This is a genomic window from Alicyclobacillus sp. SO9 (assembly GCF_016406125.1).
GTDB lineage: Bacteria > Bacillota > Bacilli > Alicyclobacillales > Alicyclobacillaceae > SO9.
The window spans coordinates 3,171,926-3,229,596 of the sequence record NZ_CP066339.1; the positions used below are offsets into that span (position 1 = coordinate 3,171,926).

Sequence of the window (57,671 nt, forward strand, 5' to 3'; positions counted from 1 at the left end):
ATAAACGCTGATATCATTGACGCCATTAAGCGTAGCCAAGGCGGTCTCTCATTAGCAGTGTTTTTAGGACTCGATGAATTACCTCCACCCCTACGTTCCTGGATAAATGACCCCCTACTTCAGCCTAAGGTCATCATATTTGGCAAAAAGCGTGTTTGGGAAAATGGATCGGTCGTTTTCGAATCGGAAAGTGAGTTGGAATGGTATAAGTTCGAAGTTCTAGCAACTATGCTGTCAAAGGAGACAAACTAATGGCGTATGCGAGACCTGAAAGCAAACTAAGGATTGGGTCTATTCTCGAAGTGGATGGTACACATGTAATTGCCGAACTCGATAGCAATATTGATGAGTTGACAAGAGTTCATAACGCACATGTTTATTCAATAGGACAGTACGGGTCAATACTGAAGATATACTTTGGAGAACGCATTCTCTTTATGTTCGTCTCTAGGCTTAGGTTAAAAACAGAATTAGAAGGAGAACGGGGTAGCTATACACCCAAAGCTGATGACTCTCGTATTTTGGAAGCTGACTTGTTTGGTGAAGGTGTGTGGGCTACTGACGATTCAGGCAAGTACGCTCTGAAGTTTGAACGGGGAGTAAGTACCTACCCTTTACCCCAACAAAGCGTTTACCTCACAACGAGCACGGAATTAAAAGATATTTACCGCTCAACCAATTCTGAGGATGCCATTCCAATTGGAACGTATGTCGGATCCGCTTCAGTTCAATGTTTTGCAAGCATTGATGATTTGTTTGGAAAGCACTCCGCAATTCTAGGGTCCACGGGTTCGGGCAAGTCTGCGGCTGTTTCTGTATTACTGCATGCAGTGCAAAATTTCCGGATATCAGAAGGAATCGACTGGCACCCCCACATCATAATTTTAGACCCACACGATGAATATTCAACTGCTTTTCCTAACGCAGCGAGGCTAGTGTCTGACGAAGGAAGCCTGCATATTCCATATTGGTTGTTAAATTTGCAAGAACTATTAGATTTATTTATAGGTAAGACTGAATTTCAAGCTACATCCCAAACTAACATCTTAAAAAATGCTATCCAGAAATCCAGAGTGGACGGGACCACGAATCTTAACATCGATAAGACGAAAATCAGCGTAGACTCACCGGTTCCATTCTCACTTGAGACTCTAATTCAATACATAAAGGATGACATGCCGCCACAGCCGTCGAAACAAGATAAACATCAGTCGCTTTTGAACAAGATTGATGCCCTACGACGAGATTCAAGACTCAGTTTCTTAATGAACGAATGGAGTAGTGAGTCCGATGAAATATCGGTCATCCTATCTCAATTCATTAACCGTGACGATCCCATGCGAATTGTCGATTTATCAGGAATACCAAGCGACGTTGGGGGAATCATCGCTGCTGTCATTTCACGACTCTTGTTCATGTATAAATTGTGGCAAAAACCGGACGAACGAAAGGGTGACCCGGTACTCATCGTCTGTGAAGAAGCACATCGCTACGTGCCCAATAGAGGGGAAGCAGAATACACAGCGGCTCAAGACGCCATTCGACGCATTGCAAAAGAAGGGAGAAAGTACGGGCTTGGACTGTTATTAGTGTCACAGCGCCCCAGTGAATTAGAGGCCACCGTGCTTTCCCAATGCAACACCTGGCTTGTGCTTCGCTTGACCAACTCTGAAGACCAAGCTCATGTTATTCGCTTTCTTCCAGATTCGTTGCGTTCTCTCACCAAAGTCTTACCTGGGCTCAGACGCAGAGAAGCTATTTTTGTCGGACAAGCTGCACCCGTGCCAGCAAGAATATTGATGGATGACTTAGAATCCTGGAAACTGCCTCGGTCACAGGACATATCGTTCTTGGAGGGCTGGAGAAGTGACCCTGTTGACGGAGGAGATTTAGATAGTGTTATTGAACGATGGCGCTATCAGGTTCGAACAGAGTTAGAGGGAGGTTCCCCCGGTGAATAAAACACGGTGTGCTCTGTTAACTACACGTAAAATCTCACTGACAATGAGAAGTTAAAAAACAGGAGTGGATTACGATGCGTATCACTAGAATCTTCGCACGTCATTTCTTATCATTCGGCGACAGTTTCGAATTTACATTTCAATCACAAAAAGGAACAGTTCTAGTTGGGCCGAACGGTCACGGAAAATCAAACGTTTTACGCCTCTTGAAAACACTGCTAGACGTCCTTGAGAGTCGTTACCTTAATTTAGAAGAACCTGCCCTATATGCATCACGCTATGCAGACTTCGGCAAGGAAATTCGTTCATATGAGATCGGATTTGACTTTGCGCTACACTCAGCAACCGAAAGAGATTTGTTACAAAAGTTTATAAGAGACCTCATTTCTTTCCCGAACTATGAGGTGTTTCGTAGAATTTGTGTTGACTCTAATGAAAAAAATGTAGAACCGATACCAGAACGACGTATCGCCGTCCAAAATTTCTTACTTAATTATCTTGAAATTCCTGAAGACTTTTGTCTGGACAATGGGACACTACGTTATAGAGTAGAGCCGTCTGACCCCCACAATTCTCGCTTGGATATCGAATTCCCCGATATGGGTCTAATTATTCCGTTACGAGATGGGATACTGATCCCTAAAGTCAACAACGGATCTTATTCCGGAAAGCCGCTTTCACAGGTCTACTTTGAGTCGTTGCCAGAAAAAACTTTTAAACAATTACAATCGTTTCTTGCAGGAGAAACATCGACTATGCCGACCTTCTCTAAACTAAATATGAAGCTCATATCAAAAACGATTAGAGACAACTCTCTAAATGTTGACTTGGAGTTGAATCGTCGTGAGCAACAAAAGGAGACATCTTACATACGTTTGAGCCTTCTTCAGGCATTGAAAGTGGCTTTACACGGTTCTGAAATCGTCAAGCTGTCAGACTTGTATCGTAAATTGATATCTGAAAGTATTTTTATCATGGATAGTTGGCACCAAAACACAGAGGTGATTTTACGTCCCTGCACCCCAGATGTCTCTTTGATACAAAATAGAGAGCTACCCCTGTACCTATTTTTAATGAAGAATGGGACTTTTAGTGAGCGAACAAAATATGACACAATCCGCTCCCAGTTCAGAAACCTCACTGGAGCGGAAATGGACGTTATAGTAAAACATCGAACCCGAATCTTGAGACAAAACGAAACTGTAGAAGAACAGTATATTACCCTCACTACTAACGAAGATATTCCTATGTCGTTTAGCGGATCCGGTCGTGAACAAGTGATAACACTACTAACATTGGCTCAACTAGACCAGCACATCATCGGCATAGATGAACCTGAACGTAACCTTCATCCCTGGTTTCAAAGTAGAATTGGCATAGAATGGATTGACAGCCTAACACAGCACTTGGTAATCACGCACTCTCCATTTATTGCGGCATCGTTCGGAATCGAGCAAATTCGACGAGTTTATATGTCAAACAAATGGTCTGCTGTAACTAACTCTATTGACTCACACCAAATATCAAAGTCCGGACTGAAGCGCCTAACTCAATCTTCGGACGATTTTCTTTTCCTATTTGCAAAGTGCGTAATACTCGTTGAAGGATATGGAGAAATCTTCGGTCTGCCGATTTGGTTGAATCAATGGACAAATAGGGAATTTGGTCTCAGTGCAGAGGCTCTGGGAATACACATCCAAAATGCAACAGGTAAGAGTAGGATTACCTCTTTCATTAGTTTATATAAACAGTTTCACATCCCCTGGGTTGCCCTGTATGATGCGGATATCTTACGAAAATTCAACAATAAAGGGGAAGAACTTTCAGAGAACAAGAAAATATTCCGAGAACTCGCCTCTATGGGGTTGATGCAGGAGGATGAGATCACGTTAGGAGAGAAGAGCGAAATTGACAAATTTCCAATAGGAACCGACAACAACATCTTTTTAAGAGGCAACAAGCTATCCGATAAGTGGGAGACCCTCAAGGTAGATCCAGACTTAAAGCAAGAGGCAAGAGACACCGTTGGAAAGGGACCTCAGATGTGGCAATACATTGCGGACCATATGAAAGTCCCGAAAGAGTTTGAAACTCTTTTTGCACGAGCCCGTGAGTTGGGGAATGTAACACAGTAATAGCCCTCTGGTTGGCTCTTTATGTTCACCTTCGCTTATGTCAGGAGAAATGAGTAATGAATCCCATCAGTCTCGAAAGTAGTTTGCAATCTAATTTCTACACACTCCCCGCAAGCCCAGCGGAAGGCGAGGTAAGTATATTTCGACACTGGATAAACTCGTTTAAGTCAATCACGGATGATGTTCACGTTGAAGAATACCATGGGAGTAAGCACCAAGTTAGCTACACACCTAGTCGGCCATGGAGAAATTCCCCTGCCTGCACGTGGTGAACTTTCGGATGTTATGCAGCTCAGTTTTAGTCTCAAAACGCAAGATGTTCGATTGTCCTTCATTCAAGCAAAACTAGAAAAATCAAAGAATTTCATGGGACCTCTCCTTCGTTTTGGCTTAACGTAGAGCAATATGGTCTTCTACATCATCGCCCGAAAAGATCTGGCATCCCTCCTTTTTCTCCACCACCCGACCTCTTGGATTCAGCAATATTGAAATTAGTAGGTTCATTTTTATTCTTATATGAAATCAGCGGCCGATATGAATCTTACTATTCTTATGATGAAAATGTGGACCTAAGAACAACGAGTCCGTCCTATAACGGAGCACGAGTCTAATTGTTAATTTGTAATAAAATTACACGACTTCTCAGGATACAGTGAACAAATAGCAGCGAGCAATATATGATTTTGGAATTGGAGTGAACAGCGGGAGCATCGGCACACCAGTCCGGACACATAGCACTAACACCCCGTTAAGGAATTGGGCCCGACAAACGCTTAAAGGTCTCGAGGATTCAGAAATGAAGAATGAATTTATGGGTGTAATTGGCCCCTCTGCGGATTCAAATAAGACAAAATACCTTCCGCAATGTCACGTCGTTATCGTTCGGTCGAGCGAAAATGGCAGCTTTACACCAATAGAGCCTGAAAGCAGGGGAGACCACTTTTACACTGAACACACAATCGACATAACCGACATGAGAGGTGACCGTTGAGCGTCTTCTTTCGCAAACCAAACACGGGTTGCAAAGCTATGGGGTCGTTGCAATGGTTCCTGAATAGAATCCAGTTAAATCGTGACTCACCGATATCCACCAGGCTTATTCAACTGGTATCCAGTCATCCGCAATGAGATCGCTAACAGTGAAAAGATAAGGTAATGATGTTGACTGTGTGCTCTGTCCTTCAGCTGATAAGTCGGATTCATCATCATTTCGAGACATGTATGGTGTTTCACTCCTTCGATGGATCCAAAATGTAATCATTTGCGGAAGAAACACCATTAAAGACTCAATCGTAGGGATGGTTGTCAGAACGTCAGTGGGGCGATAGTTGGCATCATGGATTATACGATGCCTGTACTTCAGAATGTCATTCAGAGTGGAGCGGACTGAAAAGAACTGGTCGAGCGAGAAGATAGTAAATCTGTCCACCCGGGCAACCACACATTTAAGTTGAAATTCACTAATTGCAGATATAAACTCACCTCCATCACAAAGTGGGCTGAAGGCACTCTCGATATCCTTTAAGTTTTGAAAATTAAACATCTGACTGATAAATTCAGCATGGGTCACTCCATCTGCGACGTCGTCGTCAGGATGTTCACTTAATTCAGACTGTGTAAAAGTACAAATTGTCATGTAGAATTTAGGCTGATTATTCAGAAGAAAGACAAACGTATCTCTCAAAAATGTTTCTAAGCATCCTACTAGTGAAACGATATACTGAGATACTGGTACAAGGAGAAAATCCTTGTCTTTCGGAGTATCCTGCAAGACTGAATGCATAAAGATGCTATATCTGCTAACATTCCTCAAAAAATTAACACAATACCTGTCTATTTCATCCCGGGTTTCTTTCATGCTGAGAATTACATCGAACAAATAGGGAGTAAGTCGCTTTTTCTTTTGCATTATGAATTACCTCCCACTGTAAATAATAAGAATCCTAACATAGGACACATTGGCTCTCGATGGACAGAACAACAGTACCCGTTAGATTTTCTTACTTGTATACAGACATATGCAAGTAGCTTGGGAATGACCGTAGCGTCCCTTGTGGACAATAAACATTACTCTTCTACCTATCAAGGCTGGATTAAATCCTCTAATTTACTTCCAATAAAATCGTGTGACGTAATTTGGTGTTCAACAAGGTAATAGTCGCCACTATGTACAGATCCATCTTCAACAGAATTTTTTATAGTTTGAAATCCAAACCCTTGAAGCCAATCCTCATATGGCTCGCTAAATTTCCCCTCTCTAATACGTGATGCAGCGAATTTAGACATGTGAAATACAATTATTGCATTCGTTTGCGGACCTATTACATTGAATTCAACCACAATGCTCTCTGTACTTTGACGTAGCCACTCACTACGAGCATGAAATTCTCTACCATCAGAAGTCTTAAATGAGTAATTTGATTCTTTCAATATTTTTATCCCCCTCAGCAAAAGCATAGACGATTAAAAAATAGGACTGTCTTTATCAACTTTGCCTCTCTTCCGAATCATGCTAACTTGTACATTCATGACAGAAATGAGCTATGGTCATTCAGTAACCTGTCCCCACCTGGTCAGCAAGAAACTTGCGCTCTCAAGCACCTCCCATTGGATTACATCCCACTTTTCAGATAAAGTTTCACTAGCTTGTTCTTGCTATTCCGTTGTAATGGAGTAAGTTGATCGCCATGCCGTTTCTATAAAGAATGATCGCAATACATGCCGCATCTCTAGCAATCGGACGCCTCATCCTTATCACTCTCCTTCTTGAGCTAAGGGAGAATCTGTAGCGTACAGAACTTTCCCTGATGGAACAAATTCGGCAGCCTTATCAAGATGAATATCTTGATCATCAAAGAAGATGTGCGGTCGAAAAGCCCGAAGTACCTTTGTCTTTTCTAATCCCCCAAGAAAAAAGCACTCGTCTACATAAACGCCCCAAGCACGCAAGGTCTTGATCACTCGAATTTCGGCTGGGCTATTGCGAGCGGTAACAAGTGCAATACGTACTGGGGAGTATTCAATGCGTCCAGGCAATCGGTCTTGAAGTTGTGCGAGCTTTTTGAGAAGGACGGCATAAGGACCTTCCTGCAGTGGTATTTCTTTCGACTCGTCTTCTATTGTCCGAAAAGCCTCAATGCCTTTCGTCTTATAGACAAGTTCGCTTTGCTCATCAAATAAGACAGCGTCTCCATCAAAAGCAATTCGAACTTGGTCATCAGATAGATTGTCTATATGCTCCGGCAATTTCGAGAGGACGGCGGCTGCGCAGACTCGGCTGTCGATAACTCGCTGTGCATCCTCAACATTAGTCGTTAGAAAGAGGTCGACATCAAAGGCATCCAGATAGTCGACAACTGATTCACCTGCGGTGAAGGCTGAGCGTGTGATGCTAAGCCCATCATGGCGAATGCTGTTTAGGATGCGGAGTCCTGTTTCGGGGCTATTTCGTGACATGATGACAACTTCCACCAGAGGAGACTCATTCTCACTTTGATGACGATTTAAGTTTAATAAGGCCCGCACTAAGGGATGTCCGGCTCCATGCTCTAACGGAATCTCTTCGGTTTCAGACATTTCCTTTCTATAGATTTCTATAGCAGAATCCGGGTCTGACGCTGACAGTTCACGAAAGCGGCTGTCGATATCATCCAAATTATATAATGCTGTTCCAGAAATTCCGACAACCAGAGTATCCGACAGATCTAGTGACATCATTGTCCCTCCGTCCAAGTTTGGTGTACTGATAATCTCATTGAAAACTCCAAATCAGCACTAGGATATCGACTCAACAAATCCATAATTATATGGGGTAGGCACTTTGCGCTTTTCAACAAATGTGATATCGTCCAAATTCCGAAGATCCCCTTGAATAATGTCAAATAAAGGACCTCCGTTCAATAAACGTACAAGTTCTGAAACCACAAAACATGCGGCTACAGTTCCTACGAACGGTGCTCCAACCGCCACACCCGCAAGTTCGACCAACCCACAAGCCTCAACCTTATCACCCAGGACCTGATAAGCAGGTGGCAGCGAGTTTACCTCAATGCTCTTGTGCCGATTGTCTCCACCAAGAGATGTCGGATCAATAACTCCCGGAAATGTGTGAACACCAAACTGCATAAACGTTTCATGGCTATCCCCGAGTCCCGCTTCGATACTATACCTGAAGCGACCCGTCGCCAGCGCTTCTCTAGCCGCCATATTATCTGGCAAACACAAGCATAACTCAGGCTCATCGCCTTGAGGCGATGTTTCCTCCGAAAACAACCTTTCACAGATAGTGGTCTGAAATCCAACTTCCTCACAGCGTTCAGCGATCCACCTTGATTTCTTCTTGTCAAACCCTTGTGAGTCTGTCAGCAAACAGGTGCTGTCGTTTGACTCGCTAATTTTATCAAAGTCCTGTAGAACGAAGGATACCTCATCTGGGTGTTTATACGGTAAAAGCCCCAACGTCCATAGTACGGCTTGTCCGAGATGACCGAGACCAACAATCCAAAGTTTCGCTGGTAACAGAAGAGCCGTTGGGGGCTCAATTTGGTCTCCAATGTGAGGCCAAAGACAGACTTCAAGTTTACGCTCCCCGGCTAGGGCATTTCTCGTCCATTGAGACAAGAAGGCCTCTGATACCGCCATTGCTCCGGCCAAAACACCCGCAACCGGATAAGTATCTCTCTCCGGTAGCCGTCCACGTCTCCAAGGGGTGACACTCGCCGTCCAACCGTCAAATGTAACCTGGATTTTTCGTGACCCCACCAATCCCTCAGATTGCACACCGCCAAGGATAATAGAAGGGGCACTTTCCTTAGCGCTCGACAACCAGTTGGCCCCGAACTTCCGTGCTAATCCAGATAGTGAGGTTGATTGTGACCACGGAATATCCACCGTATAATCCTCGCTGGCAACTACGTGGACGCCGCCAACAAATGTACGGCGCCCCGTGTTGATGATTGTGGCCAAGGCTGCTTGAAGTGAACGGGAGTCCTCAATCTCCGGCCCAACATAGACGTTCAAGTGTAAACTTCTCAGCAACCCCATGGCTTGTTCTACTGAAGAGACCCGCCCACTGTCCATGGCCTGCTTGGCCAAACGATGTAACGCATCCTTGTGCATCTGTTACTGCCTCCTCACGTGAATCGCCTTGGCTTTGCCACGTCCCGTTTGCAACGTCTCCCATTGGTGTGACCCAATATACCGATAAATGCCGGCGAACCTTGGATCCTCAGGTGTTCTGCCATAGTGCGGGAGAACAATTGCGATATGACCACGTTGAGAAATCATTGGATGTTCCTGGTCGATTGAGCTTTGCTGCACGAACGCTCCAGGATGCGTGTGTACGTCGGCGACGACAGACATGTTACGTTCCCGGCAAATTGCCCACAGCCGGGGATACGCACTGGATCGAAGATAAATCCCCCCTGACTCGAGTGCCGTCGCATCTAAATCGTCGTATAGAACGGAGTCCTGAATAATTCTACGACCGTTGTCTCGAATTCTGCCCAACAGAAAAGCCCCGCTTTCACGTTCACCTGCACTTCGAGCATTGAGATCCGCTATCAAGTCACGCCATTGAGATGGAGATGTGCTAATTACGGCTGAGGGCCCGACGAGTCCCTCGATAATCCGGCGAATAAAGGCAATCATAAATGAGCCCCAGGTAATGGGTTATCTCCTTTCTTGGGTTCCATACGGCCTTTGGATATTCCGTCTTCCAATTTTCGTGACACTGCAACGCTACTCTGTCGGTTGGGAGATAGAGAGCATTCGGATTCCATTCTGGCCGAAACACGGTATTTACGTAACCTTGCCCCGCTGGCCAGAGGTTCCTGTCCAGCACGCAATTACTGTCAACATTCCATGGCACCGCTGTGGGAGCGTCCTGTGGATAATTCGAACATTCAAAGCAAAATACGTACTCACTAGGAGACTGCGGTCTTTCTACAGCGGATACAGCAATCCACACTTGGGGCCAATCCATCCGCACAACCCGCCACCAACCTCGAGATACCCCGTCCTGAAAAGCACCGCTAGCGCTATGCTGTTCAAACACCTGATGATCTGGTCCCATCTCCATTCACCCCTGCGGACGATCCCGATGGACGATCTCGAACTGTAATTCGCAATTTGGGAACTCAACCAAACTCCCGATGTGAACGTTTGAAGCCGGTTGCTCGCTACCACCCATCACCTGAAGAATTGATTCCGCCGCATCTTCAGGTGAAAAGTTGAATCCGTCTGGACCAGTTGCCCATTCAAATACTCGCTTGACCGTCGTAGCCGGTGAAAATCCCTCTTCAGTTTTTAGGTTGTTGTACCAGACAGAGACCTTTACCTCGTGACACCGATGGCAATGAATACGGCGGTCATCGAGGTCGCCATTCGATAGCTGAGTGCCGTGTTCCAATGCCGCTACTTCATCTTCAAAGCCAACCCAGATTTCCTGACCTGTTTCTGAGAAAGGAAGTCCAAGACTATGTGCTTTTTGTATTACTTCCTCTACTGTGACGTCTGCTTCCACCTCAACAACTTCAATTTCGTTAATGCCTTCTCCCTGAACAAATAATCTCATCACAAATAACCCCTTTAATTGGTTGTATGAAGAACCTGTATGGTAAACGCAGATAGACTGCGGTATTTCCGTAACACTATCGATGTATTTGTTTTCAACAGAAACCGTTGAATTCCAATATGTAAAAGAGGTCAAGTGACCTCAAGTTACTCTAAATGAAACGTAAGTGGTAGGACAGGTCGATACATATACTGGCGGCCACCTTCGGGTAGAACGGATTCTACTCGAATGATGAGTCGTTGTTGATATAACTGGGATAACTTTGTGCTTGCGAGATTGATTTCATGTCCTGCAATATCTGCAAGAGCCCTTGCAGTTTCCACATGCTGATTGTAAACAGCTCGTAATACATTGACAAGCATCGGTTTAACCTTTCCAAGAAGAAATAGACCTTCAGACCTAATCTCCAAAAGCGAATGTTTCTTTGTCCTCTCTAGCGCAACCAATATATTCTCTCTATGCCATTCCATTAAATTAGATAGAACCAGATAACGCAAACCTAATTCGTTATTTACGATTCGATTCATTAGCATAACGACCAATTCGTCAGACCCTGAGTAATCTAGGAATTGCACTCCCTCAAAATCCAAATTGACAATACTCTCATTAGACGTTCCTTGGATAACGGTGATAACTCTTTCCCTTACTTGCCTTCCGTATGGTCTCGTGGCAAGATACGGTGCCCCCACAATGGCCCTTAGGTATTCAGCAACGGGTATACGTAGCATAGTTCTCCCCCGAATCTACGTTTTCAACAAATTCCGTTGAATTCGTTGATAGACTACCATCTAACGGCTTGGTTGTCAACCAATTGGGATTGTCATATCTATTTGAGTTCCAGGGAAGTATGTCAGGTCACTATATTCACGGTTTGTTCCTGCATTAGATATTACAAGTTTTCCTGTGCCAGAACGGATGGATAAGAGTCCATGCGCTTCATCCCGTATGAATTTCGATAGTTGTGTTAATCCTAGCCCTCCTCCTCCTTCTCTGGATGTGACATCTGGTTCAATTGAAAGCTTAATAGCATCTAAATCTGACCAACTCGGTCGTAGAGTCTTATACCGTTTCTCCAAGGAAGCCGCTATTCCGATACCCAAATCCATAATGCCAACCTTGACCATAGGCTGTGGGTACTCATACCGTTGGACAGCGACATATCCCATATCCTTACTATGATAGACGTTCTCACAAATTTCCACGATATTTATGCCAATTTTGTGTATGAGGGCTCTCTTCAGGGATGTCTCTCTGCTTAAGATCATGACCATTCGGTTCATCAGTGATCCAGCGATATCCACAACGGCCCAATTTGACACGAACTCTAGCTTGGATACCTCTAACAGTGGACTATCACGTCGACTAGGCAATGACAATAGCAAACCTTTATGGAAATCGCCATAATTCCTGAAAGTATTAAAGAAGTTCATTCGATTCATATATGTCGCTATTTTTCGTGGGGGGGGTACGATTTGTGGCCTTATCCCCAATTGACTATTACAGTAGCGAGCAGCCGTAATGAGACCAATTAGACCATAAGGTTCAATAAAAGTGATATTCCGAAGATTGAATACGACTTCGGTCTTTGAATCCGTAGTTACCAGCTCTTTGATGCTTCTTTCAAAAGCTGAATTACCTAATGAGCCTTGAAGTATCATGCGCCCTCCGAAGGTACAATCTTATCAATCACAAATCATGAAGGTTTTCCTCTATACTCATACAAAGTTCCCTCTATAGTCACATTCTACCATATCTTCCTGAGCCCAGATACTACTGTTTTGCTTATCAGACACTCCTAACAGGTCAGCTGTTGCAAAGTAACAGATATCCGCTCCATAGCAGAAACTACTGTATTGACTTATAGATGCATTCCTTATTTGCCTTGCTGTCCATTCTATAATCCATTGAGATATTACAAGAGAGAAATCCCCAAAGTGACCGTTGCCATTCCTTTCACAAAGTCTCCCTTGCCCCCGAAAGAGGGATGACGGACTGTAGCAAAACGAAGTACAGAGTCACCAATCCTCAATTTCCCAGTGGACTCTGATACATAGGGCTTGAGTCCTGTCTCTGCCTTCCTTCCCACAGCTACAACCATATCCAATTCATACATCCCCACCAATTGTTCCAAGAATCCTCTACCCTCTTGCAACTCTCCTGTCACTGGGGCTCTGTTTGACTGTACATTGTCGAACTTGTAAGGATGCCAAGGGAATGAATTCCATAGAAGAGGCAATGTATCTGTTCCAACCTTCACATGGTTTTGTTGCCTTTTAATAAGGGTTAACGGCAGTGCCTTGCCGATACCCTGTCCACGAGAAATTCTGGTTCTACATACATTCCGTAGATATTTCCTGTATGTGCAGTCTGCAGGCTATTTTCAAGTACAAAATTGACGATGCCAATCAACGACTGATTGTCATCGAAAGATCCCAGAGTCAACTGGTCTGCCGTAGTTTGTATCCGCTCGACAAAATTTTTAAAGGTTTGGTCGCCTCTTGCTCATATGTTGATCCAAAAGAATCAGGCTCGTTCTCTTAACTCCCGTAATCTAACTACCTGACACATCCGGGCGGCGTATTCATCCAAAAGTCGAATGTTCACAAATTCACTGCCAATCACGCCTGTCCAAATAAACCTATCATTACGACGTTTCGTCTGCGAACCGTCTATCAAACTCGTCCCTAGTCATCCCATAGTATATTTCATCGAAGAACTTCCCGTGAGAATAAATCATGTTTCTTAATTGTCCTTCTCGGTTGAAACCTAGCTTCTCGTGCAGCGTTAGTGACGGATGATTAAACGAATACACATGCGGAGTGACCTTTTGATATCGCAACTCATGAAAATAGTAGCGTAGCACAAGAAGAATTATCTCCGTCGCATAGCCCTTTCCCTGATGTTGTAAGCTCACTGCTAAACCGTACTTAAAAGTGCCAAACCTCCGATTGCATTTGAAAGTATCAATAGTGCCAACGGGCTGACCCTCCGAATTCTCCGCCACCCATCGGAATGAATCATCGTTCCTTTGCTTCGTCATTTCTTCATCAAACCAATTTTGTAAACGTTGCATCGATTGTGGGAAATATACAACATCAACGTTGCGGGATATGTCATCATCGAAAGTTTCAAATAACGAGATATCTGATGGGACCATAGCACGCAACCTAATAATGCGACCCTGCCAATCATTCGTAGTCATATTCCTTCCTCCATTTCAGATAAATGGTATCTGTGCTATGGAACTGCCCGTAAGCTACAGACTCGACAAGTATGTACTTATAAACAAATCCTTCTCAGACATAAGCCCTCGTATTACAGCCTGGTGTTATTCACTTTTGCAATGACACTATCTTGCCCACCGACAATCGCCGTATCAGCCATTCCCACGAACAATCCATTGTCGACGACGCCAGTTATCGCATTAAGTTTCCTATCCAAGCCTTGTGGGTCGTTAATGGTGTTAAACGTACAGTCCAGAATGTAATTACCGTTATCTGTAACGAAGGGAACATCTTTCTCCATCCGTAACTTTGGAACACAATCCAATTCAGCGACTCGGTTACTTGTAATATTCCACCCAAATTGTACAATCTCCACGGGGAGAACGAATCTGCCAAGAGTAGAGACACATTTTGAATCGTCAACGACTACGATAAAACGGCGAGATATTGATGCCACCATTTTCTCCCGAAATAATGCGCCTCCTCCACCCTTGATAAGGTTGAAATTCTCATCAATCTCATCTGCACCATCTATAGTAAGGTCTAATCCACGACATTCGAAAATATCTCTAAGTTGAATTCCCAGTTCAGTTGCGAGCACTTCTGTCTTCTTCGATGTAGCTACACAGGAGACAGTAAGTCCTCTTTGGACGAATTCAGCCAGTTTCAAAATCGACCAGTAAACCGTTGATCCTGTTCCTAGACCCAAAATCATTCCATCTTCAACGTATTCAACAGCTTTTTCGCCAGCGAGCCGTTTAGCGTCCATAAAAATAACTCCTCTCATAACGGTCCTATGCAGGGAGATTGGTAAGGCGATATTCTGCCCGCTTGCGACATACGACAAGGGAGACTGGTACTGCATATCGATGCACATAGCTATTTTGTGTCTTCATCTGAAACTACAAGCCCATTTCTTATTAACAGTGCAGTTGTGACTCCCACACCCTCTTTTTTGTTACCTGAAAAAGAACCATCGTATATGAAGTTGCTGCCACAAGAAGGACTGTTCTTTTTGAGTATTGCCGTGGTTGCTCTGATAGTCTCTGCAACGTTTAGCGTTCGATAAGCTCCATTAATAAAGCTCTGGGTAACATCATTTCCGTGACTATCGATCACTCTGGCTGTACCGTCAATCACGTCAAACCCATCCCCGCCCACAATTTCTGCTGGAAACCTCGGCGTCGGAAGTCCTCCTAATTGTTCGGGACATACTGGAACAGCCTCTCTGCTTTGAACTAACTTCTCAACTTCTGGACTCAATGCAGACTTATTATCATATCGACACTTGCATCCGATCAGACAAGAGCTAACAATTTTTATAGTAATCGCCTCCCGAGAGATGCTCATGTCCTTATGAAGACACAGTTTTTGATGGGGCTCCGTGCATTTCGTGTTGCACGAAGCTGCCCGAGCACTGAACAAGAGCGACGCAACGCTGACGCATTTTCATGCAAATTGCTCGTAGTAAAGATCCATCACCACGTCCTCTGTGTATTGTCCCGATACCATCACAAGGAGGGATTCTATCGAGATGCTAAGGGTTTTGTGGAACTGTAATGTTTACTCTTGAAAGCTATCATCTGCTCCCGGTCGCCCTTTGTGAACGTCACCAGAGCAGTTTCCACACGACTCTTGGCACAGCAGGACCAGGTTGCCCTCACGTACTTCCAACCAGCTTGCAGTCGGGCATCATACGCTTCACGCATCCCCGGACACGAATCAAATATGGGATTCAACATGACTCCATTGCAATCCCTCCTTCCACCATCGTGGGTCGAATCTTCTTTCGAAGTAGCCTCTTTCTCATCAATCGGCGCTGCGCATTCAGTTTGCGTGGTACTTTTACCTTCACTCAGTGTCCGTTCTGCGGAAAAATCTCTCAGAACCCCGATGACACTCTTTGTCTTTCTATATGGTCGTTCCACAAAATCCAGAATAGTAGAACGTGTCAAAACGATCAGCCATACGACCATCCCGATCATCAGTCCAAATACCACAAGAATTTGAAAATCATCTATGGCATTTTTGGCGAAATGTAAAATAGCGTTAATGAAGCCCGACCATAGGGGAATCACTAGTGCTAACGCTATACCGGGGCCGAACAAACCTTGAAATTTTTGTTCATCCGCTCGCTGGCTCAGTAATATAATAATGACAGTCATTTTTTCTATTGAGAGAAGTTCTTTTTCTTTTAAGTATTCCCAAAATTCATCTTTCCTACGAGAGTCTAGCTTCTCTCTCCATCTCATTTTTTTAGTCGACGATATTGCTGACTCTGCCTGATAGAATTTGTTGACTTTTCTTCTCTCCATTACTATTCGTATCACAATCGTACCGAAGGCAAGAAATAGCACTATAATCGTTCCCCAGAATCCCCACGTATTCCACTTCGCCCATTTTATCTTAAACCCTATTCCCAATATCAGAGAACCGACAACTGCAAGAATGTATACGCCGAGATATATAGCGAGAAGCACGTGAGCCAACAATGGAAATTTGAGCGCTCTATCGATTAACCTTTTCTGACTTAATTCGTTGGTGTACTTGTCCACTACCTCGTCGACTATAATACCTCTATCCGATTTGTCATCTACCATCAACGATACACCTGCGTTCGTTCAAATTTCGCATCCAAAGTTTACCGATAGATACAGATTTAATATATCAGAACGAGCATCGACAAGATACATTGATCCCCTCTGAAATTTTATCAATCAATACGTCTCGCTTTGCAAACCGAATGCAGAACTCTCGCAAAGTTTGTGAAGGAGAGCTTATGAGAGGTGTTCGAAATTAGAAGTCCCGTGAAAATCGTGTCTGCAACACCTTCATGATCTCGGCACCCCGATCTCTAAACGTCCTTTGTCACAGATGCACATCAGTGTGACGGCATATTTGTCCACATTCCCCAGTAGCCACTACCCGTTCAAATTTCTTAGCGCACACCTTGCATTATCGTGTAAAAGTCCTTTACGCTCCTGACATCACTTGGTATAGCAGTAGCAAGTCCAGAAGGAGGTGGATAAATATGGATATTACACAGTATCAAAACACAAGTGCCGTGCTTGACGAAAATTCAGCAGAAGCGGGCACTAACCAGACCGACGACATTACCAGCGCCGGCGATTCGGCGACCTTTTTTTGCGAGGAGGGTAAGCACTGGGTATCTAGGGACGAGGCATTGTATCCACGTGCCGAAAACCCAGCCATATGCAAAGCATGTGCGGCTGAACGCAAACGGCAGCGTAAACAAACTCAGCAGCGTGAGGAAGCGAAGAAACAGTCCGTGATGGGCCAAATTCCCGACCGGGAATTGCGAGGGAGTCAAAAGCGAGCCACTTTCACCCTCTCCAAATATGCTCTGACCGCCTTAGATGTGCTGAGCGTGGGATCCTCGGCGTCTGAAGTGGCAGAAGCAGCTATCATGAGTTACCTACAGAGTCAGGATGTGGACGTGATTTCTTTTGTTGGCAAAATGTTTGAGCAACTCGCCACTAAATAACCCCGCCAAAGCGGGGTACATACAGATAACATGACAATCCACTTTCTTGCCATAAATGGATGAAGACAGTGATAATGCCCTTTCAATTGCAGCCTGAGTTAAGGCACCATCAGCTTCATAGCAACTGGTTTACTGCACCGAGATTGGCTTGAAGGCCATCTCTCATCACTGCCTCCATGGAAGATACTCATTACTTCCCACGCTACTCCACAGGTATTTGATCCCTTGAAAAACGCATCCTGGGGGCCAGACTCTCACTTTAGATGATTTATAGGTGATTACATGGCTAGTTACAGATAGAGCCGGTGCGAGCGATTCTGCAGCAGTAGGAGGTCCTGAGACGGGATTTTTACGTTATATTCGTCTCGAATGAGCTATTTTCGGCCGTTTTCGCCCATGTTTTCTCCTATACGTCCCTAAAGACTATCCGGAATTTGAAATCGCTCAGGAGTGGTGAAAATCGCTCCTGAAGAGTCCTCGGTGTTAGGTCAAGTCAGCTAGTAAGCAATGGTACACTATAGTGGACTAGTCGCCTATAGTGCACTATAGTGTACCAACTGGTGTCTAAGGCTATCCCCCACGAGCAGCTAGAGAGTCACTAACATAGGGCCCCAGCCTTGATAAAACTTTGCTTAAGATCGATTGCCTCCATAACCCTTCGCCTTGCGAGTCCCTGCTCGTTTCGCATGTTGTTCCCGTATCTTCTTGTCCACAATGTTGGCGCCGTTGATAAGTTCCCTCGCTTTCGTGAGGTTTTCTGCTGATACGGCATGCACCGTGTAACTGCGTATCATACTCAGAAGTTCCCTTGGATGAATGACAGGAGTTTGCGTTCGCACCTGTTTGAAGGTTGTTCGGTCGTTAAACACGATGATTGATTGCAAATTTAGGTCACTGCACTCCTGTAGCAGCTGCTCCAACGCACGAATGTGAGTTTTGTTTTGGCGCACGGGATTATAGAACCGCTCCTTGCGTTTATAGATCACTTGTGTCCAGTTGCGTTCCGTTTCATTGCCGTAAATCCACCCAGTTTGTCGGTATAAGGGTCGACCGACATGTCGGCCGACCTCCTGTACCCTATTACAGTTCACCTAACTCCGCTCGCACCTCATCAATTTGGACCAACTCCCCGGTCTCTTCCCACATTGCTTCTGCCACAGCTTCATAAATCCGTAGGATGACCGAAGGTCCTACACCGTCATCTTGTTCTTGGCCCATCAATAGATTGTGATCGTTTAAGTGTTCGGTTTGTAGCACGAGATAGATATCTCCCCCAAGGGTGCCTTCGTAGGTTATCGCCGCTGCAAGACCACTATACCAACCATCAATCGGGCTCACACCTTTTAAAGGAACCAAGTCAATGTATTCACAGAAGCCGTCACCGACTTTGATTCGATGCGACTGTTGTAATGTTTGGTGGTCCTTGAACAAGGTATCAAAGATGTCAGCACCCAGGTCTGTGTAGTCTGTTTGCACATCATTTCTGTCGGCTGAATACCAACCTGGCTCAACGAAGACCTCTGGAAGTATCTCGACAACAGAATCGATATCTGGCTGGTCGAGGAAGTCAAAGAACCCGAGAAAATTGGGCCACATCGAGTAGCAATCGATCCAATCTGAATCTGCTGTTGGCCACTCCTGCGATTGGCTAAATCGGATAGGCACGAGGTTGTTGTTGCCCAATGCCAGAAGTAAGCTTCCCGTCTGACCTTCTCCCATAGGTGATAGCGCTAAATCGCAGACCGATGAAGTCCATGCAACTAACCGATTGGCACCCTCTAAATCTAATGCCTTGAGCTTTGCTTGCAGCAAAGTCCATTTCATCATCAGATTTCTGACCTCTCTTCGGAAGTTCATTGTAGTGAGGTTTCCACAAAAGCTCTCCTTGAGAATTTGTACATCCCTTGCCATTCGTGCTTCTGGAACCTGCTGACCCACCAATATCATCTCTATCAGTCGTCGAACAAAGGCTGCCGCATTGGTGTTGGCTTCTATGCCCTTAAGACTGACCGTACCAAAATCACGAGCACGGTATCGACTCGTTAGCAAATTTGCCAAGTGATTGTTATTTGCTTCTCTTGCCTCTACATAGATATCTATCATTGTTAATAATCTCCTCTCTTGAATTACTTTATTTGCAGTAGACGTCTACAGGCGTTCCACGTGCATCTCAGCACCTGGCTGGGTTGCGCTCACTCGCTATGTAGTTATCAAGGTACCTGATACTTGGTAGGCTAAAAAACGAAAAGTGGTCAGATCTACCCTACCGAGTATCCGATAGAATAAATCTGACCACTTCTTGTGTCAGTAGGAGAACTGTATCTCTTTCATAAGAACTTGTCAACTACTGTGATGGTTATCTCAAATAAAACCGGTGATATTGTGCCCCAAGCAGTTTCCAGCAGGTTGCCTTGTGAATATTACTCCGTAATGTCTCTATTCGTCATTATAGGCGTTTGCAGTAACTACTACATAGTTTTGTTTTACTTTTATGCAACCAGTATATTCTCTTTCTCTTTTGATAGACGCTGCGGAACTTGAAGTCCAAAGCTAATCATAACTGCCAATCCGATTGAACCCAACTTTCGTTTCATACGGTAGAACTTTTGTGGATTCTTTAAGAACATCGCCCTCACCCCTAGCTGCATGAGTTGCCCCAACCATGTTACGTGGTGACGGATGACTGCATTCGTCCAGTTGTTCATTTTCATGATCGCTTCCGCATCCGCTAAAGACGGAGCAGATACCACGCTCTCTATCATATCTGTAAGTTGGTCTTGGACAGTCCCTAACCACTGGTCTGACGATCCTGTAGCCAAAATTGGGGCTACGTCTCTGCCCAGTGCTCGTCGCATACTTCGCTTTACCGCATTCGTACTGCGATAGCGCATCTCGAGCCGTAATATATTTTTCAGAAACGGTGTCTCATATCCATACACTTCTCTCATTTGTTTCTGTTTGTCATAGCAGATAATCTGTCGACTAAGGTTCCCCTGATAGGCTGTGCCTTTGTCTTTGTAGTCGTTATTCGGCAAGAGATACGGTATGCGATACTGTGAAAGGACATCTAACCATTCCTTCATTTCTCCTTTGGCAACTCGAAAATGCACTGGGTATTCAATTCGACTAATAGTCCACTGTAGCAGATTAGGTGGAATCCAAAGGAAACATGAAGCTATTTCGTCCTGAACTGTATCCAGAACCGCATTCCACTCATCACGACTAAGCAGTATACCATTGTGTCCGTATAATATTCGAGGCCCGTTAAACCCTACCCATAGCTTGCTAGCAAAAGGTCGGTACGTAAACCGTAGATTCCTTGTTCGAAGTGTGTACAGGGGATCACTCATGTTTGAGGACCTGCGTATCCAACGTATTGAATTCCCTCTTAGAAGATGTTCAAAATGCGGTGGAACCTGTGTACATATCGTTACTGCATCAATCACTCTCATCACCCCCATGCCATAGCTTTATCAAATTGCTCGTTGTTAAGTCAAAAATTACGAATCTACGCATCTTGTTACGGTGATTCATCACCTTTAGATCTGCGTGAACTTTCCCTAATCTACTAGTATTGGCAGTGTGACGACAATCGAATTCATCCTATGTAGGAGGCGTTCGAAAGCGAAGTCGGTTCGACCGCACGGTATCCAGATACAATAAGTCCTTAGTTCGGGCTACGATAAGAACAGTTTCCATACTGTCTATACGGCCGTAAACCCCTTTCCTAGACGCCAAACGGATCTGTCATGGGAGTAGACTGAGGGCAAATGTTGTACCGTCATTCTTATCATCCACTTGACAGATATTTCATAGCAGAGGTATACTTTACCCACTGACACAAGAAGTGGTCAGATTTATCCTACTGGAAACCATTAGGTGGGGTAAGTCTGACCACTTTTCGATCCTACTCCACCTAGTGGTTGTACCTTGAAAACCAAATAATGTTATAGAGAGTGCTCCACAGTTCTTCTGACTTGTTTACTCAACGAGTGAGGACATCGATCCCTATGTAGAAAGAATTGTCTGGAGCCTATGAAGGAGGCATCATAAATGCGTTCCGAAGCGCAAACTGATATTGATACGCAACTAGACAGCTTTTTTAGTTCAAATCCAAAACGTTATCGAAATCTTCGGGGCCCCATTTCCTTGCATGAGGGAATAGACATAGCGATGCAGGCTTGGAGTCGACATCCTAAGACGACTAGAGACACATACGAACGACAACTCCGAGATTTCAGTGCCTTTGCTCACAAAAAGTTCCAACATCCCGTTTCCGTAGTCAGGCTTGATTATCATTGTCTAGCTCAATATCGTCTTTTTCTGAACCGTAGAGTAACTAAAGATGGCCAGCTGTATTCACCAGCATCTATACAATTAGCGATGGACTCGTTAAGTTCTTTTTTTAACGTCATGGTGAACCTGAGCTACATCCCTGAAAATCCAGTTAGACTGCTGGAAGATTCGAGCGACAGGGAGTCAAGAATAAGAATTGACCCAGTGACAGAGAGCCCTCTCACCCTAAGTCTTCTAAAGGAACTGCTAAATCTTGACTTTGAAAAACATGGTGGAAATTGGGGGTTGAGAGATAAGGCTATCATCAGAGTTGCAGCTACGTTTGGTACAAGAGAATCCGAACTACGTGAGATATACTGGAATCACTTAAATGATGATATTCTACAGATAAATCGAAAAAAGAGAAATTTAACTGGCGTATATCAACTTGATGAAGGCTTTGACTCACTGTTAAGAGAAGTCCGATATACCTACGGCTTACGACCTGATGACCCGATGTTCATCAGTCAGTATCGATGTCAATTGAGCAAAAGTGGTCTTCGAAGAATCATAAAGAAATACGGTGAGATTATCGGCCTTCCGGAATTGACGATGAGACACTTTCGGACTCGCTTATTATCCGAGCTTACCAAAACGTACGATGATAAGACCGTCCAGAACTTCATAGGACATAAGTTTCCGGATACCGTAAACAGATGGTATTCAAAACGGCCCAAGCAGCAGACCCAACAAGTTCTTAGCACCGTTCAGCAAATCTTGTCGTTGGGAAATCCAAACGGATATCCTCACTTAGTAGCATAGGAAGGCCACAGCCAACGTATCTTACGTTGGCTCTTTCTTTGCCACTCATGCATTCTGTCTGCAGTGCCGGCGCCAATTCAACCTATAACCTCATAAGCACATACCAATTTCACAGCACATAACACACTTGTATTATAGGCTCATATGGTGCAACATGTCCTTTAGAAGGACGTGTTGGAGATATCGTCTGAATAGAAGGCAGGCATGTATTTCGGTAAAATCTGACCATAAGTAAAATAACCCGCAGGCCAAAAGCCTTACGGGTTATAGGTTACAGAGAAGCAAGCTTGTAAGCCGAGTTCCTCGAAGGGACTTAGTAGAATTACTGAAATCCCTTGTCCCATAAGGATTCTTGGACATCGGGCCACCACTGAAACTCGGTAAAATCTTCGCACTTCGACTTACACTTCCCCTGTTCTCCAAAACCCCAGCCGACTTACAGGCTGCATTTTGGGAGGACGAGACAGATGCAATTGGACGATTGCCACCACAAATTTCTGCAGTACATTCGACTGGAGCTGGATTACTCGAAGGCGACGGTCATCAGCTACCGTACCGATTTCCGACAGTTTTTCGGCTTTCTAGAATCACAAGGGAGTTGTCCGGAGATTGAAGACATCACTACACCGATGATTCGGGAATACATCTATTTTTTGTCGGAAGACCGTGGCCTACATCCGAATTCAATTCGTCGGAAAATCCACTCTTTGAGTAGCTTTTTCAAGTTTTGTTACACCGAAGAGTATATCAGCAAGAACCCTATGCTCCGAGTTACAGCTCCGAAGAAAAGGCAGCCTGTACCCATCTACCTGCCTGCACCAGACCTTCAGAAACTGATGGACGCCCCCATGGCGAAGGGCAAAGAGCGCACCAAGCTTCGAGACACATTGATCCTGAAAACGTTTGTGTTTACAGGTATCAGACGCAGCGAATTATTAAAACTAAATTGGGAAGACATCGATTTCATAGACCAAACTGTCAAGATACATGGCAAAGGCAGCAAGGAAAGACTGATACCACTTCCTCCCCAGCTTGTTGCCGAATTACAAATATATAAAGACAGCCAGAGAGTGTCACTCGCATCTCCAGTTTTTCGAAGCGTCACGGGGCGGCGATTGAGTGGCAGAATTCTATCAGAGATGTTTCACCGCTACGAACGAAAAGCTGGTATTGAAGGGAAAGGCTATAGCATACACAAAATGCGTCATTCGTTTGCTACCCTACTGCTACAAAGCGACGTCAGCGTGGTCGAAATACAAAAGTTGATGGGTCACAGCGACATCAGCAGCACCCTCATCTATGCACATACGACGGCGCAGCGGCTGCAAGATGCAGTACAGAAACATCCCCTATTGGACAACGAGCCGGTCCAAGCACGTAAGGACCGGACCAAAACATAATAGAATCTATGAGATGAAGTCGCTTTCGGGGAGTTTATGAAAACCGTCCAAGTGAATCAATGGAGGCATAATCTCTCTATTTCCTTGTCGTATTACACTACTTATAATTCCCATAAATCTAAAATTCAGAGGTATACCAACATGTGGTCTTTTGGTGCTACGTTTCTCTGCAATTTTGAGGTTTCTGAAAAGCCATCACCTGCGACTGTCTGTTTCTATCGATGACCACCTTACTAGACAACATATTTGTATAAATAGCTCACGTAATCTGGGTTGACTGAGTTAACTCTCGAAATGAGATCCCTCTGCTGAAAACTCCTCTGAAAGAGATAAGTAACAGCCAAAAGAGAATCTCGAAAAGTGAAATATTCCCTCCGTAATAAATGACTAAGCATTTTACGTATTCCTTTACCCACGTTCGGGCCCGAGCCTTGATTCTCAAGGAATTTACAGACCATTAAATATAGAACGGTTAAATGAGGTGGATCAAAGAACGTATATCTCCAATTAGCAGATATTTTCCTCAGTTGGTTCGTTTTAAGAAGGGTCCATTTTCTCGAAAATATAATATGCCTAAGCACCTTGTTTGCGTCATCACCGTTGACTTCCAGATATTCAGACAAGAGCCTTTTGTACCCTTCTACATCAAGTCCACTTTTTCTTTCTAAAGTACCCAACGATTCAATGAAATTCACAAATTTTCCAGTGGTCATCAAATCAATGGCTTTCTCACTGATGATTTTCGTGTTTGAAAAGGTGCTGCCGCCAAGATGATATTCCGGGATTTCAAACCCCTTAGCGAATTCGTCTGCTGTAAGCGCCGTAGTCTTCGAACTATTTAAAGTTAGGTTCGTGCTCCACAGATAAGAACTGATTTCGTTTAGTATCTCGTTGTTCACCACGTCTGAAGTCTCGCCATTAAGGTGAATGAGAAACATATCATCAACAAACCTAACTAAGTGCAAATTTTTCCTAACTAAAAGGTTTTGAACCAAGTGATCAAACTTTAGAAGATAAAATTGAGATAATATAGATGATGCAATCGAATAGTGCAACTGTGGCAGCTCCTGAAATTCACAATGTTTGAAGAAGTAATCAAGGTCTTTGATTTCCGTCATATCCCCGAACTGTTGCCGCAACTCGTCAACTAGACGATTAACCTTGATGTTAGAGAAGAAGTCCTTTACATCGATTCGAAGAGCAGGTCTACCAAAAAAATCCTGCCTCTTCTTCTGAAATTTCGAATAGCTAAAGTCGAATGACGCAAACGTTGCTACCTGTGTCATCGTGTCTACCGCAAAGTCTAAATGCCCTGAATAGTAAACACTAAGATTTTCCCTGGAAAAATCCACGTCGGCCGCAGAGTAAAGTCGAGCTATTCGAAAGACTATGTACGTATAGTAGAAATAGTAAAGCGGATTGATGAGATACATATTTCTTGGTGTAAAAGAGTCGTTCTTATATACAAAGTCCCTTACCTTGTCTATCGGATACAAGCCGAAGAATTCTTCACGGGGTCGATTTATGGCTTCTAACACAGATTCCCGCCTGTGGGACTTGAGAAATTCTAGGTTGGCCCGTAGCTGAGGGTTATATTGATTCTTTTGAGACACAGACCTCACGTAATTGTAAGCTAGCTCACCCAGCCCTTCGTCCTTGATTGACTTACCAAACATAATAGCTCCACATATACAACGCAGGTATAGCAAAAATACACAGTACACTCAGAACGACATTGGTTTGTAAAACTATGTTATCTGGCGTCCTATCTCGAGTGGGTTTGAGCTCTCTAGGTTTCTTAGTACCTACTTTAGCTGTGCGACCAGATTCAGTTCCGGGCCATGTATTCGGCTCCACACCTTCAAGGTGCCCCTCTTCTTGCTCACTGCCAGTGTTTTCCCCTATGGCTTCAGCAACCTCCTCATGTTCTCGTCTTTCGTTGTCAATTTGGTCGTGATTTTCATTGTTCTTTAGGATCCTTTGGTATTCAGACATTATTGCATTGAACTGATCTAACATATCCTGTTTCTTACTGTCGGCTTTAAGCAAAATCAATGACTTGAGTTTTAATATGAGATCTTCTATGTCGAGTTCATGGTGGTGAACCGTTAGCGCCCTTTCACTGTAATTTCTCTGACTAACAAAATATTGAGTGAGAATGACGTATATAGAGAAAACGCCCGAAAAAACAGGGAAGGCCATGGACTGCCATTGCGCAGTTATGAGTGACAAAACCACACAGACCACAGCCTCTATGTTTAATAAGAAAAAAACCACACGCCATTTTTCATCATAACGCTGTAACCTCTGGCTCAGCTTTATTCGATTAGTTCGTGTTTTATTGAGAGTGTTAATCTTTTTATTGATTTCATCGGGTATGGTTATCTCTCTGTAGTCCCTATCCATAAGTCCTCCATCACAATTATGATTGAACTCGCATCAATGTTCATAGTTTTACTATATTATTCCACCCCAAACTGTCAAAAGTCAACGCATGTATGTCAGGTTACTTTCTACTGTTGGATTCGCTCACCTGTACTACCAAGTCTCTTAAACATTCTCGCCATCGGCGATTCATTAAGAATGTGCAGGTCTGCCTCCTTTGAAGGGTTGACATACGTCAGAGTTGTCTGTTCATCAACATGACGCAGCATATCCCTTATTATCTTTAATGGTATGCCTGCCTCATTGGCTAGAGAGGCGTACGTGTGACGTAAGACGTGCGGAGAGATCGACCGAGGGATGCCTGCCGCCTTTGCGAGCTTGTTAACTTCATAGGCTAGCTGTACATGAGTGAGCGAATCTCCATGAGTATCCCTCAACAGAGGCTCTCCACCCGAACGCACCGTCTGCGCAAAATACGGATGACCAATATAGTGCTTTAGAATCGCCAAAACCACTTCTGGAATTACCGCTACTCCAGGACCAGTTCTTTGGCCCCGATCCACTCGTATGAGCCCATTTTGCAAGTCAATCTGGTCGAGGGTTAAAGCTCTTACCTCCCCCCCTCTTAAACCGCACAGTACCATCAGATACACAACCAACAATGAACGTTTCCGAAATGGGTCTGTTCTCTTTGCAGCCTGAAATAGCGCTAAAGTTTCATCACGACTGAGCCTATTATTGCGTTTACTTTTGTGATATTTGGGGCCTTTGATACCTTGGGTTGGATCTGTAGAAATCATGTCTATGGAATGCAGAGTTTGAAAGAAACTCTTGACTGCCTGGAAGGCATTAGTCGCCGCCGTTGGCTTCTCCGTAAGGCGTTGTTGTAGCCACACCACATAATCTCTAATGAAATTCCGGTTGATAGGCCAGTGCTTACCGTTGGCATCAACAAATAAACGTTCGAAATCAAGGACTTCATCCTCTGACACCCCCGTCTCCATAAGATATGCCTCAAAGTGCTTGAGAGAACTACCGTAACTCTTGCGAGTGCTTGTCTCCAATTCAGCCATTTCATACCATGTTTTGAAATAGTTCGTCTCTCTAAGCATTGTTCTCCCCCCTTAATAGATATTGAACCACTTCGTCCGCAGCATTCTTCAGTTCTTCGGGAGTCAGCTTCGCATATATGGCTGTTGTCTTAGGGTTTGCGTGACCGAGAAGTTTGGACAAGGTGTATAGGTCTCCACCAGCCCGCAAGTAATTCACGGCAAAAGTGTGACGCAATGAATGCGGAGTGAGGCTTGGCTTCAGGCTTTCGGAAACAGTCGTCATTGAGTTTACACAGTTTCGAAACACCTCTTGTACCGTTCGTATACTTAAGGGATTCGTTCCTTTGGAGGCCGAGAACACGTACTTGTTTGACGAAGAATTTAGACTGTATAAGTCAGCGTCTGAACCACCGACTAATCGTCTGTAATTGCGCAATAAGTCCATGATCTCAGTAGACCCATACACTTTCCTCCCGTCAACACGATGATGCTTTCCATGTACTGTCATCTCGCTCTCGTCCCAACGGATCTTTGCCCATTTGAGCGTGGTAGCTTCCTCAATCCGAGTTCCTGTACCGACCATATAGAGAAAAAGTGTAAAATAGCGAAGTCCGTAGCGTGTCGCTCTCACAATTGTCAAAAGTTCCTCAACAGATTCCTTGCTCAAAGCTCTCGGGAGCGAGTCATACACTTTGGCAAATTTCAATACCTCACTCAAATCGCTCTCCGAAAGTAAGTGTTGCTCTACAAAGAACGAATGCATTATCCGAAAGAAAGCCTTCTTTTTGTTCTGAGTAGTTGCCGAGCCGCTCTTATGCTTCAGATATTCCTTAAGAACCTTGCCCGTGAGGCAATCCGCTAACAAATCGTCGTTGAGTTTTTGTCTCTCAAGAAATTTTCGAAACTGGTTGAGTTCTGACACATAGGTCTTCTTCGTAGTGGGAGGTCGTAGATTTAGGTCTTCCGTCTCGAACAATTCGAGTGCGTCCAGCACAGTGATCTCTTCAATGTCGTCATCAATTCGTGGTTGCAAAATAACGTCGTATTTGGAGGCCAGATATATCTGGAGGCCCTCTATACCGATTTGGGCAATGACTCGATCCAACATATTGTAAGAGTCTTGAGTTTCCTGTTTAAGCAAAATTGGCATCGATGTCAACCTCCTTCAAGAGCCTGGTACTTGCTCCCTGATTTTTATCTCGGTACTCGTGATTCGAGAGGTGAATATAGTGCGTGGTGCTTCTCATATCCTCGTGGCGTGCGAATCGGCTCACGTCCAACAACGAAATACCGGACCGTAAGGCATGTGTACAGAATGCATGCCGAAACACCCCTGGGCCATGAATTACTGGCCAGTTCGCAATCTGGGCATACAGTCTAAACAGAAGGTTTCTTTCGTCGTTCCGTATCGCCTTGCTATCTATGCGAAACAACCTTTCACCCTCGGCTGTTGAATCGGCGAGAGCTTCTAACCATGGTAGAAGCGGCTGCGGGATGAAGACAATTGCGGCGTCTCCGCCTTTCTCAATAATGCTGACTTCGTTGAGTTCAAGCCGCAAGTCCGTCTTGTTGATTCTTTCTGTCTCCGATGGTCGCAGCCCCATAAGATACATCAAACCAAAAAGACCCATATCTCTATTAACCGTAGGTGAATACTCCAATATAGCCCCAAAGAACCTTTCAACCTGTTGCTCAGACGGAATCCATCGGACGAATTCTTCGGGACGTTTGGGCGTAGCTATTCCTCGTCCCAGATTGGAGACACCGTATTTGTCGGAGAAGTATTCAAAAACGCTAAGGATGAGTTTCCCACGTAGAGCCGCCGATTGTCGACTCATCGCTCCCAAGGCTATCAAGCGACGAAGATACTCCATGTAACCGGCAATGTGCCCAGGGCGAATCTTTGAAAACGTCCCTTTGTCCAAATCGATCTCTTTTCCTCTTGTCCATCGAATAAAGTGACCTAACTTGTTGCGCACTTCATACACTGTACCCTTGCTCCTGCCATTAGTGGCCAGCATCTGAAGATATTCCCGAAATGCTTGCGGTAGTTGCGTATGAAAGTGGATCTGCCGAGTGGCAACGGCGATAGAGATGCCTTGTGCAATAGCGGTAGAGTTAGGAAATTGGGACTTGACTAACAGCCTCATAAGAGCTTTCTTGTCACGCAGTGCGACGTTGCCAGATAGCATGTCAGTAACCCTTGACTCAGCAAGGTGACATGGGCTTAACTGAGATAGCTGAATTTCCAACAGGTCGCTTACCAAAATCAAAATCGGCCGTACTCGCTCAGATTCCCGAAAGGCTGCAACAGGTTCAAGTTGACTTAAAGTATCCCTAGTCCAATCGGGAAGGTTCTCGAGATACTCGGTCCAAATCCAGTCCCTAAGCCTCTCTTCATTTGAGATGCTTAAGCGTTGCAGTTGCATAAGTGACATAGTGGTCGCCTCCTCTTTGCATTGTGAACAACAGCCCTAGAATTTATACCCAATTTTTCCCTCGAACGCCCGTAGAACTGTCTTTCTACGAGGTATACCTGTTCCCCTGAAAAAATTTCTCATGGGGATTACAACTATTTGTAGTTCCTGCTGTCCGATGACATATTGACAAGCCTTAATTCGATAGTGCAAGTCAGGAATTGAACCCCAAGCAAAAAGATCGCATTTTGCTTAACCGCCAATATCCTAGCGGCTTTCGTTTTAATAGTACAAGTCCATTCGCAAGGAATTTCTCAGTGTGTATTCGCTTAGCTTAGAGGCTCTGGGGAAGCACTATAAACAGCAATAGGAGATTGATGAATGGGATGAACTGCTTAGAAATGTGGTGCTGCCCTCGGCAACTGTGGTTCGCCTTCTCCACCAAGCTCATATAATAGACATTCGACGACAGAGGTACTCACTAAAGAAGAAAGTGGGAGCCGGGATGTACTGAACCAACCAAAAGTTAACTAGCAATAAAAGTTGAAGCCGCCCGTTAGTCAATTTCCAGCGGCTCAGTGAATCAACGGTATCCAACCTGACAAACTCGAAAGGTATTTCGATCCACATAGCGAAGCTTATGGTAAGAAAATGACGATAGATAGAAGGTGTTAATCACTGAGTGCCTTATTGAAATCGATTCTAACGGGGCTGCAGATATCAGTGTCGACAACCATTGCTGTTTGGACAATCGCCTTGTTAATAGGTTTTTCGTGGTGGGTTTATGCAAAGTCCCAGATAGAGATCAACAGAAAGCGAACAGATGCACTGAACGCTGTGCACCGACTTTATGGTCCCGCACTCGGATGGTTTGAGGCGAAACACGCCAAACGTATCTCTCTGGAAGAGAGAGATAGCGAATTACTGCAGTTGTTTATTAACTCTAGGGCGGCAGCCCACAATTCTGAGATCAGACACCACATAGATAGATGGGTCTCTGCTGACTACGATTCAAATCGTTTATTTGCCGAGTTGAGGTACGTGTATGCCAATACTTGGTTGGAGGCTTATGGGAGAGAGACTTTAGTTGAAGTATGGGAAGTTCTGCAATGGATGTGGCGAGTGTCCCTGATCTTAATTCTGGTCTTTACTATAGGAACAATACTTGCCTGGCTGGTGATATCGATTTTTCACGTTATGTCTCCACGCCATCCAATCGTATGGGTTGAAATTGGAGTCCCGGGTGGTTTGGTAGCGATCGTAGTAACGGAAATTGCGGGGAGAGTGAAAAAACGCAAACTTGCAAAAGAAATGGAACGTATTTTTGAAGAAACCAGCATTCGCATCCTTTCCACCAAATGAGAGTAAACCAGCCTCCCATTTGATGTGCCCTAACGCAGGTTATAGGTTGCATTGAATACGGCCCATCAATCCTTATTGCATCGTGAATCGGTTCACTTGGAGTGGACAAGTCAGCGTCTTATTAAGGTATATTTTTTAATCGTCTGAATCACGCAGAGTAGCGGCAATACTTGGGTCCTGCATCTCAAGTTCACCTAGAAGATTCTTAAATGCATCAGAAAGTTGCGCACTGTCTTCAAGTGAAACCTTGACTTTCTCATAAGTATCATAACAGCCTTCGAGAAGGTTAATATTTTCTCGCAGTACATTCATTATCTTCTCAACGTATGTCCCGTCCTTTTCTAACAGCTCTGCAACAACCCAGTCATCCAGCGCTGCGTCCATTCTTCCTAAAGCATTCAGCAAAATAGCTCTGTTCGCTCGAATTATGGCACTAGACGGCTCTAGCTCTATTGCTCTGTCGTAATCAGATTCTGACATGTCACTATAAAGCCGTCTCTTGTGTTCGTCCTCCGTCATCTCTAAAACATTATGAAACGCTATGGCTCTTACATTGAAGTCGTTTGCAACCAACTCTTCTTCAGGATCTCGGTCCAGAAACAAGTTACTAGCATCGATCACTTGATTCATGTGATATAAATACTTCTCCACGTTTGAAGATCTCTGTGCCATCGCAGCCCGATAATGGGCCTGCGCCAACAGTCTGTAATACTTTGTCTGCACATACGAGTTGCGTGCTGATTCCAACCCTTTGTTCACAAACTCAATTGTGTCTTCATACTCTTCTTTGGAAAAGTGAGCATCTGCTACCTTCATGAACAAATCAAAGTCAATGTCATGATAGTTTAGTACTTCATCTTGAAATGCGGAAAGTGCCTCTATTTTATCCTCATCTTCCTCATTGATAAGGTCAATAATCTGCTGAAACAACGTGAATACCTTATCCTCGTCATCCAATTCCGGGATAAGATTAACCATGCCGTCTTCGGAAATGATGGCGATGACACATTTCTTGTCCATGCTTTTCAATTTCTCCATGTAACGATATGCCGAATTATATCTCGCACCTCGACTGGAATCTCCGATGCCTTCCTTGGCTATCCCATCCAGAATGACCCCTATTGCATGGCAGTTGCCATTCGTATCAAAGTAGATAGCACCATCAATGGAAGTTAGATGCCTGACATGTTCTAACTTGATCGGAGTTGGTTCGATTAACGTCGACTGCATTTTCAAAGTAGTTACTTCCTTCGCCGCCGTGTCTGTATCTGTGATAACCACGATAGTGCCATACTTTTGTTCTGCTGCCTTTCTTACAACTTTCTCCAGGTTCTCGACCTTCGAAGCGTAAAACTCGGAGTCGTCTTCATAGAACTGTGATTCCACGAGCCTTTTGAACCTCTCTGGAGTATATCCGTTTTCGCCAATCTTCGGTGTCTTAAATACCACATCTATCAAAACTCGCCGAAGTATTTCCAACTTCCTCTCGGTTTTATATATTGTCGTATCGTTTTCTGTTACCAGCGTCCCGTATCTACTTAATTTTTCATTCGTCACAATAAGTGACAAGCTATACTTAGATAGTCCTTTGACCTGGACGTCAAAGAGGAGTTCTTCATCTATATCAGCCCAGTTGATTGAACCCATTCCATATACCAATCGATGGTCTGCTATCAGAGATAAGTTGGTTTGCCCGTTTGTTGGTTCCAACAACTTTCGTATCCGTTTAGAGTCATCCAGTGGAATCCTATCGTCATCTCGAAACTTTATGACGTAATTCACCAGACTCTCACTGCTATTCAGTGTATCCTCACTCATAATAAGGATACTCCCAAACGGATTATTACCCTCGTAAGTTCTTGTTGATATGTCATCAATCTTCTCCAGAAGATTGTTCATGTAATATTGACTATTCTCTGCGGTTACCACGGACCCAATGTCGCCAGTTCTCTTACTTTCTTGCAACAATTCTTGTATCATACCGAAGTATACTCTGGCGACCCTTCGGATAAATTGCGCACCATCTTCCTTGTATTTCTTGAGAAGTTCCACTTCTTTTTTATTTTTTACTACTCGTGTTTTAGACTGAACGAAATAGTCGTAAAAGAAATAATCTAATACCATTCTCAAAAAGGACAGAGACGGCGACTTATGCCACACTTCAGAAGCCTCAAGGCCGATGTTTCTTATCTCCAATAAGTATATAATTTGTTTCTTTGCCCGTCCCACTCCTGATGTTAAATCGTTGACATAAAGCACCCGTGATTTAAAACCAAACTGCGTGTTCTTTCTGCTGACTGTTGTCACCTCGTCAATTTGCTCACCAATATCCGCTGGGTTATATCTTTCCAAATCAATGCATTCTTTAAGTGATTCAGCCAGCCTCCCTTCATCTAGTCTCACTGGGGTTATGTCTAGCTCACTGAACACATCTTCAAGTTCCCTTAAATTTTCCTGGCTAATTTCGGTTGCTTGTGTATTTTCGTTCGAGAGCGAAGTTTTGACTCTAGTGATCTTTGCACTAGCCTCTTTGTGCAACAAAATCGAATAAAATTTCAAGTGGAATTTTCTGTTTAGATTTTTCAATATTCCATTTAATTCTTTATATATCATTTCATTTAACAACTCTATATTTCCGTTTCCGCCCAACAATCGTCACCCCACATTGACTTTAAGATACAGCGTCAATCTGCTTTCTCGAGAAAAGGATTTGTAAAGTAGAAATGTCTCTTGCCTCGGTCCAAACTATCCTAAAAGAACAGACCCATAAAGGCTCCATCAGTTGAAAGCGGATTTATCGATTTAGTGTAGATGGTTATGGTAGATCGTTATGATTCCACACATTTCGACATTTTGTAACAGAATCCTCTTTATAGTAACCTTGTCTACTTGATCTATTTCAGTGAAGATCAGGGTTCTTTGTTTGGAGCACCTAAATGTCGCTCATCAATATCAGTTGGGTTCTCTGAAACCTAAAAATCGGCATACCTTATTGTTTTTGTAACAGCATAAAGGTGCCTATATCACAGGTTATAAGCTATGCCGATTAGATGGGGACAGCCTATGGAACATTGTCGAACACTGCAAGTCGCAGGAAAAAGACCTTCTTTGCTGTTTCCAAAGAGTGTCCAGATTCTCCTGAAGGTGATGTTCTTCAAGGATGCTCTGAGGCATACTGCTGCCAAAGGAGATGGTCCCATTGGCACGTGATAGTATCGTTCGGCAAATTGATACACTCGGGCGGGTAGTCCTTCCGATACAAGTGAGAAAACTTTTAGGAATTACGGAAAAAAATGAAATAGAGATCTTTATAGAAAGGGAAAGCATTGTGATGACACCATATTCTTCCGTATATCTGTTCAGCGGCTTCCCTGGCGAACTCATAGATGTCAACAAAGGAAAACTTGTATCCGGCCATCATCTGTGCCTATCTTAAAGCCGAGAATGAAGGCTCGCTGTACCACCACACAGAAGACGCACTCCCAAAATACTCTCTAGGCAACGTGGTTAAAGAACTGTTGCAGAGATTATTGAGGGCTGTTAATGCTACGCCTGGGGGCACTGGCTACTACTTCTAAGACTTGACTTGAAACCAAAACATCCCATTAGTGGTTTCTACCGGTTTAAGCAATGTAGGCAATTATGAATTATTAACACGGTTCACCACTATCGTTAATGAGATATCCGCCTTCGAGTCCCAACATCTTGCCCCAACAAGAAATTTAACCACATAGAGATAGTGTTCAATGTGTTCGGTCTTAAGGTGACCCACTCAAACTTGAATGAATTACTAGTGGCGTAACATTTTCTTGAACTCTTAGTAGACCAAAGTCACGTAACTATAAGACCTTCCGTCTTATCAGCCTCGGTCACAATAATGGATAATCGAACCTTGATTTTCGTTGTAATTTACAAGCATTCCATTTTCACCCACGACCATATAAGATCTACAATCCTTGTTACATTTTATCCACTGAATTACAATGGCCTATAGCTGTTTCATTTCCAATTGGAAGTTCTACAATATCCTTAAGTTATAGATGTAAAAGCGCTGATACTTAGAATTCACCAATTGAGGAGTCATTAACATGAATGCCAAAATCGATTGGCCCGACGTGGTTAGCAACGCTCAAGATCAACTTAATGAATATAAGAAATCGTATTTAGCAATGGAAAAGTTGCGATGTGAATTGCAGGACGAAATTCGGATTAAGCTTGGAGATAACTTTGATGCTATATGGTCATCTCGAGATGAAATGTCCAGCAGAACTGGAAGTGTCTCAAACCTTTTATATCCAATCCGTTGGTGGACTATACGGCGGCGCCACTGGTTACAACAATCACAGGAACTCCTCGAAGCACACTTTGAAATTCTGAATCGGTATAAATCTCGCATTTTTCGTCTAGCCGATAGCTCGAAACAAGTTAAATCTGCCTTTGATACATTCACAGGATATCAGAATTATGCAGACTTAATTCAGTTTCCAGACTCGTCCATGCTTGAGAGCATACAGGAAATTTACCATATGAGGGAGGAGTTCAATCAAGTCGACTACGACATTGATGCTATCCATACGTGGCTAACAAAAGAATTGCTTGATAGTGGAAGTCAACGTATGGCAATTGAGTTTCGGCTAAAGCGGAAAATTATAAAAACAATACGACAACAATTAACTGTAATGGCGTTCCTCTTTATCTACAGGTCCCTCATATTCATCCTAGCCCTAGTCCCGGCTCTTATTTTGTTCTGGTCTTATCATTCACTAGTTACGTTCCAAACTTCCCCACCGAAAGAGACCATACCGAGCGGTTTTTCATTCATTTTACTCATACTAAATAGTGTTTTCATGATAGGAATGTTGGTCTACAATGCCTACCAAGTCATTCGACGAAAGAACATAGCTTCAAACCTGATGCTCACTATCTACAACATGTTCTCAGTTATCATTCAATTCGCATCCGACTACCAACAGCTTTACTTCTACGCAGGAAAGAGCAAACAACTTCCGCCTCTGGACTTTTTCTATTACAGTGCCCTCACTTTCGTTGGGAACGGGATAATCCCCCCTGTGTCACACTGGGTAAAGGAGTTTTCCATTGCTGAAACTATACTTGGATACCTGATGGCTTCAGCCATAATTGCACTGATTGTGAACTCAGTTCTACCGATCATTAAACCTGCCAAGACGGCGGAAACCACACGCACAGATTGGAAATCATAGTAAACAATCATGGAAGGAGTGTAGGAACAGCTCACTTGATTCAATTCACCTTATCAAATAATGCCTCAACAATCGCCGTAAACCAGCAGCAAGTATATGTGTAGCCCGAACCCTATGAAACCGATTCAACACATGACCGTATAGTCCGTCATCTACCCCCTAGCATTTCAAAGCTATGGTAAGATTCTTACTGATTCTGCAAAATTACTTAAGAGTGGTGGCAACCCAAGAAAGCCTCTTGGTGCCTTGTTGACATTCATAGGTTCTAAACTTTTTGCGTCAAAGCACTCCTTAATATTGATATACGCCTTTTGCATTGATGAAAATAATAGTATGGATTCTTCCTTTCTCCTTTCAACAAATTCATCAATATAATCAACTGATACAATATCTACATTTATGTCAAAGAACCAACTTTGAGATCCAGACCAGTGCAATCGTAAATGTCTCGAATCTTCTAATTCAATCTTTCCAGTCGTGTTATCGTATACTGCCTTAAACAGGGGACCATTTACCACTATAACTGGGAATACTGTTTCTGCGTAATTGGGAATATTTATAGCATTTTGTACCTGAGTGTCATAATAGCCCGCTCTAAGAATCGAACTAGCAGTAACAGATTGTATCGAAGAGTAAAATAAATCCTTTCCACTTGCTAGCGCTTGTCTCCCAGCAAACCCCGGCTCCGACGGAGTAGCAAAATAGCTAGTATCATAAATTTCATTTTCACCTGCAATGTGCCACAATAGTGCTCTTCCGAGATAAGAGCCTACTGATTGTGCGATTCCTGCTCCGGGGTGCTTTCTGCTGGCACTGGAACAAAAGACAACCCAAGGCTTATCCTTGCTCCATTTGCACTCTACAATATGAGTAATTCGTAAAAGTGTGTTGTCGAAATGAAAATCAAGATCGGCTTCTACATCTACTTCACGCAATATGCCATTATCTGTGTCTTCGTAATGTTTGCTTTGAAACACTCGATGTCCATGTTTTTCAAAAGAAGTTGCCGTCAAAAACTCTAACGAATATCCTTCCCTTTCCAACCACTTTTCGACCTTTGATTTCAAAGAATTATTACTAGATTCTATTTGCGTCATATGTTTTCACCTCGAAATAGATTGTATACAACTCAACAATTATTCCACAAACCATCTCCTTGTGCTAATATTACCTGTCAGTGATGCGAAATCGGCCGGAGGACGTGGGCAATTGCCTCGACAATACTGTTTTATGCATCCATGCATACTGCGCCAGCATGTCTACGATGCCAAAAGCCTTTTGTAATGCTGCCCCCCATTACCTACGGAACTCGGAATCCACTGCCAATGTCGGTCCTTTCTATCCATGTGTTTACCATACCACATCACGATCCCAATATCCTCCAGCAATGAATCTGGTTGGTTACCTGACTTCATGGTGACTTCCCCTTCCTTCCGGTTTCCCCGGTTGAATGGAAATAACCTAAGAAGGCTTAATCAGATGGTACAAGTGGTCAAAGCAGTAATGAAAACTTTTCTGTTCAAACATTTTTCTTTTGGAGCGCAATGGCCCCGCCGCACCGTTGTCCAGCCAATAGCAAACTGATAACCGATCTCTCGTCGCTGAATTACCAGATCAACATGTAACCATATAACAGAAAATAAGGGTGTACCCGCCAATTATGTGGTAAGGGGCGAATTAGTATATAGAGATTGCGAAGACCGGGATGTCTTTGAAAGGGGAGCTTGAGCCAGCCAACGATTGTGTTTCACTCTTAGCCGTCACGTTCGAGCGTAAAACTTTGCGCTTCTTACAATATCTTCTGTTGTATGGGACCCCTTAGAGCCTACTTTCGTGGGCCCTCGCACTCTTCAATTCCAAGACTAAGTTTCTACTTGCCCGATGTGCTATCATCTCCTTATACAAACATCCCCATGCGAACTATGGATTCCAAAAAGGAGAGTTACCTGATGATTGATGCTGTATGGGAAAGAATTAAGAACTGTGAAGGGCAAGTGTTCGAACAGATTAGGGGTCAAGAGTTCACGTACAACGTCATAGGCGATAATTCCATTGAGTTGAATAGGACTAATCGAATGGTTTCAAGAAAGACTTTTGAACAGGCTCTGGAACATGTGCCGTTGGAAAACACCGTGCCGGTGCAGCGTTTACAGGCCCCTTCGTATATCTTTGCCATATTGATGGATGATAGAATCCGACAGAACGACTGGTAGACATCTAACTGCGCAATGTGCTGTAATATCCTTGATTCCCCGACATTATTTTGTCCAGTGAACACGCTGATTCCAGGACTGATTTCCAGCGCAGAAGTCTGCAATATTCCCTTTGTACGGAAAGACAATGAAACATGATGTTCCGAATTCATTTTGACCCCTCATTTCATCCATGGTCGCTCAGTCATCTGTACAGCTACGGGCATCGAAACATCCTCGTTGTCCATTTGAGAACATCCCAAGTTTGTTCATTCACTTCCTCCATTCCATCAGAGCGACAAAGTGTACTCATAGACCTCTTATTTGCTCTCAAGCGATTCTAATTCCTAACACCACCGTCCCTTTCTTTAATATCATACATAATTCCATTTGTAAGTCGGTCAGACATTGATTCACATGATATGACTTCCAATGTCAGAGCGTCACGTGCTTCTCAGATAGCAATATTATCAAGCGAGCCTGCGGCCAAGTGAAACCTCTCGATAAAGTCATTGAACTCTTTATTTCTCGTGAGTGCCTCAGATCTCCGACGTTCAAATACACGTGTCTCTAATCCGACTACTTCGAGCACGAACATACTTAATGAATCTGTTTGTTGGCTCGTGATTCAATGCATGAGCTATCTGTGTGAATAGCCCTTCTGCAACCGGTTACTAGATACGATTCATATAGTAGATGGCTGCCCAGGGAGACTTTCGTAGCCTTGAGTGTCTCTGTCTGAGTCCACTGAATGCCGACGCTCCAGTTTTTGAAAGCAAGACCACCGCTAACGAAGCAGGAACGACACTTGGCAGCCCCGCTAACCCCGAACTCATAAACCCAAGCACTGTAGCCCAGACAGTTGAGTCTTCCGCTACCCTACTTATAATTGATTTGGTGGTTTCAGAGTCAATCTTTGTGATAGAACTTACTTCCTCCAACATTATGTTAAGTTTATCTCTAATGCGATATTTCACTTCATCTTCATTATGGGAAGGCTGATAAATTAAACTTCCAGCTTCCCTATAACATTTTTTCTTAAGGTTGTTCAATTCATCGTTGTGGTTCTCCAAAATCTCTAGGATGTCATTGACGTGCTTCGGTATAAGCAGCGGAGCAAAAGGTGCAGTTAATGCTTCAAAGAAGTGCATAGCAAGCCCCTGAATTCTAGTGTGGCTGGTATCGGCTCCCTCTACAACTGGCTCGCCTATACTTGACAGTAGGTTGACAGCCGTTTCAGAGTCTGTGCTGATATTTGCGGACTCGAATTTAGTGAGTCGGTTAACAACGCATTGAATTAAGAGATTCTCCATATCAAATGTCTCAAGATGGGCCAGAATGATATCGGGATCGCTCCCCAGTTCCAAAGACAGTTCATAAATTCTAAAAATAAACTCTGTAGCAGCAAGTTGCCTTCACGAGGCATCATTTTCCAATTCGGTCACTATGCGCTTTCTAATGTCCTGTGGGATACAAAGATTATCCTGAGCCTCGTATGATTCAATATTTCCTGGATTAACGAAAATTACTTTTTCTAACCGGGACCCTAACGGGCTTAATCCATCTGCAACATACTTTGCTTCACCCCATGCCTGCATGAGTTCGGTTTGCACTGTCTTGAACACCGGTAGAAGAGCATGCTGGGTATGTTGAACCCGTTGTAGAACTGCATCAAACGCATGAACTGGTTCTTGGCTGACCCAGGTCGGAAGTCCAACGCAGAGTTTACCATGATATAACAGAGACGTCGTAAAATTCACAATCTTACTTCCCAAATGGTACGGGTATATGATTGATGCTGGCTCTTTGTCTTCCATCGGGTCACCAACTCCCTTATCTCAGATGTTCAATCTTGCCAAAGTATAATCATCCCACGTATCTTCCCTCTATCTTTGACAAGTCCGTTATGAATCGTCAGCATCGAACCGCTTCGATTTCACCACGAGAGGCTCCCCTATCTAAATACTCATATAAAACCCTTCACGGTGTCGGCTAAGGATTATTTCTCCAATACATGCAGGAATCCTTTCTCAATAAATAACAGTATAAGATATACAAAGGCGGAGCATACAGGCATGAATCTGACGATGAGAATCAATCGATGATAACTTCGGTTGGCTGGCTGTTCTTTTCATACTGTTGTTCGAGTCGTCGATAAACGTTGCTGCTTCGTAATAGATGTAACTGAGATAATAGCGTCCAACTACGATGCTAGAAGCCCAGAGAACTGGGAATACAAGCCGTTGAAGTCCTAACGGAAATCTTCCGACATAAAACATGGAGAAAGAATTGTCATCATAGCTTTTGCAAAGGAAAACGATTCGATAATCGTACCAACAACCGCCAGAATGAAAAGGAGTCGATTGTTCCTTTCTGAAGTATCCATATTATTTCTCCAACATCATAAAATCTTAGTTCCCAGCAACAATTTTGCGACCTTGAGGTGAATGATTTAGTCTTACACCACCCGGTTTGGCGCATACAGAAGGACTAATTATCAAGCTAACAACTCATGTAGGCCTGTAGCGAACTCCTTTGCACCTCCGTGCGATGGATGGCGCACGTGGTCTATTGAAAACTTGGCGAGTCTATCCTTCGCATGTTTGTGAATGGCTCTTTCAGCCTGCCTTCCTACAGCTACCACAGTCGTAAGGCTCTGAAATAATCCGATGAGTTTTAGTAACATGTTTGACCCCTCCTCCAACTCGGCAGCCGTGGGAGCTCGATTCGAATTTGGGTCTTTCGATTGATGGGGATGCCAAGGAAATGCATTCCACATAACGGGTAAAGACCCACAGTTGTTTAGCGTTCTCCAAACAATCGTAGCCGTTGCCTCTTTGAATGGCTTCGGTGTCGGAGACGCAAGATGGTACGACCCATGATTGCCGAACAAGTTGTGCCTCCCGCCCCCTTCCGCCATTATCCACTCGCTGGTAAATGGAATCCCGGTTTGTGCGCATCCCAAATGGCCGGGAGCCTCTCCCACCAAGAGAACGGTGGCGGTATCCAGCGTTTTCAGATACAGTCGCAGATTTTCTCTCCGGATGTGTACTCCTGGACTGTTGCCGTAATACATGTTATTGACCATATCTGACGAGGGACGTCCAGCAAGGTCGGCAATGAAAGTATCGATCGAGTCCATCAAGTTTGCTCCTCTGTCTGAATACTCATTTCAAAGCTTTCGATTTTTCGCACTGTCTAATATGCTTCAACCAGTTCGACGCTATAAATGGTGGGATCTACAACGTCGTATTAACGAGATTACGTCGGCCATCTGCGGTGACCCACTCTACTTCTCAGGAACAGCATTTGACTCAGCAAGAAACGGAGGTTTTTCTGCTGACGGCACCTCCTCAACATCTCTCAGTTTTCTTCCAAATGACTCGAGTACAGGTAGCAGCCTGATCGATGGTCTTACCGGATTTTCAGCGTCCTCTCGTAATCCGTCCTTGGGATTAGCTCACTGATCTCTTTCGGTGAAAAGATTTTACCACCTCTACCGATTGAAATTGGCCATTTCATTGTCATTTGACACTATATGTGTCCTCTTTGAAATTTCCCTGTAAACATTCCACAGTTTTGAATCATAAAGCAAACTAGAGTTCCGAGAATTCCCAGAATAGATTATACTATAAAACAAAAGATTATCCGCTCTATCGAGGTGGCCTCATTATTCACGTCCTTAATTAGAAAATCATTCAAAAGTGCCCAGGGACTTCACTGGCGCTATAAGTTACAGCATGGAGGCATCTCGTGGAGAGCATGGAAATAACTTATCCTGTCGCAACCTAAGGCCAAAACCCGAGTTTCATGCCGAGAAAAGCTCAGGAAACACATTAGGAAGGCTGGTCATTACCTTGTCACAACAAAGATCCAGTTCCAAGCTCAAAACGTCTCTATCGTCTGCCTTGACACACATACCTGCTTGGGTTTCAGAATGGACTCCACCGATTCTCCTAACCGTGTCTATGTTCATAGTACCTAATCTCCTTTATCTTAAAGTCGGGATCTCCAGTAGCCCTTGGACACTTCCACTTACATGGCTGAAAATGTCTTTAGTTTTTGTTTCACTGAGTATGTTGTTGGCGAAATATATAAATTACTTTAGACAAGGAGTGCTTCTGCATAGAATACAAGGAAAAGTATTTCTTGATATTGTATATATGGTCACTTTACTGTCTTTCTTTGAAAATTCGTTTTTCCTCACCAGAAACGCATTCGTCCTTATGGATAGTATTTTCGCAGCAACCGTTACACTGACATCTGGTGTCCTAATCTTGATGCTATACAGCAAATTCATTCATTCTGTCCCACGGATCAACAAAAAGTTTTCCGTTAAGAATATTTGGCGGGCTGCCTCGTATATTTTCAATCTTAACTTTGGAATTATCCTTGGGTTTTCATTCTTGGAGTATTATTTGCACATGATGTTTCGGACCAAGATTTTTCTGTATACAGCGACACAAGGGATACCGCCTAGCCAATCCAATGTGTTGAACTACATCTATTTTAACACCGTCAGCTATTTTGGCTTGGGTTACGGCGATCTAATCCCGGCCTCCTTACTTGCTAGGATGATCACAATTGCCGAGTTGATGATCAATTTCATCAATACTTTGCTTATTATTACATTTTCACTCTCCGAGGAAGTGTCCCCTTCACCTAAAGAACCACGAAAGTCGACTATACTCCGACAAATCTATGGCTTCTCCTATTCCATAATCATTGCAGGATTGACTGTCTATATTCTCGTTCCAGCGATAAGGGCACCTGCTAATCTGCACGAGTATCGGTGGATCTCGATAACACACATGAAGGTTCAGGAGGTATCACGGAGCCGACAGCCACAGAATGTAACGAACAACTAGAGTGCGTGGAGTCCGCAGCTGAATTCCACCATTGCAGAAATGTCAGACTAGGGTGCATTTCGTGAGAAAACCAACAGCACTTACGATAAAACTAACGTCACTCCAAAATTGGAAAGCAGGCGCTCGTACTGATTCCTATAATGCTATAGGTAATGAATAGAAAGCTGTCTTTAGGAGGAAGGAATATAGAACGTAAGCCTAAAGACTTGCTGCCATTTCGTATTCTCGTCGCCTATACGTTTACAGAATTCATCCGCTTCCTTGCCCACTGTTCACACGGAAGCATTAGTTTCTCTCCAATGCCTTTTCGTCTGTACATATTTCCGACCACGAATCCCGCAATCTCCATGTCCTACCCTTGGATAAAAATGCTTGCCAAGTGCGTAAGCCCATCCTGGGACACTGCCATTAGAAATCTCATAAACATAAACCGTATTGCCTGCATCATGGAGAACCGTTCCAATCGAACAGTAACCACCTCGTATCCTTGTTCTAAGCATAACCAGGCAATTCCCAGGTTAGAGGGTAGATGTAGCGTGGCTTTGTGTACGGTACAGAACGTAAACTCATACAGTTCATAAGGCTTCGCCTCATCCTCAATGAAAGCTTACCATTGACCATACTTTTGCGAAGGTGCCGAGCCCTGCTACAAGCCCCCTACAAAAGTAGAATGCTTCGAACCCATCTCATTTCTCCCTACGATGGAGCGATTTTGCGCTGTCTACGCAAATTACCTTTCTCTCGCTTAGTCATGAGATGCTCTCTTACGTGAATTTTTGTCAGATAAACGTGCAGTTGTGAACTAATCGTCAACCAAGAAGAAGAACTCACAGCAGATAACTATGCGCACAGATAAGTTGAATGTACTTTACGCCCACGATTCGTGCTGTTGTGCCAATACGCCGATGGGAGCATCTCTTTGAGACAGCAAGGCAATTCGAAAGACTGTTTGCGTTTCCGCTCTAAGATATAAGAGAATATCCTAGTAAAAGTGCAATACATCCCTCCTACCTGTCTCATGACTGCAGTGCAGTGCTATTTTATTCTTCCATTATCACTCCTAGTCCGCAATCACTTTCACAACGAACGATTCAGCCGGGGTCTCAAATTGCTGATATGACAACAGTTTTGCCACAAGAATCCCTCAAGGCAGCCTGTATAAAAACATTAAAATGCAATCTTTATTACTCCTAGTCCCCTGAGCACTTGATCTATCGGATTAAAGCCTTCTACCGTGCTCTCATACAGCAAAGGGGGCGGTCGGAAATGTTCACGTATTTACCTACACGAGACCAATTTACAGAAAACATCCTTCCAAAGTTAGAAGATAGACAGGTCAGCTGCGCCATATGTGGCAAGGTATTCAACCGACTGACAGGTACACACCTTCGCACGCATAAAAAGGAGCTAGAGACCCGTCGGAGACTAAAATGGGTTCGAAAACGGCCGGAGGAGATTGAGTCTGAACAGGAAGAACAGCCGGGCATTGACATTGACCCAGTCACACAACGTCCAGAAACATTGACTGAGACGTATCGCCGAGTATATCTGGTCACAGAACCGATGTCCGCCTTAATCGAGCAGACCTTCCGACTCTATCACCCTCGCAAGTCGGAGTGGGTGTTCTTTGATTCTGTCCCCGAATCCGAATGGACAACGGTTCATCCTGAGGACACAGGGTGGAGAGGCTCATGGCATTCAAACTACCTGAACGCCGAACAACTCAAAATGCATTTTCGGGGCGAGATCACCATCGGGGTCCACCCTCGACGAAGGGCCTCTTCTTGGGTTCTTGTCTTTGACGTGGATGCGAGCCCTCTACCGGAAGAAATAACGAAAGTGACTGAACAGAGAACCAAAGCAGCTACTCGGACACTCGTACGCCTGCTGCGCCGCCACCATCTGCAACCGCACGTTGTCGCCAGCGGGAAGAAAGGGTACCATGTAACCCTCTATTTTGATAAGCCCATCACTCGACGGCTTGCAAAACGACTTTTTGATTACTTCGTAAATCATCCTGAGTTACCGACAGAATCTATCGTAATCGAATTTTTGCCTTTCACCCATGCGGTGAAACTACCGCTCGGAATCCATCAAAAGGCGCAAAAGTTTTGCACGTTTGTTGACCCACAGACATTGTTACCGCAGAAAGATGCCTACAGCTATTTTCTCGGGATCCAGCCAATGTCGGTCAATGTTGTGACCAAGAATTTCGTCACCGAACCAACGGCACTTCAAGCTCGGCCAAGGAGGTCCAACTTAGACTCTATGCCGAAAGAGGATTCGATGTTCGCAACCGCATATGAGGAAGGCATTCAGCAGCGGGGTACTCGTCACACGACAACGCTACAAGCAGCTGCATTTTATAGGAACTACTATCACCCGGAGACTGAATTTGAACTCTTGCAACAAATGCTGGAATGGTCTCACCAACAATATGAAGAGCACCACAATCACATCCGTACCTCTCGCCTTCATCATGAACGGGAACTGACGGGGATTGTGCATTATGTGTGGACTCATCCTCTGTCCCGTGACGGGAGCTATCGTGTTGCACTGAAAGCCTCAGACGTACACTGGATCCGCCAACAGACAACCTCGTTAGCTGCGCAGCGCTTGCTGCTAGCGGCCCTCTACCAGTCACGACTGTCTGGCGAAGAATTTCATTTTGGCTTTGAACGGATGCGGCAATTGACTGGACTTGCAAAGGATTCTCTGAGTGTCGCAATCAAAGAACTCAGAGAAGTAACGTGTGTACTTGAGTTAACCAAGAATTATTCCCATCAAACGGGCATTTTTAAGGCACAGACGGCAAAATATCGACTTGCTACCGTACCAGCAGCATCGGACTTAAGTCCTGTTCTTGTTGAGGTCGATGAGACCAGTTGGTCCCAGCAACTCTGGTATCAGTCATTGTGCATGTTGTTTTCCTCCAAGGAATTAAAACTTATGTACCCCCATGCTTGGCACCGCATCAGTAAGACGGGGTATCCTTCTCCCCAGTCAAGAGTTGGATGACGTCTGCCATGATCTCAGGCAGCTAAGGCAGAACGATGGAAGGAACCATCACGATGCAATGGTTCCTTCCACTGAATACATATATGACTTCGAATGAATTCCGTTTTTCAGACTGTCTTCTTTGAAAGACCGTATCCCATCAGTCCTCTGACCATAACCCGCCCCTGTCTTGCTTGACTTACTATTCTCCGTTCAGAAAATACAGCACCCACGCACATGGCTTTTACCACGTCATACTAGGTGATGCTCTTCAGATGAGCCTAAGATCAGTTCGACCCACGTCTCAAACATGTGTTGGATGGTAGTGTCCGGTACCCTGACGTAGTGTCCACGAGCGGTCTCCTGCGGAATATAGCCCATGTAGGCGTCTCTTTCCGCCTCGGTGTAATGTTCATCGAGAAATGTTTCAAGGGTCACTCGAAAGTCTCGAGGCGTCAGTTCCAGAAGACCAATCTTTTCACCGTAGCGATGGATAATTTTCTCCACGCTGCGTGTAGAAATAGGCGTCTTGTACTGTGAGAGGAACATGGCATGATACGGTTGTAATCCGTATTGATGCTCCATATCAGCGAACAGATTCCTGTATGGGTCGGTCACCCAAAAACTACCCGGATAATTATGCTTTGCTCTTTCGAAATACAGAGTGGACTCCGTTAAACTCGACAACTTCAACCAAGTGATTTCAACAGGACGTAGACCCCAAAAGGCTTGTGTCAGTAGAAGAACCTCATCCCGCAATCCCAGATATCCCGCTTCCCTTGGCAAAGAAACAAGACGTTGCAGGTTCTCAATCGATAACCGTAGTGGCTGATTGGGACGGCGGCGTTTGCGAGCTCGTCTGACATGTTCCGATTCCAAGGAACGAACGGGATTTTTTAGTGGTTCGACAACGCCCTGGCTAACTAAAACCTTGTACAGTGCAGCAATGGAATCCATTTTTAACTGGACTGAACTTGGCGCCAGTTTGTCACCCTGGTGGGTCCCCCTATTCTCCAACCACCATCGATATCGGGCAAGATCAAACCGGTCGATCCGTTCCAACACACAGGGGTGAGCAAGAAATCGATAAGCCCACCGTTGAAACTCCCGTACGTGTCGCAGATACGTTTTCAACGAACCAGGGTTTCGCCGTCGCCAGACTTGCTCGGCAAACTCCACCGCATCACTGAGCGTGCGGATTTCCGGCATGTACTGGTATCTTCGTGGGTTGCGCAGCGGTTCGTCCGCTCCCACAGCTTCCTCATATTCATTTGGATATTCTTCCCGCAAATCTCCTTGCAGAGTCCTGTCGTGGATGTGCGTTACCTTCATTGGCACCAACTCCTCTCGTCTGTCGGTACCATACAAAATCGACGCCCATTAGGTCAAAAATTAGAGCAAGAAATTTTGTCACGATTTTGTGTCTGACTAATGGAAGTCAAATTGAGGCAAACTGATACGGAGAAACAGGGGACGCATTGGAAGTGTGAACCGGTAAAATGTTCGTATAAGTAAAATAACCCGCAGGGCAAAAGCCGTACGGGTTATAGGCAGTTGGAAGCAAGTCCTGTAAGCCGAGTTCTGTGTCCCCGTGCTGCAAACGGCATACTGATGCCGCGCCAATCGTCTAATGGCAATCGCGTCAACATGTTCTGCCTCGCACAATGGGCGGTAACCATCTATCTAGGCGAATTGTTGCCAATCCGCTCCAGCGACCAACCCGAGTGCGCGACGGGCCGCCGCATATGCACTCCTATCCGGTCTTGCTCCAGGTGGGGTTTACCTAGCCAGCCTGTCTCCAGGCTGCTGGTGCGCTCTTACCGCACCGTTGCATCCTTGCCTGTGACGGTGCTGCAAGCAACACACATCCATCGGCGGTCTACATTTCTGTGGCACTATCCCTAGGATTGCTCCCGCCGGACGTTATCCGGCACCCTGCCCTGTGGAGCTCGGACTTTCCTCCCGTGCAGCCTTTCAGCTTTGCACCGGCGATTACCCAGCTTACTTCCTCTGCCAAATCAGCATTCCCCAGTATAACGTAATTGGGATACCCTCACAAGCATCATATTCTGGACCTTGTGGCGTTTTGTGGAACTGGTTCTTTAGAGCCATGTAAACGGATCTTCATTTAGATCCGCGATATCTACCTTCAGGCTCTGAAAACGTGTCTGCAGGTGCGTCTGTACAGCTTTGAGAACCGGCCGCTCCATGGCAGCGTGAGTCGTGTCAATCATGGCTAAGCCGTCCTGCCAAGCTTCGGCAACCAGGTGGTGATCACAATCGGATGTTACGAAAACATCCGCACCCTTCGCCATTGCCTGCTCGACAAAGTCTCCCCCGGCTCCACCCACAACCGCTACTGTCCTCACCGGCATGTCCGGGTTGCCTGAAAATCTGACATGCTTGAGCCCTAGAGCGGCTTTAACGCGTTGGCTAAACTCTGACAGAGCTAGGGTCTGCGAGAGTGTCCCAATGCGGCCAATACCAAACTCTTTACCCATGATTTGCAGCGGGTACAAATCGTATGCAACCTCTTCATAAGGATGTGCAGAAATCATTGCGCGTATAACCGTTTCTACTTTTGACATAGGTACTATTGTTTCCAGACGCACCTCGTCCGCACGCTCTATCTTTCCGACAGTGCCGAGAAACGGATTTGTGCCTTCTTCAGGGAGAAACGTGCCAGTCCCCGGCGTGTTAAACGTACAGTGACTGTAGGCACCGATGTGCCCTGCACCAGCATTGCAAACAGCTTGAAAGACCTCTTCGTGGTGCGTTTTAGGAACAAAGACGACCAGCTTTCGCAGTTCTTCATTTGCCATCCGTTCGAGTATCGTCACATTCTTCAACTGCAGCAACTCTGCCAACACGTCGTTGACGCCGCCCTCTGCGACGTCCAAATTGGTATGTGCGTTATATACCGTGATATCATGCCCTACGGCCTTGGCCACAGCTTTGCCTCTGGCAGTGCTCGTATCCAAACGCTGAATCGGTCGAAACAGCATGGCGTGATGCGTAAGCAATAAATCATAGCCGCCTGCAACGGCATAGTCAATTACCTCTGGAGAAGGATCCAGGCTGAGTAAAACCGATTGAACAGGCTTCTCCAGCCGTCCAACTTGCAGCCCAATTTTATCGCCTTCCATGGCTAATGACGCAGGAGCAAAGTCATCCAAAGCCGCTGTGATGTCGCGAGCGGTCAAATTTTCATGAGTCATATGAAGCACTCCTCTTTAAACTCAACATTACACTCAACATTACACTCAATCTTCACACTTTCATTTCGGCGATGATTACAAACCCCATCTCTGTCAATCGATTTCGGGGGTCGACTTTTCCAGTGATTGAGCCAGCCAGTTCTCCATCCATGCAATGCGCTGTTCTACCCATTCTCGCTGCGTCGCTGCCTCCTGGTTGCGTGCGTTGTGCAATCCAATAGCGGCTTGCTTCCATCTCCGCACAGCCTCTCGAACCGCATCAAGCAGGGCCGCGGTTGGATACTTCAGCAAGTACGGACCAAACTCATAAGCAAGTTCCAACGAGCACAAGTCGTTATAATCGGCGTAATCATCTGAGCCCGTCTGGACACTACGGCTCTCAGGAACAGCGGTTATCAGTTCATAAGTTCTGTCTACGTCGTAAAATACCGTCTCATACTGAATGTGAAAATGATGGTCGTGCAAGTATTTTCTCACAAGTCTTGATGCTCCCATGGGTTGGAGTACCAAGGTTTTCAGCGTCAGCACGACTTCTGAACTTTCCTCGAGTATTTCGGTCATTGTTTTTCCGCCCATGCCTGCAATGACGGCTGCATGGACTTCACCCGGCTGCAACGTTTTCAGACCAGAACCAAGCCGGATATCAATGACAGGTTCCAATCCGGCTGCATGAATGTTTTTGCGTGCAGCATCGAGCGGACCTCGTCGAATGTCGCTTGCGACAACGGAGGGAGCTCCCTTATGTTGGACAAGGTAAATCGGTAAAAAACCGTGATCGGTCCCGATGTCCGCTGCTTTTACCCCCGCAGGCACCTGGTCTGCAATACGCTGTAGCCTCGCTGAAATCTGCCCCACACACGATGTCTCCTTCATCGGACTTACTATGTTTGTTTTACACGACTATTTTCGTAGTGCTCTGAGCACACTCAATTGTCCGTTTCGCCAATAGGCGAGCCATGCAATGACTTCCCGCACAGCGTACCGAAACTCGCCTTGTGATGACCATGCGGCAAAGCCTGTGACGTCCATCTCTAATTGACGCGCCACTGCTATAGCCCGCGGCAGGTGATAATCACTTGTGACAATTACGGCGTTGTTGAAACGATATCGCTTCATCACTTCTTGGCTGTTGAGGAGATTCTCCCACGTATCTGAAGAGAACTGCTCCTCTACAATCCACGCTGGGTCCACACCATTCAGCACCAAAAAACGCTTCATTGAACTCGACTCGGTCACCGTTTCATTCTCGCCTTTGCCGCCACTGACAATAATGTACCGGACAACACCCTCTCGATACAACTGGATGCCGGCGCGCAGTCGTGCCAAAAGCGGAATGCTTGGTTGAAACCCTTTGGTGTAAGCACCGAGAATGATAGCCGTATCAGCCTTTCTAGGTGTTGCAGAGCGGCCAATCAGGCGAATGTTTTGAGCCATGCTCGCCAGAACAAATAGAACTCCGGCAACAAGAATAAAAACGAACAGTGCGGAAATCACAATCCATCTCACCAACCGGAGACCCCCATCTGTACAGACTTTAAACTAGCCCGCCCTGCGCCTTGTCCTCTGCTATAGTCTACTGATGGGAGAATGAATTTAGAATAATGCCTACGACTAGAAAAACAGGGGCTGCTCTATGCAACCGAGAGCAACCCCTGTACCACATTGTTTCTTCACATATCGAAGAAAACCTGAACTCATTTATTCAAGAAAGTCCTTCAACCGCTTGCTGCGGCTGGGATGTCGCAGTTTACGCAGTGCCTTGGCTTCAATCTGCCGAATACGTTCTCTGGTTACACCAAACACTTTACCGACTTCTTCAAGTGTTCGGGTTCTACCGTCGTCAAGTCCGAAACGCAAGCGTAGTACATTCTCTTCGCGTTCCGTCAACGTATCGAGTACATCTTCGAGCTGTTCTTTCAACAACTCATATGCAGCAGCATCCGCTGGCGCCAAAGCTTCATCATCAGGGATAAAGTCGCCTAAGTGGGAATCGTCTTCCTCACCAATGGGCTTTTCCAGAGAAACCGGCTCTTGGGCAATCTTCTGGATTTCCCGGACCTTATCCGGAGTCATATCCATCTCCTCAGCAATTTCTTCTGCAGTTGGTTCACGACCCAGTTCCTGCAGCAATTGACGGGAAATTCGGATGAGCTTGTTGATTGTCTCAACCATATGCACCGGAATCCGAATGGTACGAGCCTGATCTGCAATCGCTCTGGTAATGGCCTGGCGAATCCACCAGGTTGCGTAAGTGCTGAACTTGTATCCTTTTCGATAATCAAACTTCTCTACTGCCTTGATAAGACCCAGATTTCCTTCCTGAATCAAATCGAGGAACAGCATACCGCGTCCGACATACCGTTTCGCGATGCTGACGACAAGACGAAGGTTGGCTTCTGCAAGCCTTCTTTTTGCTTCTTCGTCGCCTTCTTCAATCAGCTTCGCCAACTCAATTTCTTCAGCAGCAGACAAGAGCGGAACCCGGCCAATTTCTTTGAGATACATACGCACGGGATCGCTGATTTTCACACCAGGAGGCATGGTCAGATCGTTGAGGTCGATTTTTTCATCTTCCTCCTCGGCTGCTTCCTCCTCATCTTCCTCATCTTCCTCATCGCTGAATCCTTCCGTGCGCTCGTTGGCGACCTCAACGCCTACGTCAGACAACTGATCGAAGAACTCATCCAGCTGATCCGGGTCTAAGTCGAACGGCGACAGGCGCTTTGCAATCTCAGCGTATGTGAGGGTCCCTCTTTGCTTCCCTAACGCAGTCAGGGCCGCTTTTACATCCTGAAGGGTGAGTCCAGCCTCTTCGCGGGCTTCTTCTTTTATATCTGTATTTTTCATTCCTTTTCCCGCCTCCTTCACCCCCGCAACCTTACAGTTCAGTACGGGGCAGTTTCAACTGCTGAATCTGTCTCTGCACTAGGACAATTTGCTTCTTCAACTCTTCAACCAAACTCCGGTCTCCAGACTGAGTAGCCCGCAAGCTTTCATCCAGCAGAGCCTTATACTTGTGTTCCGCTTCCTGAAGCCGAATCGTCCGCAAATAATCCTTTAGTACAGCTTCATCTGTACTTGGTGCATCCTCCATCAGCAAAGAAGATGCGAGGTCCACCAGTGGTGCGTCTTCCAGAGCCTCCAGTAAATCCGCTGAACTGTATTCCTGGTGCTCTGCAAAGTACGCATAAAGGTGTGCCAGGAGGGCAGTCTGCTCAGGCAATACCAACTCCATGACCTCGTTGTTCATAAGGAACGTCGCAGCGGCAGGACTTTGCAGAGCTGCCTGCAGCAGTCTGTTAGCCGCAATTACATTTCCTCGTTGCAACTTGCGGTGTTGACTTTGAGCAATCTCAAAGTTCCTCGAAGTCTGTCGCACCTTGCGGTGTTCCCTGGTTGATCGCTTCGCTATAAGGGTGTACTCTTCCTTCAAAGTTTCGGCAGAAACGTGAAATTCTTTCGCCAAGGCTTTGATAATCGTCTCTTGTTCGATTGGAGTTGACCACTCGTGAAGCAGTTCCAGAGCCTTCCTGATAAATTCATTTACGCCAGCGGACGTACGTAAATCAGAGTGGCTTCGAAGCCGGGAAAGCTGAAATTCAACTACGGTTAAGGTCTGCTCCTGCAGCAGCCTTTGGAAGGCTGCAGCACCATGTTCTCGAATGAATTCATCGGGGTCTTTGCCGTCCGGGAGCGCAGCGACACGCACATCTAAATCCACTGCGGCTGCAATTTCTGCAGCACGAACTGTGGCTGATTGTCCTGCTTCGTCTCCGTCATATGCCAAGACAAGCCGATTTGCCCACCGTTTAATGATGGCTGCCTGTTCTTCCGTAAAAGCCGTACCGAGACTGGCCATTGCGTTTTGAACACCAGCCTGCTCCGCTGCAATGACGTCCATATATCCTTCCAGTAAAACCGCCGTTCCTGTTTGACGAATCTCTTTCCGTGCTACATACTGGTTGTAGAGAATCCTTCCCTTGTGAAAGATAGCCGTCTCAGGAGAATTTAAATACTTCGGTTTTGCGTCTGGACGGATTGCACGTCCGCCGAATGCAACAATTTGACCTTTCGCGTTTGCAATTGGAATGATAAGTCGCCCGCGGAACCGGTCGGCCACCTGTTCCCCCATTTGTACGGCAAGACCTGCTTCTGTCAATACAGACACAGCAAACCCTCTTTTTTGCAAAAAAGAAGTTAGTGTACTGTTTGAAAAGGGTGCGAACCCCAGTTGATGCGCGACAGCCGTTTGCTTTGAAATTCCTCGTTCTTCGAGGTACTTCAGGGCTTGCACACCGGCACTGGTATTCATTAAAATATAGTTATACAGTTTTGCCGCCAATTCATGCGCATCTCTCATGCGCTGTAACGAATTTTTTTCCGAAGGAACTTGGACCTGTGTTCGTTCTTTGAGTTCAGCGGGAATCTCCAACTGGGCTCGCTCTGCCAAGAGCGTTACGGCCTGAGTGAACTCGACACCTTCGATTTCCATAACAAAGTGAATGACCGTTCCACCTGTACCACATCCAAAGCAATGATATAACTGCCGGTCTGCGGAAACAGAGAAGGACGGTGTTCGCTCGCTATGAAACGGGCATAGCCCTACGAATGACCTGCCTGTTCGTCGTAGTTGTACGTGCTCTGACACAACGTCTACTATGTCAGTCCGTTGTCTAACCTCGTCGACAAACCAATCTGGGATCAGAGCCATCCCATCACCTTCTAACTACCGCAAAAGGATTACGCCTGTCTCCGTCCACTGGATGACACAACGTTGCTTGTGCATGTTTCAGCTTCATATGAAGTTGCTTTGAAATTATTCTACAGAAAGCGTCACTTTTCCTCCTTTTATTTTTAAAATCCTAACTTTGAAGATGCGCCGTCGACCGAGAATCTATACACAGTCTGCATATTTTGCAGTAAACAACCTCTAGTATCGACGGCGCTAGTTAAATTTATCCACACAAGTATCTACGTTGAAGTATATGGCTTGCAAACGACACTTATGTTACACTGCTCAGGTTATGCGCGAATCGCGGCTTGCGCTGCGGCTAATCTGGCCAGCGGTACGCGAAACGGAGAACAACTGACATAAGTCAGATTCTGTTCATGACAAAAGGCAATAGAGTGTTGCTCACCGCCGTGTTCACCGCAAATTCCAACCTTCAATTGAGGCTTGGCTTTCCTTCCTTCAGACGTCGCAATTTTAATCAACCGGCCGACGCCGTCCCTGTCCAACACTTCAAAAGGATTGTCTTGAAGCACCTTGTCGTTGAGATAGGTTTGCAGAAACTTGCCTTCTGCGTCATCTCTGCTGTATCCGAAGGTGGTTTGGGTTAAATCATTGGTTCCAAATGAGAAGAATTCTGCTTCTTGTGCCATTTCATCAGCGGTTAACGCTGCTCGTGGCACTTCAATCATGGTTCCTACAACGACCGGTACTGAACTTCCTCTCTCTGCTTGAACTTCTCGTGCCGTGTCTTCCACTAATTTACGCATCCGCCGAAGTTCTGCCACATGTCCTGCTAACGGAATCATCACTTCAGGCACAGGATGATACCCGTCTTTGACTAAGTCCGCAGCAGCCTGATAAATGGCACGCACCTGCATTTCGTAGACTTCTGGGAAGGTCATCCCCAACCTGCACCCTCGATGACCCAGCATTGGATTCACTTCGTTCAGGGACCGAACAGTGGCAAGCATTTCGTTGGTCTCAGTCAAGTGTTGTCGGAGATCCGCATTGTCCGGGTTGTACTCCAGGCGCACCTTGAGCTCTGTTTGCCTTGCAATTAACGTTTCTAGATTGGGTAGAAATTCATGCAACGGCGGGTCCAACAGCCGAATCGTCACAGGGTAACCATCCATTGCCTTGAGAATGCCGTAGAAATCTTCCTGCTGCATCGGCAACAACTTGTTCAGAGCTTCCTTCCGAGCCGATGTATCTCTAGACAAAATCATGGATTGGACAACCGGCACCCGTTCCGGAGCCATGAACATGTGCTCTGTTCGACACAGACCAATCCCGACGGCACCAAAACCTGCCGCACGAGCAGCGTCTGCCGGATTATCAGCATTGGCTCTCACTTCCAGACGCTTCACCTCTTCAGCCCATTCAAGCAACTGCGTAAACTCGTCGGATATTTTGGGTTCAATATGTTGTACCTCACCAAGAATCACTCGTCCTGTCGACCCATCAATAGAGAGTGTATCTCCTTCATTGAATACGTGATTGCCCAGCGTACACGTCTTATCAGATGGATTAATATACAGACTGTCACAACCACAGACACACGGTTTACCCATGCCCCGCGCTACGACTGCAGCGTGACTCGTCATGCCGCCGCGACTGGTGAGAATCCCTTGCGCTGCGAGAATACCATGGATGTCCTCGGGTGTTGTTTCCGTTCGAACGAGCAGGATTTTCTTACCCAGTTTCGCCAGTGCCTCTGCATCGTCCGCATTAAAGACAATCTGTCCAGATACCGCGCCTGGTGATGCAGGTAGGCCGGAGCCGAGGACCGTGACTTGTGCATCGGGATCGAGCCGGGGATGAAGCAATGCGGACAGGTGCTCAATATCGACGCGTGTCAGCGCTGTCTCGCGGTCGATAACACCGTCATTTACCATGTCCACTGCAATTTTAATGGCAGCGGCAGCGGTTCGCTTAGCATTTCGTGTCTGAAGCAAGAACAACTTCCCTTGTTCGATGGTAAATTCGATATCCTGCACATCTTTGTAGAAGCCCTCCAGGTGATTGCAGACGCCAACAAATTCGTTGTAGGCCTCTGGCATTTCACGGGCGAGTTCTTGGATGCTCTTCGGTGTACGAATGCCTGCCACAACATCTTCACCTTGAGCATTCACCAGGTATTCTCCGTACAGTCCGTTCTCTCCGGTCGATGGGTTTCTTGTAAACGCCACCCCTGTTGCAGAATCATCCCCAAGATTGCCGAAGACCATGGATTGGACATTCACAGCGGTCCCCAGTTCGTCTGGAATCTTGTTCACCTTCCGATAGACGATGGCACGCTGGTTATTCCAGGAATCGAATACGGCTTCTATGGCGGAGAGCAACTGCTCTTTTGGATCCTGTGGAAATGGCTTTCCTGTTTCTCTTTCAACGAGCGCCAAGTGTCTTTGTACAACCATCTGCCAGTGCCCTGCATCTAGTTTTTGGTCTTCCTGAACACCTGCATCTGCCTTAACATTCTCAATGTTCTGCTCAAATTTATAGTGTGGAATACCCTGAACGACATCGCCGAACATTTGGATAAACCGGCGGTACGAATCATAAGCAAACCGGGAATTTCCCGTCTGCCGGGCAAGGGCTTCGACTGTGTCTTCATTGAGACCGAGATTCAGAATGGTGTCCATCATTCCTGGCATAGAGATGGGTGCACCGGACCTGACAGATACAAGGAGAGGTGAAACAGTGTCACCGAAACGCTTCTCCATTTTTGCCTCTAACTCTGCCACAGCGGTTTCTATTTCCGCAATCATTTGTTCTGATAGTGCTCTCTGGTTATCGTGGAACACATGACAAGCGTCTGTCGTAATAGTGAAGCCAGGGGGGACAGGAAGCCCGCCCTGTGTCATGAGTGCCAGGCTGTGTCCCTTTCCTCCCAGTTGTTCTTTTCCAAGATTTGCAGCAGCAGCATCAGTAAATGAATAAACCCAATTCATCAGGCACCTTGCCCCTTCCGCTTAATGTATTCATAGATGAGACCTGCTGTTTCTTCCACAGCCTTATCACTGACATCAATGGTATGGCACTTTAATTTTTTCATGATGGATTCCGAATAATCGAGTTCCATCAAAATCCGTTCCAGTGTGGCGTAATTGGCTGACGCGGTCAGACCCAGGGATTTCAGCCGTTCTTGCCGAATCGCGTTCAACTTATCTGCGCGAATGGTCAGACCAATAATTTTTCCGGGATTACCTAAATGGAAGAGTTCTTCAGGAGGTGTGACTTCAGGAACCAACGGGACATTGGCAACGCGTATGCCGCGGTGCGCCAGATACATACTCAGAGGCGTCTTGGAGGTTCTTGAGACACCCACTA

At 45.2% G+C, this 57,671-nt stretch carries 52 protein-coding genes and 1 other RNA gene (2 of these 53 running past the window's edge); 16 read left to right on the forward strand and 37 right to left on the reverse strand.

Annotation, left to right across the window (positions count from 1 at the left end; translation table 11 throughout):
- From GI364_RS14935 to GI364_RS14945, 3 genes are all read left to right on the forward strand, one after another.
- On the forward strand, positions 1-252 hold the final stretch of the coding sequence (locus GI364_RS14935; RefSeq protein WP_198850054.1) for an SIR2 family protein. The gene continues 909 nt to the left of window position 1, outside the view; 252 of the gene's 1,161 nt are visible here — the last part of the coding sequence; its start codon lies off the left edge, out of view; its stop codon occupies positions 250-252.
- On the forward strand, positions 252-1,961 hold the full coding sequence (locus GI364_RS14940; protein ID WP_198850055.1) for an ATP-binding protein: 1,710 nt from the start codon (positions 252-254) through the stop codon (positions 1,959-1,961). The genes GI364_RS14935 and GI364_RS14940 overlap by 1 nt, the downstream gene beginning before the upstream one ends.
- A 74-nt stretch (positions 1,962-2,035) precedes the next feature.
- Positions 2,036-4,096 carry an AAA family ATPase gene (locus GI364_RS14945; RefSeq protein WP_198850056.1) on the forward strand — a complete coding sequence of 687 codons (2,061 nt, stop codon included), beginning with the start codon at positions 2,036-2,038 and terminating at the stop codon, positions 4,094-4,096.
- Positions 4,097-5,192: 1,096 nt separating this feature from the next.
- On the opposite strand, the gene GI364_RS14950 is transcribed toward GI364_RS14945, so the two are convergent.
- The 13 genes from GI364_RS14950 to GI364_RS15010 form a co-directional block, all read right to left on the reverse strand.
- Positions 5,193-6,005 carry a HEPN domain-containing protein gene (locus tag GI364_RS14950; RefSeq protein ID WP_198850057.1) on the reverse strand — a complete coding sequence of 271 codons (813 nt, stop codon included), beginning with the start codon at positions 6,003-6,005 and terminating at the stop codon, positions 5,193-5,195.
- A gap of 173 nt (positions 6,006-6,178) precedes the next feature.
- Complete coding sequence (locus GI364_RS14955) at positions 6,179-6,526, reverse strand: hypothetical protein (protein WP_198850058.1); 348 nt, start codon at positions 6,524-6,526, stop codon at positions 6,179-6,181.
- Positions 6,527-6,850: 324 nt separating this feature from the next.
- The gene (locus tag GI364_RS14960) at positions 6,851-7,813 is read right to left on the reverse strand and encodes a 5'-nucleotidase (RefSeq protein ID WP_198850059.1); all 963 of its coding nucleotides are present in this window, start codon (positions 7,811-7,813) and stop codon (positions 6,851-6,853) included.
- Positions 7,814-7,870: 57 nt separating this feature from the next.
- The gene (locus GI364_RS14965; protein ID WP_198850060.1) at positions 7,871-9,214 is read right to left on the reverse strand and encodes a ubiquitin-activating E1 family protein; all 1,344 of its coding nucleotides are present in this window, start codon (positions 9,212-9,214) and stop codon (positions 7,871-7,873) included.
- A 3-nt stretch (positions 9,215-9,217) separates the two neighbouring features.
- Positions 9,218-9,745, reverse strand: coding sequence for an MPN domain-containing protein (locus GI364_RS14970; protein WP_198850061.1), 528 nt, complete (start codon positions 9,743-9,745; stop codon positions 9,218-9,220).
- A gap of 430 nt (positions 9,746-10,175) precedes the next feature.
- Positions 10,176-10,670: a hypothetical protein gene (locus GI364_RS14975; RefSeq protein WP_198850062.1), complete on the reverse strand. Its 495-nt coding sequence runs from the start codon at positions 10,668-10,670 to the stop codon at positions 10,176-10,178.
- 146 nt (positions 10,671-10,816) lie between these two features.
- Positions 10,817-11,398, reverse strand: coding sequence for a hypothetical protein (locus tag GI364_RS14980; RefSeq protein WP_198850063.1), 582 nt, complete (start codon positions 11,396-11,398; stop codon positions 10,817-10,819).
- 75 nt (positions 11,399-11,473) lie between these two features.
- Positions 11,474-12,040, reverse strand: coding sequence for a hypothetical protein (locus GI364_RS14985; RefSeq protein WP_198850064.1), 567 nt, complete (start codon positions 12,038-12,040; stop codon positions 11,474-11,476).
- 542 nt (positions 12,041-12,582) lie between these two features.
- The gene (locus tag GI364_RS14990; protein WP_198850065.1) at positions 12,583-12,801 is read right to left on the reverse strand and encodes a uracil-DNA glycosylase family protein; all 219 of its coding nucleotides are present in this window, start codon (positions 12,799-12,801) and stop codon (positions 12,583-12,585) included.
- Positions 12,802-13,314: 513 nt separating this feature from the next.
- Positions 13,315-13,872, reverse strand: coding sequence for a GNAT family N-acetyltransferase (locus GI364_RS14995; RefSeq protein WP_198850066.1), 558 nt, complete (start codon positions 13,870-13,872; stop codon positions 13,315-13,317).
- 113 nt (positions 13,873-13,985) lie between these two features.
- The gene (gene rpiA / locus GI364_RS15000) at positions 13,986-14,663 is read right to left on the reverse strand and encodes a ribose-5-phosphate isomerase RpiA (protein ID WP_198850067.1); all 678 of its coding nucleotides are present in this window, start codon (positions 14,661-14,663) and stop codon (positions 13,986-13,988) included.
- A 110-nt stretch (positions 14,664-14,773) separates the two neighbouring features.
- A complete protein-coding gene (locus tag GI364_RS15005; RefSeq protein ID WP_198854045.1) occupies positions 14,774-15,217 on the reverse strand; it encodes a 2-thiouracil desulfurase family protein in 444 nt (147 codons plus the stop codon).
- A 203-nt stretch (positions 15,218-15,420) separates the two neighbouring features.
- Complete coding sequence (locus tag GI364_RS15010) at positions 15,421-16,494, reverse strand: hypothetical protein (RefSeq protein WP_198850068.1); 1,074 nt, start codon at positions 16,492-16,494, stop codon at positions 15,421-15,423.
- Positions 16,495-16,925: 431 nt separating this feature from the next.
- Between GI364_RS15010 and GI364_RS15015 the strand changes: the two genes are divergently transcribed.
- Positions 16,926-17,399, forward strand: coding sequence for a hypothetical protein (locus GI364_RS15015; RefSeq protein WP_198850069.1), 474 nt, complete (start codon positions 16,926-16,928; stop codon positions 17,397-17,399).
- A 632-nt stretch (positions 17,400-18,031) separates the two neighbouring features.
- On the opposite strand, the gene GI364_RS15020 is transcribed toward GI364_RS15015, so the two are convergent.
- The 3 genes from GI364_RS15020 to GI364_RS15030 form a co-directional block, all read right to left on the reverse strand.
- Positions 18,032-18,490 carry a nuclease-related domain-containing protein gene (locus GI364_RS15020; protein ID WP_198850070.1) on the reverse strand — a complete coding sequence of 153 codons (459 nt, stop codon included), beginning with the start codon at positions 18,488-18,490 and terminating at the stop codon, positions 18,032-18,034.
- Positions 18,480-19,502 carry a hypothetical protein gene (locus tag GI364_RS15025; protein ID WP_198850071.1) on the reverse strand — a complete coding sequence of 341 codons (1,023 nt, stop codon included), beginning with the start codon at positions 19,500-19,502 and terminating at the stop codon, positions 18,480-18,482. Before GI364_RS15025 ends, GI364_RS15020 begins: the two co-directional genes overlap by 11 nt.
- A 386-nt stretch (positions 19,503-19,888) precedes the next feature.
- A complete protein-coding gene (locus tag GI364_RS15030) occupies positions 19,889-20,482 on the reverse strand; it encodes a hypothetical protein (RefSeq protein ID WP_198850072.1) in 594 nt (197 codons plus the stop codon).
- A 970-nt stretch (positions 20,483-21,452) separates the two neighbouring features.
- On the opposite strand from GI364_RS15030, the gene GI364_RS15035 reads away from it, so the two are divergent.
- Both GI364_RS15035 and GI364_RS15040 read left to right on the forward strand, forming a co-directional pair.
- Complete coding sequence (locus tag GI364_RS15035) at positions 21,453-22,496, forward strand: tyrosine-type recombinase/integrase (RefSeq protein WP_198850073.1); 1,044 nt, start codon at positions 21,453-21,455, stop codon at positions 22,494-22,496.
- A gap of 467 nt (positions 22,497-22,963) precedes the next feature.
- Complete coding sequence (locus GI364_RS15040; RefSeq protein WP_198850074.1) at positions 22,964-23,896, forward strand: tyrosine-type recombinase/integrase; 933 nt, start codon at positions 22,964-22,966, stop codon at positions 23,894-23,896.
- Between the two features lie 233 nt (positions 23,897-24,129).
- Here the strand turns inward: GI364_RS15040 and GI364_RS15045 are convergent, their stop codons facing one another.
- The 5 genes from GI364_RS15045 to GI364_RS15065 form a co-directional block, all read right to left on the reverse strand.
- A complete protein-coding gene (locus GI364_RS15045) occupies positions 24,130-25,572 on the reverse strand; it encodes an RNA-directed DNA polymerase (protein ID WP_198850075.1) in 1,443 nt (480 codons plus the stop codon).
- A complete protein-coding gene (locus GI364_RS15050; RefSeq protein ID WP_198850076.1) occupies positions 25,562-26,302 on the reverse strand; it encodes an SLATT domain-containing protein in 741 nt (246 codons plus the stop codon). Before GI364_RS15050 ends, GI364_RS15045 begins: the two co-directional genes overlap by 11 nt.
- Before the next feature lie 107 nt (positions 26,303-26,409).
- A complete protein-coding gene (locus GI364_RS15055) occupies positions 26,410-27,393 on the reverse strand; it encodes a tyrosine-type recombinase/integrase (protein WP_198850077.1) in 984 nt (327 codons plus the stop codon).
- Entirely contained in the window at positions 27,386-28,483 is a 1,098-nt protein-coding gene (locus GI364_RS15060) for a tyrosine-type recombinase/integrase (protein WP_198850078.1), read from the reverse strand. The genes GI364_RS15055 and GI364_RS15060 overlap by 8 nt, the downstream gene beginning before the upstream one ends.
- A complete protein-coding gene (locus GI364_RS15065) occupies positions 28,467-29,771 on the reverse strand; it encodes a tyrosine-type recombinase/integrase (RefSeq protein WP_198850079.1) in 1,305 nt (434 codons plus the stop codon). The genes GI364_RS15060 and GI364_RS15065 overlap by 17 nt, the downstream gene beginning before the upstream one ends.
- A 352-nt stretch (positions 29,772-30,123) precedes the next feature.
- On the opposite strand from GI364_RS15065, the gene GI364_RS25425 reads away from it, so the two are divergent.
- Positions 30,124-30,264, forward strand: a complete 141-nt coding sequence (locus tag GI364_RS25425) for an ATP-binding protein (protein ID WP_370541862.1) — start codon at positions 30,124-30,126, stop codon at positions 30,262-30,264.
- A gap of 209 nt (positions 30,265-30,473) precedes the next feature.
- The gene (locus GI364_RS15070; RefSeq protein WP_198850080.1) at positions 30,474-31,112 is read left to right on the forward strand and encodes a hypothetical protein; all 639 of its coding nucleotides are present in this window, start codon (positions 30,474-30,476) and stop codon (positions 31,110-31,112) included.
- 135 nt (positions 31,113-31,247) lie between these two features.
- On the opposite strand, the gene GI364_RS15075 is transcribed toward GI364_RS15070, so the two are convergent.
- Positions 31,248-33,464, reverse strand: coding sequence for a diadenylate cyclase (locus tag GI364_RS15075; RefSeq protein ID WP_198850081.1), 2,217 nt, complete (start codon positions 33,462-33,464; stop codon positions 31,248-31,250).
- A 711-nt stretch (positions 33,465-34,175) separates the two neighbouring features.
- Here GI364_RS15075 and GI364_RS15080 point away from each other — a divergent pair.
- The 4 genes from GI364_RS15080 (at position 34,176) to GI364_RS15095 (ending at position 36,334) form a co-directional block, all read left to right on the forward strand.
- A complete protein-coding gene (locus tag GI364_RS15080) occupies positions 34,176-34,322 on the forward strand; it encodes a hypothetical protein (RefSeq protein ID WP_198850082.1) in 147 nt (48 codons plus the stop codon).
- Complete coding sequence (locus tag GI364_RS25430) at positions 34,303-34,548, forward strand: AbrB/MazE/SpoVT family DNA-binding domain-containing protein (RefSeq protein ID WP_370541784.1); 246 nt, start codon at positions 34,303-34,305, stop codon at positions 34,546-34,548. The genes GI364_RS15080 and GI364_RS25430 overlap by 20 nt, the downstream gene beginning before the upstream one ends.
- Positions 34,499-34,690, forward strand: a complete 192-nt coding sequence (locus GI364_RS15090; protein WP_198854202.1) for a hypothetical protein — start codon at positions 34,499-34,501, stop codon at positions 34,688-34,690. Before GI364_RS25430 ends, GI364_RS15090 begins: the two co-directional genes overlap by 50 nt.
- Before the next feature lie 510 nt (positions 34,691-35,200).
- Positions 35,201-36,334, forward strand: a complete 1,134-nt coding sequence (locus GI364_RS15095) for a two pore domain potassium channel family protein (protein ID WP_198850084.1) — start codon at positions 35,201-35,203, stop codon at positions 36,332-36,334.
- 173 nt (positions 36,335-36,507) lie between these two features.
- On the opposite strand, the gene GI364_RS15100 is transcribed toward GI364_RS15095, so the two are convergent.
- Both GI364_RS15100 and GI364_RS15105 read right to left on the reverse strand, forming a co-directional pair.
- Complete coding sequence (locus tag GI364_RS15100) at positions 36,508-37,431, reverse strand: hypothetical protein (protein WP_198850085.1); 924 nt, start codon at positions 37,429-37,431, stop codon at positions 36,508-36,510.
- Between the two features lie 162 nt (positions 37,432-37,593).
- Positions 37,594-37,749, reverse strand: coding sequence for a hypothetical protein (locus GI364_RS15105; RefSeq protein WP_198850086.1), 156 nt, complete (start codon positions 37,747-37,749; stop codon positions 37,594-37,596).
- A gap of 534 nt (positions 37,750-38,283) precedes the next feature.
- On the opposite strand from GI364_RS15105, the gene GI364_RS15110 reads away from it, so the two are divergent.
- A complete protein-coding gene (locus GI364_RS15110; RefSeq protein ID WP_198850087.1) occupies positions 38,284-38,547 on the forward strand; it encodes a hypothetical protein in 264 nt (87 codons plus the stop codon).
- 653 nt (positions 38,548-39,200) lie between these two features.
- Here the strand turns inward: GI364_RS15110 and GI364_RS15115 are convergent.
- From GI364_RS15115 to GI364_RS15125, 3 genes are all read right to left on the reverse strand, one after another.
- The gene (locus GI364_RS15115; protein ID WP_198850088.1) at positions 39,201-39,839 is read right to left on the reverse strand and encodes a hypothetical protein; all 639 of its coding nucleotides are present in this window, start codon (positions 39,837-39,839) and stop codon (positions 39,201-39,203) included.
- A 102-nt stretch (positions 39,840-39,941) separates the two neighbouring features.
- Complete coding sequence (locus tag GI364_RS15120) at positions 39,942-40,343, reverse strand: hypothetical protein (RefSeq protein WP_198850089.1); 402 nt, start codon at positions 40,341-40,343, stop codon at positions 39,942-39,944.
- Positions 40,344-41,023: 680 nt separating this feature from the next.
- Positions 41,024-41,668, reverse strand: coding sequence for a uracil-DNA glycosylase (locus GI364_RS15125; protein WP_198850090.1), 645 nt, complete (start codon positions 41,666-41,668; stop codon positions 41,024-41,026).
- On the opposite strand from GI364_RS15125, the gene GI364_RS24920 reads away from it, so the two are divergent.
- Positions 41,646-41,993 (forward strand): hypothetical protein, encoded by a 348-nt coding sequence (locus GI364_RS24920; protein ID WP_233095812.1) that lies wholly within the window; start codon positions 41,646-41,648, stop codon positions 41,991-41,993. The two genes, GI364_RS15125 and GI364_RS24920, sit on opposite strands and share 23 nt — an antisense overlap.
- A 960-nt stretch (positions 41,994-42,953) precedes the next feature.
- Entirely contained in the window at positions 42,954-43,394 is a 441-nt protein-coding gene (locus tag GI364_RS25435) for an ion channel (RefSeq protein WP_370541863.1), read from the forward strand.
- Between the two features lie 232 nt (positions 43,395-43,626).
- Here GI364_RS25435 and GI364_RS25440 read toward each other — a convergent pair whose 3' ends face one another.
- A complete protein-coding gene (locus GI364_RS25440) occupies positions 43,627-43,743 on the reverse strand; it encodes a GNAT family N-acetyltransferase (protein WP_370541785.1) in 117 nt (38 codons plus the stop codon).
- A 917-nt stretch (positions 43,744-44,660) separates the two neighbouring features.
- Here GI364_RS25440 and GI364_RS15140 point away from each other — a divergent pair.
- Entirely contained in the window at positions 44,661-46,412 is a 1,752-nt protein-coding gene (locus tag GI364_RS15140) for a TOTE conflict system archaeo-eukaryotic primase domain-containing protein (RefSeq protein WP_198850093.1), read from the forward strand.
- A gap of 231 nt (positions 46,413-46,643) precedes the next feature.
- On the opposite strand, the gene GI364_RS15145 is transcribed toward GI364_RS15140, so the two are convergent.
- The 9 genes from GI364_RS15145 to GI364_RS15185 all read right to left on the reverse strand — a co-directional run.
- Positions 46,644-47,723: a tyrosine-type recombinase/integrase gene (locus GI364_RS15145; RefSeq protein WP_198850094.1), complete on the reverse strand. Its 1,080-nt coding sequence runs from the start codon at positions 47,721-47,723 to the stop codon at positions 46,644-46,646.
- Between the two features lie 221 nt (positions 47,724-47,944).
- Positions 47,945-48,399, reverse strand: an RNA gene (rnpB, locus tag GI364_RS15150) — RNase P RNA component class A.
- Between the two features lie 94 nt (positions 48,400-48,493).
- Positions 48,494-49,609: a Nif3-like dinuclear metal center hexameric protein gene (locus GI364_RS15155; protein ID WP_198850095.1), complete on the reverse strand. Its 1,116-nt coding sequence runs from the start codon at positions 49,607-49,609 to the stop codon at positions 48,494-48,496.
- A 93-nt stretch (positions 49,610-49,702) separates the two neighbouring features.
- A complete protein-coding gene (locus tag GI364_RS15160; protein WP_198850096.1) occupies positions 49,703-50,464 on the reverse strand; it encodes a tRNA (adenine(22)-N(1))-methyltransferase in 762 nt (253 codons plus the stop codon).
- A gap of 45 nt (positions 50,465-50,509) precedes the next feature.
- Positions 50,510-51,115, reverse strand: coding sequence for a YdcF family protein (locus GI364_RS15165; RefSeq protein WP_233096176.1), 606 nt, complete (start codon positions 51,113-51,115; stop codon positions 50,510-50,512).
- A gap of 192 nt (positions 51,116-51,307) precedes the next feature.
- Positions 51,308-52,456: an RNA polymerase sigma factor RpoD gene (rpoD, locus tag GI364_RS15170; protein WP_198850097.1), complete on the reverse strand. Its 1,149-nt coding sequence runs from the start codon at positions 52,454-52,456 to the stop codon at positions 51,308-51,310.
- 31 nt (positions 52,457-52,487) lie between these two features.
- Positions 52,488-54,320, reverse strand: a complete 1,833-nt coding sequence (gene dnaG, locus GI364_RS15175) for a DNA primase (protein WP_198850098.1) — start codon at positions 54,318-54,320, stop codon at positions 52,488-52,490.
- 311 nt (positions 54,321-54,631) lie between these two features.
- Positions 54,632-57,295 (reverse strand): pyruvate, phosphate dikinase, encoded by a 2,664-nt coding sequence (ppdK, locus tag GI364_RS15180; protein ID WP_370541864.1) that lies wholly within the window; start codon positions 57,293-57,295, stop codon positions 54,632-54,634.
- Positions 57,292-57,671: the final stretch of a pyruvate, water dikinase regulatory protein gene (locus GI364_RS15185; RefSeq protein ID WP_198850100.1), read on the reverse strand. Its footprint extends 445 nt past the window's final position; only the last 380 of its 825 coding nucleotides appear in the window; its start codon lies beyond the right edge, outside the window; the stop codon is at positions 57,292-57,294. Before GI364_RS15185 ends, ppdK begins: the two co-directional genes overlap by 4 nt.

Excerpts from the sequence above, each read along its gene's own strand:
- GI364_RS14940 (WP_198850055.1), top strand. The coding sequence starts at position 252 with ATGGCGTATGCGAGACCTGAAAGCAAACTAAGGATTGGGTCTATTCTC.
- GI364_RS14945 (WP_198850056.1), top strand. The coding sequence starts at position 2,036 with ATGCGTATCACTAGAATCTTCGCACGTCATTTCTTATCATTCGGCGAC.
- GI364_RS14950 (WP_198850057.1), bottom strand. The coding sequence starts at position 6,005 with ATGCAAAAGAAAAAGCGACTTACTCCCTATTTGTTCGATGTAATTCTC.
- GI364_RS14960 (WP_198850059.1), bottom strand. The coding sequence starts at position 7,813 with ATGATGTCACTAGATCTGTCGGATACTCTGGTTGTCGGAATTTCTGGA.
- GI364_RS14965 (WP_198850060.1), bottom strand. The coding sequence starts at position 9,214 with ATGCACAAGGATGCGTTACATCGTTTGGCCAAGCAGGCCATGGACAGT.
- GI364_RS14970 (WP_198850061.1), bottom strand. The coding sequence starts at position 9,745 with ATGATTGCCTTTATTCGCCGGATTATCGAGGGACTCGTCGGGCCCTCA.
- GI364_RS14975 (WP_198850062.1), bottom strand. The coding sequence starts at position 10,670 with ATGAGATTATTTGTTCAGGGAGAAGGCATTAACGAAATTGAAGTTGTT.
- GI364_RS14980 (WP_198850063.1), bottom strand. The coding sequence starts at position 11,398 with ATGCTACGTATACCCGTTGCTGAATACCTAAGGGCCATTGTGGGGGCA.
- GI364_RS14995 (WP_198850066.1), bottom strand. The coding sequence starts at position 13,872 with ATGACTACGAATGATTGGCAGGGTCGCATTATTAGGTTGCGTGCTATG.
- rpiA (WP_198850067.1), bottom strand. The coding sequence starts at position 14,663 with ATGGACGCTAAACGGCTCGCTGGCGAAAAAGCTGTTGAATACGTTGAA.
- GI364_RS15010 (WP_198850068.1), bottom strand. The coding sequence starts at position 16,494 with ATGGTAGATGACAAATCGGATAGAGGTATTATAGTCGACGAGGTAGTG.
- GI364_RS15015 (WP_198850069.1), top strand. The coding sequence starts at position 16,926 with ATGGATATTACACAGTATCAAAACACAAGTGCCGTGCTTGACGAAAAT.
- GI364_RS15025 (WP_198850071.1), bottom strand. The coding sequence starts at position 19,502 with ATGATAGATATCTATGTAGAGGCAAGAGAAGCAAATAACAATCACTTG.
- GI364_RS15030 (WP_198850072.1), bottom strand. The coding sequence starts at position 20,482 with ATGAAGGAATGGTTAGATGTCCTTTCACAGTATCGCATACCGTATCTC.
- GI364_RS15035 (WP_198850073.1), top strand. The coding sequence starts at position 21,453 with ATGCGTTCCGAAGCGCAAACTGATATTGATACGCAACTAGACAGCTTT.
- GI364_RS15040 (WP_198850074.1), top strand. The coding sequence starts at position 22,964 with ATGCAATTGGACGATTGCCACCACAAATTTCTGCAGTACATTCGACTG.
- GI364_RS15045 (WP_198850075.1), bottom strand. The coding sequence starts at position 25,572 with ATGTTTGGTAAGTCAATCAAGGACGAAGGGCTGGGTGAGCTAGCTTAC.
- GI364_RS15050 (WP_198850076.1), bottom strand. The coding sequence starts at position 26,302 with ATGGATAGGGACTACAGAGAGATAACCATACCCGATGAAATCAATAAA.
- GI364_RS15055 (WP_198850077.1), bottom strand. The coding sequence starts at position 27,393 with ATGCTTAGAGAGACGAACTATTTCAAAACATGGTATGAAATGGCTGAA.
- GI364_RS15060 (WP_198850078.1), bottom strand. The coding sequence starts at position 28,483 with ATGCCAATTTTGCTTAAACAGGAAACTCAAGACTCTTACAATATGTTG.
- GI364_RS15065 (WP_198850079.1), bottom strand. The coding sequence starts at position 29,771 with ATGTCACTTATGCAACTGCAACGCTTAAGCATCTCAAATGAAGAGAGG.
- GI364_RS15080 (WP_198850082.1), top strand. The coding sequence starts at position 34,176 with ATGGAACATTGTCGAACACTGCAAGTCGCAGGAAAAAGACCTTCTTTG.
- GI364_RS25430 (WP_370541784.1), top strand. The coding sequence starts at position 34,303 with ATGGTCCCATTGGCACGTGATAGTATCGTTCGGCAAATTGATACACTC.
- GI364_RS15090 (WP_198854202.1), top strand. The coding sequence starts at position 34,499 with ATGTCAACAAAGGAAAACTTGTATCCGGCCATCATCTGTGCCTATCTT.
- GI364_RS15095 (WP_198850084.1), top strand. The coding sequence starts at position 35,201 with ATGAATGCCAAAATCGATTGGCCCGACGTGGTTAGCAACGCTCAAGAT.
- GI364_RS15100 (WP_198850085.1), bottom strand. The coding sequence starts at position 37,431 with ATGACGCAAATAGAATCTAGTAATAATTCTTTGAAATCAAAGGTCGAA.
- GI364_RS15105 (WP_198850086.1), bottom strand. The coding sequence starts at position 37,749 with ATGAAGTCAGGTAACCAACCAGATTCATTGCTGGAGGATATTGGGATC.
- GI364_RS15110 (WP_198850087.1), top strand. The coding sequence starts at position 38,284 with ATGATTGATGCTGTATGGGAAAGAATTAAGAACTGTGAAGGGCAAGTG.
- GI364_RS15115 (WP_198850088.1), bottom strand. The coding sequence starts at position 39,839 with ATGGAGAATCTCTTAATTCAATGCGTTGTTAACCGACTCACTAAATTC.
- GI364_RS15120 (WP_198850089.1), bottom strand. The coding sequence starts at position 40,343 with ATGGAAGACAAAGAGCCAGCATCAATCATATACCCGTACCATTTGGGA.
- GI364_RS24920 (WP_233095812.1), top strand. The coding sequence starts at position 41,646 with ATGAAAGTATCGATCGAGTCCATCAAGTTTGCTCCTCTGTCTGAATAC.
- GI364_RS15125 (WP_198850090.1), bottom strand. The coding sequence starts at position 41,668 with ATGGACTCGATCGATACTTTCATTGCCGACCTTGCTGGACGTCCCTCG.
- GI364_RS25435 (WP_370541863.1), top strand. The coding sequence starts at position 42,954 with ATGTTTCGGACCAAGATTTTTCTGTATACAGCGACACAAGGGATACCG.
- GI364_RS25440 (WP_370541785.1), bottom strand. The coding sequence starts at position 43,743 with ATGGAGATTGCGGGATTCGTGGTCGGAAATATGTACAGACGAAAAGGC.
- GI364_RS15140 (WP_198850093.1), top strand. The coding sequence starts at position 44,661 with ATGTTCACGTATTTACCTACACGAGACCAATTTACAGAAAACATCCTT.
- GI364_RS15145 (WP_198850094.1), bottom strand. The coding sequence starts at position 47,723 with ATGAAGGTAACGCACATCCACGACAGGACTCTGCAAGGAGATTTGCGG.
- GI364_RS15155 (WP_198850095.1), bottom strand. The coding sequence starts at position 49,609 with ATGACTCATGAAAATTTGACCGCTCGCGACATCACAGCGGCTTTGGAT.
- rpoD (WP_198850097.1), bottom strand. The coding sequence starts at position 52,456 with ATGAAAAATACAGATATAAAAGAAGAAGCCCGCGAAGAGGCTGGACTC.
- dnaG (WP_198850098.1), bottom strand. The coding sequence starts at position 54,320 with ATGGCTCTGATCCCAGATTGGTTTGTCGACGAGGTTAGACAACGGACT.